The 49,281-nt window shown below is 70.6% G+C and carries 48 protein-coding genes and 2 pseudogenes; 25 read left to right on the top strand and 25 right to left on the bottom strand.

Features of this window, described 5'->3' with window-relative positions:
- Positions 1-127 precede the first annotated feature (127 nt).
- The 8 genes from ACFTZC_RS34875 to ACFTZC_RS34840 form a co-directional block, all read right to left on the bottom strand.
- Positions 128-3,148, bottom strand: coding sequence for a tetratricopeptide repeat protein (locus ACFTZC_RS34875; protein ID WP_382896786.1), 3,021 nt, complete (start codon positions 3,146-3,148; stop codon positions 128-130).
- Positions 3,145-5,130 carry an HSP90 family protein gene (locus ACFTZC_RS34870; RefSeq protein WP_382896783.1) on the bottom strand — a complete coding sequence of 662 codons (1,986 nt, stop codon included), beginning with the start codon at positions 5,128-5,130 and terminating at the stop codon, positions 3,145-3,147. The genes ACFTZC_RS34875 and ACFTZC_RS34870 overlap by 4 nt, the downstream gene beginning before the upstream one ends.
- A gap of 191 nt (positions 5,131-5,321) precedes the next feature.
- Positions 5,322-5,921 carry a Clp protease N-terminal domain-containing protein gene (locus ACFTZC_RS34865; RefSeq protein WP_382896780.1) on the bottom strand — a complete coding sequence of 200 codons (600 nt, stop codon included), beginning with the start codon at positions 5,919-5,921 and terminating at the stop codon, positions 5,322-5,324.
- Positions 5,921-6,130, bottom strand: a complete 210-nt coding sequence (locus tag ACFTZC_RS34860; protein ID WP_365817627.1) for a helix-turn-helix domain-containing protein — start codon at positions 6,128-6,130, stop codon at positions 5,921-5,923. The genes ACFTZC_RS34865 and ACFTZC_RS34860 overlap by 1 nt, the downstream gene beginning before the upstream one ends.
- A gap of 104 nt (positions 6,131-6,234) precedes the next feature.
- Positions 6,235-7,188, bottom strand: a complete 954-nt coding sequence (locus tag ACFTZC_RS34855; protein ID WP_382896778.1) for a zinc-binding dehydrogenase — start codon at positions 7,186-7,188, stop codon at positions 6,235-6,237.
- 114 nt (positions 7,189-7,302) lie between these two features.
- Positions 7,303-8,889, bottom strand: a complete 1,587-nt coding sequence (locus ACFTZC_RS34850; protein ID WP_382896776.1) for an alkaline phosphatase D family protein — start codon at positions 8,887-8,889, stop codon at positions 7,303-7,305.
- Positions 8,886-9,482, bottom strand: a complete 597-nt coding sequence (locus tag ACFTZC_RS34845; protein ID WP_382896773.1) for a phosphoesterase — start codon at positions 9,480-9,482, stop codon at positions 8,886-8,888. Before ACFTZC_RS34845 ends, ACFTZC_RS34850 begins: the two co-directional genes overlap by 4 nt.
- 273 nt (positions 9,483-9,755) lie before the next feature.
- Complete coding sequence (locus ACFTZC_RS34840; protein ID WP_382896770.1) at positions 9,756-10,991, bottom strand: NADP-dependent malic enzyme; 1,236 nt, start codon at positions 10,989-10,991, stop codon at positions 9,756-9,758.
- 474 nt (positions 10,992-11,465) lie between these two features.
- On the opposite strand from ACFTZC_RS34840, the gene ACFTZC_RS34835 reads away from it, so the two are divergent.
- The 3 genes from ACFTZC_RS34835 (at position 11,466) to ACFTZC_RS34825 (ending at position 14,210) form a co-directional block, all read left to right on the top strand.
- The gene (locus tag ACFTZC_RS34835) at positions 11,466-12,431 is read left to right on the top strand and encodes an ABC transporter substrate-binding protein (protein WP_382896768.1); all 966 of its coding nucleotides are present in this window, start codon (positions 11,466-11,468) and stop codon (positions 12,429-12,431) included.
- Positions 12,432-12,498: 67 nt separating this feature from the next.
- Positions 12,499-13,452 (top strand): amino acid ABC transporter permease, encoded by a 954-nt coding sequence (locus ACFTZC_RS34830; protein WP_382896765.1) that lies wholly within the window; start codon positions 12,499-12,501, stop codon positions 13,450-13,452.
- A 5-nt stretch (positions 13,453-13,457) separates the two neighbouring features.
- Complete coding sequence (locus ACFTZC_RS34825; RefSeq protein WP_382896841.1) at positions 13,458-14,210, top strand: amino acid ABC transporter ATP-binding protein; 753 nt, start codon at positions 13,458-13,460, stop codon at positions 14,208-14,210.
- A 418-nt stretch (positions 14,211-14,628) separates the two neighbouring features.
- On the opposite strand, the pseudogene ACFTZC_RS34820 reads toward ACFTZC_RS34825, so the two are convergent.
- Positions 14,629-14,794, bottom strand: a pseudogene (locus ACFTZC_RS34820) (SAM-dependent methyltransferase); the annotation flags it as partial.
- 149 nt (positions 14,795-14,943) lie between these two features.
- Here ACFTZC_RS34820 and ACFTZC_RS34815 point away from each other — a divergent pair.
- Positions 14,944-15,591: a CGNR zinc finger domain-containing protein gene (locus ACFTZC_RS34815; protein WP_382896763.1), complete on the top strand. Its 648-nt coding sequence runs from the start codon at positions 14,944-14,946 to the stop codon at positions 15,589-15,591.
- On the opposite strand, the gene sodX is transcribed toward ACFTZC_RS34815, so the two are convergent.
- Entirely contained in the window at positions 15,477-15,947 is a 471-nt protein-coding gene (gene sodX / locus ACFTZC_RS34810) for a nickel-type superoxide dismutase maturation protease (RefSeq protein WP_382896761.1), read from the bottom strand. The two genes, ACFTZC_RS34815 and sodX, sit on opposite strands and share 115 nt — an antisense overlap.
- A gap of 150 nt (positions 15,948-16,097) precedes the next feature.
- Between sodX and sodN the strand changes: the two genes are divergently transcribed.
- From sodN to ACFTZC_RS34775, 7 genes are all read left to right on the top strand, one after another.
- Entirely contained in the window at positions 16,098-16,493 is a 396-nt protein-coding gene (gene sodN / locus ACFTZC_RS34805; RefSeq protein ID WP_382896758.1) for a superoxide dismutase, Ni, read from the top strand.
- 300 nt (positions 16,494-16,793) lie between these two features.
- Positions 16,794-17,012 carry a hypothetical protein gene (locus ACFTZC_RS34800; RefSeq protein WP_382896756.1) on the top strand — a complete coding sequence of 73 codons (219 nt, stop codon included), beginning with the start codon at positions 16,794-16,796 and terminating at the stop codon, positions 17,010-17,012.
- Positions 17,000-17,536, top strand: a complete 537-nt coding sequence (locus ACFTZC_RS34795; protein ID WP_382896754.1) for a DUF6879 family protein — start codon at positions 17,000-17,002, stop codon at positions 17,534-17,536. The genes ACFTZC_RS34800 and ACFTZC_RS34795 overlap by 13 nt, the downstream gene beginning before the upstream one ends.
- Positions 17,533-18,375, top strand: a complete 843-nt coding sequence (locus ACFTZC_RS34790; RefSeq protein WP_382896751.1) for a helix-turn-helix domain-containing protein — start codon at positions 17,533-17,535, stop codon at positions 18,373-18,375. Before ACFTZC_RS34795 ends, ACFTZC_RS34790 begins: the two co-directional genes overlap by 4 nt.
- 240 nt (positions 18,376-18,615) lie before the next feature.
- Positions 18,616-19,722, top strand: a complete 1,107-nt coding sequence (locus ACFTZC_RS34785) for a radical SAM protein (RefSeq protein ID WP_382896748.1) — start codon at positions 18,616-18,618, stop codon at positions 19,720-19,722.
- Positions 19,723-19,725: 3 nt separating this feature from the next.
- Entirely contained in the window at positions 19,726-19,863 is a 138-nt protein-coding gene (locus ACFTZC_RS34780) for a hypothetical protein (RefSeq protein ID WP_382896746.1), read from the top strand.
- 76 nt (positions 19,864-19,939) lie between these two features.
- Complete coding sequence (locus ACFTZC_RS34775) at positions 19,940-20,743, top strand: aminoglycoside phosphotransferase (RefSeq protein WP_382896743.1); 804 nt, start codon at positions 19,940-19,942, stop codon at positions 20,741-20,743.
- Between the two features lie 30 nt (positions 20,744-20,773).
- Here the strand turns inward: ACFTZC_RS34775 and ACFTZC_RS34770 are convergent, their stop codons facing one another.
- Both ACFTZC_RS34770 and ACFTZC_RS34765 read right to left on the bottom strand, forming a co-directional pair.
- The gene (locus tag ACFTZC_RS34770; protein WP_382896740.1) at positions 20,774-21,172 is read right to left on the bottom strand and encodes a RidA family protein; all 399 of its coding nucleotides are present in this window, start codon (positions 21,170-21,172) and stop codon (positions 20,774-20,776) included.
- A gap of 107 nt (positions 21,173-21,279) precedes the next feature.
- A complete protein-coding gene (locus ACFTZC_RS34765; protein ID WP_382896738.1) occupies positions 21,280-22,278 on the bottom strand; it encodes a LysR substrate-binding domain-containing protein in 999 nt (332 codons plus the stop codon).
- 210 nt (positions 22,279-22,488) lie between these two features.
- Here ACFTZC_RS34765 and snpA point away from each other — a divergent pair, with 210 nt between their 5' ends.
- Positions 22,489-23,154, top strand: coding sequence for a snapalysin (gene snpA / locus ACFTZC_RS34760; RefSeq protein ID WP_382896735.1), 666 nt, complete (start codon positions 22,489-22,491; stop codon positions 23,152-23,154).
- Between the two features lie 146 nt (positions 23,155-23,300).
- Here the strand turns inward: snpA and ACFTZC_RS34755 are convergent, their stop codons facing one another.
- The 4 genes from ACFTZC_RS34755 to ACFTZC_RS34740 all read right to left on the bottom strand — a co-directional run bounded on the left by ACFTZC_RS34755 (position 23,301) and on the right by ACFTZC_RS34740 (position 27,080).
- Positions 23,301-23,750: a DUF6304 family protein gene (locus ACFTZC_RS34755; RefSeq protein ID WP_382896732.1), complete on the bottom strand. Its 450-nt coding sequence runs from the start codon at positions 23,748-23,750 to the stop codon at positions 23,301-23,303.
- A gap of 43 nt (positions 23,751-23,793) precedes the next feature.
- The gene (locus tag ACFTZC_RS34750) at positions 23,794-24,378 is read right to left on the bottom strand and encodes a dihydrofolate reductase family protein (RefSeq protein ID WP_382896729.1); all 585 of its coding nucleotides are present in this window, start codon (positions 24,376-24,378) and stop codon (positions 23,794-23,796) included.
- 102 nt (positions 24,379-24,480) lie between these two features.
- The gene (locus ACFTZC_RS34745) at positions 24,481-25,530 is read right to left on the bottom strand and encodes a family 2 encapsulin nanocompartment cargo protein polyprenyl transferase (RefSeq protein ID WP_382896726.1); all 1,050 of its coding nucleotides are present in this window, start codon (positions 25,528-25,530) and stop codon (positions 24,481-24,483) included.
- 140 nt (positions 25,531-25,670) lie between these two features.
- The gene (locus ACFTZC_RS34740; RefSeq protein ID WP_382896724.1) at positions 25,671-27,080 is read right to left on the bottom strand and encodes a family 2B encapsulin nanocompartment shell protein; all 1,410 of its coding nucleotides are present in this window, start codon (positions 27,078-27,080) and stop codon (positions 25,671-25,673) included.
- A 198-nt stretch (positions 27,081-27,278) separates the two neighbouring features.
- On the opposite strand from ACFTZC_RS34740, the gene ACFTZC_RS34735 reads away from it, so the two are divergent.
- A complete protein-coding gene (locus tag ACFTZC_RS34735) occupies positions 27,279-28,316 on the top strand; it encodes a 1-aminocyclopropane-1-carboxylate deaminase/D-cysteine desulfhydrase (RefSeq protein WP_382896721.1) in 1,038 nt (345 codons plus the stop codon).
- Positions 28,317-28,346: 30 nt separating this feature from the next.
- On the opposite strand, the gene ACFTZC_RS34730 is transcribed toward ACFTZC_RS34735, so the two are convergent.
- Positions 28,347-29,948 (bottom strand): Na+/H+ antiporter, encoded by a 1,602-nt coding sequence (locus ACFTZC_RS34730; RefSeq protein ID WP_382896718.1) that lies wholly within the window; start codon positions 29,946-29,948, stop codon positions 28,347-28,349.
- 89 nt (positions 29,949-30,037) lie between these two features.
- Here ACFTZC_RS34730 and ACFTZC_RS34725 point away from each other — a divergent pair, with 89 nt between their 5' ends.
- From ACFTZC_RS34725 to ACFTZC_RS34715, 3 genes are all read left to right on the top strand, one after another.
- Complete coding sequence (locus ACFTZC_RS34725) at positions 30,038-30,298, top strand: UBP-type zinc finger domain-containing protein (protein WP_382896715.1); 261 nt, start codon at positions 30,038-30,040, stop codon at positions 30,296-30,298.
- Between the two features lie 241 nt (positions 30,299-30,539).
- Positions 30,540-30,953: an anti-sigma regulatory factor gene (locus tag ACFTZC_RS34720; RefSeq protein ID WP_319680839.1), complete on the top strand. Its 414-nt coding sequence runs from the start codon at positions 30,540-30,542 to the stop codon at positions 30,951-30,953.
- Positions 30,950-32,068, top strand: coding sequence for an RNA polymerase sigma factor SigF (locus ACFTZC_RS34715; RefSeq protein ID WP_382896713.1), 1,119 nt, complete (start codon positions 30,950-30,952; stop codon positions 32,066-32,068). Before ACFTZC_RS34720 ends, ACFTZC_RS34715 begins: the two co-directional genes overlap by 4 nt.
- Positions 32,069-32,171: 103 nt before the next feature.
- Here the strand turns inward: ACFTZC_RS34715 and ACFTZC_RS34710 are convergent, their stop codons facing one another.
- Positions 32,172-32,609: a hypothetical protein gene (locus ACFTZC_RS34710; RefSeq protein ID WP_382896710.1), complete on the bottom strand. Its 438-nt coding sequence runs from the start codon at positions 32,607-32,609 to the stop codon at positions 32,172-32,174.
- A gap of 128 nt (positions 32,610-32,737) precedes the next feature.
- On the opposite strand from ACFTZC_RS34710, the gene ACFTZC_RS34705 reads away from it, so the two are divergent.
- Complete coding sequence (locus ACFTZC_RS34705) at positions 32,738-33,706, top strand: diacylglycerol/lipid kinase family protein (RefSeq protein ID WP_382896707.1); 969 nt, start codon at positions 32,738-32,740, stop codon at positions 33,704-33,706.
- 316 nt (positions 33,707-34,022) lie between these two features.
- Positions 34,023-34,280, top strand: coding sequence for a WhiB family transcriptional regulator (locus ACFTZC_RS34700; RefSeq protein ID WP_004937597.1), 258 nt, complete (start codon positions 34,023-34,025; stop codon positions 34,278-34,280).
- 195 nt (positions 34,281-34,475) lie between these two features.
- On the opposite strand, the gene ACFTZC_RS34695 is transcribed toward ACFTZC_RS34700, so the two are convergent.
- The gene (locus ACFTZC_RS34695) at positions 34,476-35,981 is read right to left on the bottom strand and encodes a histidine kinase N-terminal domain-containing protein (protein ID WP_382896838.1); all 1,506 of its coding nucleotides are present in this window, start codon (positions 35,979-35,981) and stop codon (positions 34,476-34,478) included.
- A 429-nt stretch (positions 35,982-36,410) separates the two neighbouring features.
- The gene (locus ACFTZC_RS34690) at positions 36,411-37,484 is read right to left on the bottom strand and encodes an SIS domain-containing protein (RefSeq protein ID WP_382896704.1); all 1,074 of its coding nucleotides are present in this window, start codon (positions 37,482-37,484) and stop codon (positions 36,411-36,413) included.
- A gap of 224 nt (positions 37,485-37,708) precedes the next feature.
- Between ACFTZC_RS34690 and nagB the strand changes: the two genes are divergently transcribed.
- From nagB to ACFTZC_RS34660, 6 genes and pseudogenes are all read left to right on the top strand, one after another.
- The gene (gene nagB, locus ACFTZC_RS34685) at positions 37,709-38,491 is read left to right on the top strand and encodes a glucosamine-6-phosphate deaminase (protein ID WP_382896701.1); all 783 of its coding nucleotides are present in this window, start codon (positions 37,709-37,711) and stop codon (positions 38,489-38,491) included.
- A 209-nt stretch (positions 38,492-38,700) separates the two neighbouring features.
- A complete protein-coding gene (locus ACFTZC_RS34680; protein WP_382896699.1) occupies positions 38,701-38,880 on the top strand; it encodes a hypothetical protein in 180 nt (59 codons plus the stop codon).
- Positions 38,881-38,904: 24 nt separating this feature from the next.
- A pseudogene (locus tag ACFTZC_RS34675) lies at positions 38,905-41,139 on the top strand (DNRLRE domain-containing protein); the annotation flags it as partial.
- Positions 41,140-41,532: 393 nt separating this feature from the next.
- Positions 41,533-42,765 carry a polymorphic toxin-type HINT domain-containing protein gene (locus ACFTZC_RS34670; RefSeq protein WP_382896696.1) on the top strand — a complete coding sequence of 411 codons (1,233 nt, stop codon included), beginning with the start codon at positions 41,533-41,535 and terminating at the stop codon, positions 42,763-42,765.
- A gap of 22 nt (positions 42,766-42,787) precedes the next feature.
- Entirely contained in the window at positions 42,788-43,228 is a 441-nt protein-coding gene (locus ACFTZC_RS34665) for a hypothetical protein (RefSeq protein ID WP_382896694.1), read from the top strand.
- A 103-nt stretch (positions 43,229-43,331) separates the two neighbouring features.
- On the top strand, positions 43,332-43,481 hold the full coding sequence (locus tag ACFTZC_RS34660; protein ID WP_382896692.1) for a hypothetical protein: 150 nt from the start codon (positions 43,332-43,334) through the stop codon (positions 43,479-43,481).
- A 342-nt stretch (positions 43,482-43,823) separates the two neighbouring features.
- On the opposite strand, the gene ACFTZC_RS34655 is transcribed toward ACFTZC_RS34660, so the two are convergent.
- Positions 43,824-44,015, bottom strand: a complete 192-nt coding sequence (locus ACFTZC_RS34655) for a hypothetical protein (protein WP_382896689.1) — start codon at positions 44,013-44,015, stop codon at positions 43,824-43,826.
- An 11-nt stretch (positions 44,016-44,026) separates the two neighbouring features.
- On the bottom strand, positions 44,027-44,878 hold the full coding sequence (locus tag ACFTZC_RS34650) for a helix-turn-helix domain-containing protein (protein ID WP_382896686.1): 852 nt from the start codon (positions 44,876-44,878) through the stop codon (positions 44,027-44,029).
- Between the two features lie 224 nt (positions 44,879-45,102).
- Here ACFTZC_RS34650 and ACFTZC_RS34645 point away from each other — a divergent pair, with 224 nt between their 5' ends.
- Complete coding sequence (locus ACFTZC_RS34645) at positions 45,103-45,639, top strand: ATP-binding protein (protein WP_382896685.1); 537 nt, start codon at positions 45,103-45,105, stop codon at positions 45,637-45,639.
- Between the two features lie 25 nt (positions 45,640-45,664).
- Here ACFTZC_RS34645 and ACFTZC_RS34640 read toward each other — a convergent pair whose 3' ends face one another.
- Genes ACFTZC_RS34640 through ACFTZC_RS34630 form a run of 3 tightly spaced genes read right to left on the bottom strand, consistent with a single transcriptional unit; the run spans position 45,665 to position 49,175 of the window.
- On the bottom strand, positions 45,665-47,269 hold the full coding sequence (locus tag ACFTZC_RS34640) for a glycoside hydrolase family 3 protein (protein WP_382896682.1): 1,605 nt from the start codon (positions 47,267-47,269) through the stop codon (positions 45,665-45,667).
- An 8-nt stretch (positions 47,270-47,277) separates the two neighbouring features.
- Positions 47,278-48,174: a carbohydrate ABC transporter permease gene (locus tag ACFTZC_RS34635; RefSeq protein ID WP_382896680.1), complete on the bottom strand. Its 897-nt coding sequence runs from the start codon at positions 48,172-48,174 to the stop codon at positions 47,278-47,280.
- Entirely contained in the window at positions 48,171-49,175 is a 1,005-nt protein-coding gene (locus ACFTZC_RS34630) for a carbohydrate ABC transporter permease (protein ID WP_382896677.1), read from the bottom strand. Before ACFTZC_RS34630 ends, ACFTZC_RS34635 begins: the two co-directional genes overlap by 4 nt.
- Positions 49,176-49,281 lie beyond the last annotated feature (106 nt).

Genomic DNA, 49,281 nt, shown 5'->3' with positions numbered 1-49,281 from the left:
GTCCCCTACCCGGGCGCCCGCCGGTATCCACCACAGGGCCGCGGCTTTGGCCGGCGCGGGTCTTTGGCCCGGGTCGGGGTGGGGGGGCGCCACCCCCCCCCCCCCACACCCCGCCCACCCCGCGTGCTCAGGACTCCAGGTGCTTCAGGTTGTTCCGCAGACGGGGCACCATGGCCCGGGCCTCGTCGGTGTCCGTCGCGGCGACCTCCTCGACGAGGGCGCGCAGCCGCCGCGCCCCCGCCTCCCGCCGGCCGAGTTCCTGCTCGGTCCAGGCCACGCGGACGACACAGCGCACCCGTTCGTCCAGGACACCGAGCCCGGCGAGCGCGGTGGCACCCTGCTCCAGCAGCCTGATCGCCTCCTCGCGGACGGCGTCGGCCTCCCCGCCGGCCTCCCGATCGGCCTTTCCGGCGGCGTCGTCACCTTCCTCGTACTCGTCGCCTTCGTCGTTCTCGTCGGCGTCCTCGTCGAGGAGGTCGAGAAGCAGTTCACCGGTCTGGTACCAGCCACGGGCCCGTTCCAGCAGGAGTTCGTCACCGTCACCTTCGACGGCCGCGAGGGACCGGGCCATCAGCTCCTTCGCGGCGTCCGCGTTACCCGCCCGGACCTCCAGCCAGGCGACGGAGCGCAGGGCCCGCGCGGCGCCGACCGGTTCGCCCGTCCCCTGCCACAGCTCGACGGCCCGGTGGTACGCGGCGACGGCCTCGTCCCGCAGCCCCGCGCCCGACAGGCACTCGGCGGCGAGGGTGGCGAACCGGGCGTGCGGCTGCTGGTTCTCCCAGCCCTTGGCCACCTCGGCGGCGAGCAGATACTGCTCGGCCGCGCCCCGCTGGTCGCCCAGCGCCCGGAGGATCCCGGCGAGCGCCTCCCGTGCCCGTACGGCCCGTGGCTCCCCCTGACGGAGCAGATCGGGCAGGGCCGACTCCAGCACCTCGGCGGCCTCGGCGGCACGGCCGGTCTCGGCGTACGCCTGGGCGAGGAGCAGCCGGGCGTAGGCCCCCGCGCCGGCCGACTCACCCGCCTCGTCGAGCCAGTGCGCGGCTTCGAGGGCGTACTCCGCGGCCTCGGCCTCCTTGCCGTACTGCTGGTAGAGGATGTCGGCGAGGGTGAGTCTGAGCCGGCCGAGTTCGTCCGGGTCGATCAGCTCCGTGCCGTACGCCACGGCGGTGCGCGCGGCCTCCTCCGCCTCCTCCTCGCGGCCGAGCGCCATGAGCAGCGCCGCCCGCCGGGCGAGGGGTTCCGCGGCGTCCCACGGGCGGCCGGCGGCGGTGCCGCGCCGTGCGGACGAGGAGAACAGCGCCTCGGCCCGCTCGGCGTCCCCGGCCTGCCAGGCCAGCTCCGCCCGCTGCTTCTCGGCGCCGGCGAGCAGGTCCGCGAGTTCGGCGGCCGGTTCCTCGGCGTCCCGGCCGCCGAACTCGGTGACGAAGCCGGCGAGGTCCGCGTCGAGGCGGGCCTGATCGGCTTCGGCGGTGGCGGGGTCGTGGCCGCTCTCCTGGTGCCGCAGTACGGCGCCGAGCCGGGCCCCGCTCAGTGCGACGCTCGCGATCCGCCGCGTGCGCGTGGGCTCCCCGGGGTCGAGCGCGTCCGCCGATGCCGCGGCGGTCGCGAGCAGGCGCCGTATCTCCTCGGGCGGTTCACCGCTCTGGGCCGCGGCGAAGACGATCTGCAGCTCGGCGAGGGCGGCCCGGCCGGGCTCCTCGGCGGCCCGGTAGGCGGCTGCGGTCTCCTCCAGGAGCGGCCGGGCACCCGGATCGCCCGCGCGCCCGGCGCGGAGCGCGCGGTGTTCCAGCAACTCCGCGACGAGCAGCGGTTCGGGCACGACCGACTCCGCGGCGCCCGGCTCCGCCGTGCCCGGTTCCGCGGTGGTCCGCGTCGCCACCAGGGCTTCGATCCGGTCCCATACCGACGCCGCTCGCGGGTGCCCCTGGCCGCGCAGCTCGCGCGCCTCCCGGGCCAGTCGCGTCACCGTCACGGCGGGCGCCGCGTCCTCCCGTGCCACCGCCGCCACCGCCGGGGCCGGGGCGAGCCGGGGCGCGCGGATCCCCAGGGGCAGGGTGTCCACCAGGGGCGCGGCGGCGAGCCGGCGGGCCAGCCGGGCGGAGACCGTGTCGTTGCCGTTGCGCAGGTCGAAGCGGGCGGCGAGCGCGGTGGCCTCGTCGTCCAGCAGCGCGAGGAGTCCGGCCACGGTGCGCGGCTCACCGGCGACCGCGCCCGGTACGGCCGGCTGGTCGCCCAGGCCGAGCGCGGGCAGTCGGCGCAGCAGGGTGAGCACGCCCCCGATGAACTGGAGCCGCGCCCACGGGTTGCCGTGCGAGTCCAGGTGCGTCCCGTGCTCGGCGAGGATTTCGAGACCGCGGCCCTCGTTGCCGGTCAGCGCGCAGAACTCGATGTGCAGGCCGATCGAGGGCAGCAGGCTCTCGTTGCCCCGCGCCAGGCGGTACCCCTTGAGGTGGTGGGCGCGCGCCTCGTCGAGCCTGCCGGTGCGGACGAGCGGCAGCAGCGACTGGGCCAGCGTCCGGTGCGGCTCCTCCGCGCAGCGCAGCCGGTCGGCGAGCACCGGCTCCCACGTTTCCAGCGCCTTCTCGTCGTCGCCCTGCCGCACGCGGTAACTGCCCTGGTCGTTCAGCTCGCAGGCATGGCAGTTGGCCATCCGGTCGCGCTCCGCGGCCGTCCACGCGGCGAACGCGCGCGCCGCCCGCTCCGGGTCGCCGCTGTCGTCGGCGAGTTCGAACTCGGCCTGCCGTACGGCGCGTTCGGTGAAGCCGGCGGTGCGGTAGCGGCGCTCCATCTCCGTGAGCCAGTGCTCGATGGTGGTGAGCGGCATCTCGGGCAGGGTCAGCATCCCGGAGCTGGCCCACTTGAAGACCCAGTGGAAGGTGTGGGTGTCCGCGCCGGAGAAACCGGACGGGTCCCGGTCCCACTCCTGGAGCAGCCGGGCGAAGGGCACGAGCATCTTGCCGCGCTCGGTGCTGTACTCGTACGCCTGGACGAGGCTGAGCAGCGCCCTGCGGAGCACGTCGGGGTCGCCGGTCCGCTCGGCGGCGGCGACGAGTTCCTCGCCGCGCGCGTTGCGTGCCAGGCCGTTGGGGGCGGAGTCGTTCTCCCAGAGGGCGCGTCTGATGTCCTCGGGTGAGAGTTCGGCGGTCACTGGTCGCCCTCCTCGTGAGCGGCGCGGGGGGCCTCGGTGGGTGCCGCGAGCGGGTGCGTGGCCCATTCCAGGAGGTCCAGGAAGGCCCGGTTGAGCAGCGAGGTGTCGGCGGGGCGCAGCGGGCGCTGGGCCATGAGCAGGGCCTGCCCGTACAGCGACTCGACGGCGGTGCCGGTCAGTTCGGCGTCGGTGAGGGCGGCGATCCGGCGCACCAGCGGGTTGTTGTGGTTGAGCACCAGTCTGGCGCGGGGCGCGGAGCCGCGCAGCGCGCCCAGGATGCCGCTCCACAGCTGGTCCGCGTTCTCCTCGGCCGCCGCCCGGTCCCGTTCGTGGCGGGCCTCGCGGTCGTCGAGGAAGAGCGCGGGGACGGTGAGCGGGTGGAAGGCGCGGAGTGCGACGTCGCAGCCGAGCGCGTCGAGCCGGGTCCTGGCGGTGGCGAGGAAGGCGGCGAGCGCCAGCTCCCGCTGGGGGTCGACCGGGTCGAGGTGCGCGGTGACGGCTCCCGCGTCGAGTTCGGTGACGGTGACGCCCTCCCGGACGGCCGGGAGCAGGGCGAGGAGGTCGGCGTCATAGGTGTATCCGGCGTTGACGACGCCGAGGCCGTGTGCGGCGGCGATGGGCGAGACCTGGCGGAACTCCTCGACGGTCCGGGTGAAGTGGATGCGCGGGTGGCTGCGGGCGAACTCGTCGAGGGTGACCTGGCCGTCGCTGGTCTCGAACGGCAGCCACGGCAGCATCAGCGCGAACAGCTCGGTGTCGTGCCTGGCCATGGACTTGACGCCCAGGTGGTGCACGGAGAGGAACGCCGCGAGCCGGTCGGGGTCGCCCGCCGCCAGCTCGGCCAGCCAGCCGCGGATCCGGACGCCGAGCGCTTCCCGTACGGCGGCGAGCGTGTCGTCGTCGTACAGGTTCTCGCGGGAGGCGGTGGGGCGCAGGGTGTCGGTGTCGAGGACGACGCGGACGAAGAACGCCCAGTCGGGCAGCAGGTTGTCGGCCCGGTCGGTGAGCAGCATGCCCTTGAGGTAGACGCGGTGGGCGGCGCGCTGGGCGGGGCTGGTGGCGGAGGGCAGGACGTAGGCGACGCCGCGTACTCCGGCGACGGGCAGGTCCAGGTCGACGGAGTCGAGCGGGGTGAAGCCGAAGACCCGCGCGCAGTGCCCGGCCAGCGCGACGCGCCGCGCGGTGGGGGTGGGGTAGGGGCGGTCCCAGGCGGCGGGGCGCTCGGTCAGCGGCCGGCCGGTGGCGTCGGGGCCGGTGAAGGTGACCTCGTGGGGCAGCAGGGAGCCGAAGTCCGCGGCGAGTTCGGCGACCCGGCGCGGGTCGGTCCACTCCTCGGCGCCGGGCCGCGGTTCGAGGTGGACGGTCGTGCCCGGCTCGGGCCGCGCCTCGTGGGGCAGGGTCCGTACGGTGTACGAGCCGTCGTCGCGGGCCAGCCATTCGACGGGCGGTTCCCCGGGGGTGCGGGCGGACCTGGACACGACGCGGATGCGCCGGGCGACGACGAAGCAGGCGAGGAGCCCGATGCCGAACTGCCCGAGGAACTCCTGCCGGGCGTTCTCCAGTCCGTCACGCTTGGAGCTGCGGCCTATGGTGGCGAGCAGGGTGTGCACCTCGTCGGCGGTCAGGCCGATGCCGGAGTCCTCCATGACGACGGACGAGCCGTCGGCGACGAGATGGATGCGCGAGGGCGCGCCGGGGTCGTGGAGATGGCGCGCGGTGACGGCGTCCACCGCGTTCTGCAGCAGCTCGCGGACGTAGACGCGCGGGCTGGAGTAGAGGTGGTGGGAGAGCAGGTCGACGAGGCCCCGCAGGTCCACCTGGAAGGTGTTGACCGCGGGCGCGGGCGCGGACTCGGACTCGGACTCGGAAGCGGTCGCCGGCTCGGGAGCGGTCACCGGCCCGGGAGCGGTTACGGACTCGGGCCGGGGCGCGGACTCGGAGACGGATTCGGGTACGGAGAATTCGGGCGCGTCAGGGCTCATGGATGCGTGGGGCGACCGCACGGCTCGCAGGGGCAGCCGTGGTCGCGGGTCGGGCGATCGCGGGGTCCCCCCCTCACGAATCGCGATGGGCCCGGCCCTGACCCCGGCGACGGACGCACGGGTGCACCGCGCGCCGCCGCCGAGAAGGACTCGGAATTGACCACCATCCTAGGGACGACCACTGACAATGCCTACGGTGTTTCCCCGGAATCGATCTTGCCCGGGGCGCCGCCGTCACCCTCCGCCGCGCCGAACACGGCCCGCTCCACCGCCGCGTATGTCGCGCCGTGGTCCGCCAGGACCTCCGACACCACGCCCGGCCGGGCCGTCAGCGCCAGCAGGAGGTGTCCGTCGCCGATGACGCGGTCGCCGCGGCCGAGGGCGATACGCAGGGAGCGCGACAGGGTGGCCTTCGCGCCGGGGGTGAGCGGGCGGTGCTTCGACCAGCGTGGCCGCTTGCGCCGCACCGCGACGCGCAGCGCGCCCTCCCCGTGGGTCTCCTCGACCCGCGCGACGATCTCGTCCACGTCGATGCCGAGCCCCGCCAGCGCCTCCGTCTCCGCCTTCGACAGGCCGCCCCTGCGCCGGGCGTCCTGGAGCGCGTGCTCCACCGAGGCGCGGCGGCCGGCCAGCCCCAGGGCGACGAAGGCGAAGGACGCCCGGGTGCCCTCCTGTTCGAACATCGCGAGCAGTAGGTGTTCCTCGGTGACGGTGGCCGCGCCGGCCCGGTCGGCGTGGCCGGCCGCGCCGATGACGATGTCGCGCGCGCCTTCGGTGAACCGTTCGAACATCACTGCCTCCCGTGCTTCTTGTGCGCGGCCTGCCGGCTGACGCCCAGCTCGTCCGCGATCTCCTGCCACGACCAGCCCTGATTCCGGGCGCTGCGCACCTGTACGGATTCGAGCCGTTCCAGCAGCCGCCGCAGCGCGGCGACCGCCCTCAGCCCGACCCGGGGGTCGCGGTCGCCCGCCCGCTCGGCGAGATCCGTCGCTTCGGTCATGCATGTCAATCTACGTTGACACCCGGCAAGGCGTCAACCCAGGTTGACATGACGAACGGAGGGCGGAGAAAACGAACGGACGGCAGAAGAGATAAGGACCGGCCTCAGACCGTCAGCACCACCTTGCCGAACAGCTCACCGGCCGCCATCTTCTCGAAGCCCTCCCGCGCCCGGTCCAGCGGCAGCACCTCGTCGATCACCGGCCGCACCCCCTTCAGCGCGCAGAACGAGAGCAGGTCCTCCAGCTCGTCCCGGGACCCCATCGTCGAGCCCACCACCTTCAGCTCCAGGAAGAAGATCCGGGTCAGCTCGGCGTGGTCGGGGCGGTCGCCGCTCGTCGCGCCCGAGATCACCAGAGTGCCGCCGCGCCGCAGGCACTTGACGGAGTGCGACCAGGTGGCCGCGCCGACCGTCTCGATGACGGCGTCCACGCGGTGCGGCAGCCGCGCGCCCGGCTCGTACGCCGCCACCGCGCCCAGTTCCACCGCCCGCGTGCGCTTCGCGGCGTGGCGGCTGGTCGCGTACACCCGGAGCCCGGCCGCCGTGCCCAGCACGATCGCCGCCGTGGCGACCCCGCCGCCCGCGCCCTGGACCAGGACGGAATCCCCGGGCCGTACGCCCGCGTTGGTGAAGAGCATGCGGTACGCGGTCAGCCAGGCCGTCGGCAGGCAGGCGGCCTCCTCGAAGGTCAGCTCGGCGGGCTTGGGCAGGACATTGGCGGCCGGTACGGTGACGCGTTCCGCCAGGGTGCCCTGGTACTGCTCGGTGAGGATCGAGCGCGGCTCGGTGCCGTGGTCGCCCCCGCCGATGACGGAGTGGACGACGACCTCGTCGCCGTTCTCGTCCAGTCCCGCGGCATCGCAGCCGAGGATCATCGGCAGCTTGTCCTGGGTGAGGCCCACCCCCCGCAGCGACCACAGATCGTGGTGGTTGAGGGAGGCGGCCTTCACCGTGACGGTGGTCCAGCCGGGGCGTGGCTCGGGGGCCGGGCGCTCGCCCAGCTCCAGGCCGTCGAGAGGGTGGGCGAAGTCCGTGTGGGCTGCGTAGGCGGCGAACATGCCCCCGACGATAGGTCGGCGGTCGGGATCCGGGGACCCTATGACACAGGAGACACGTGTGACACACGTCCCGCCCCACCCGCCACCGTGGCCCCTGCGGCTCGGTCCTCCCGCTCAGTCCCTGCGGTACTGCGCGGGCGAGTTCCTCGTCGCCGGGTCCTCGTACGCGCCCACCGTGCCCCGGTCGACGTGGAAGGTGGTCAGCGTGGAGACGGGCGAGGCGGGGTCGCGGCGGTCCTCGATCACCCGCATGTGCGTACTGAAGCGCTCCGGCGTCACCTCGTACACGTCGTACCCGTACCGGTTGCCCTCGAAGTACTGGAGGTGCGGGTTGGCCCGGCCCATGAGCGGGCCGTTCGCCGCGTTCCACTGCGCGTCGTACGCGCTGGAGGTCACCGAGTGCGCCGTGAACTCCGTGCCGATGACCGGCGATTCCGGGTTGTCGTAATCCGGCCGGATGTCGTCGACGAAGGCCGAGTGCCAGTCCCCGGTGAGGACGACGAGGTCCTCCAGGCCGCTCGTACGGACATGCTCCAGGACCTCCTTGCGCTCGGCGAGGAAGCCGTCCCACTGGTCGGTGAACATGAACCGGCCGCCGGGCGAGCCGCGCAGCTGGCTGAGCATGATCGAGTTGGCCCAGATGTGCCAGGAGTCCGGGGCGCGGTCGACGGTGCGCTTGAGCCACGCCTTCTGTCCCGCGCCGAGGATCGTGCCGTCGGGGAGGTTCTGCGCGGAGCGGTACTGGCGCAGGTCGAGCACGGCCAGCTCCAGCAGATCGCCCCAGCGGCGCACCCGGTGGATCTCCGGGTCCGGCAGGCCGGCCGAGGCACCCTCGCCGTCCCCCGCGTCGCGGTGCGGCAGGTGCTCGTACCAGGCCTGGTAGGCGGCGGCCCGGCGCTGGAGGAACGGCGCGCCCCCACCCGTACCGCTGTAGTCGTTGGCGACCTCGTGGTCGTCCCAGGTCAGGAACCACGGGTGGGCGGCGTGGGCCGCGCGCAGCGACGGGTCGCCCTTGTAGAGGGCGTGCCGCTTGCGGTAGTCGGCGAGGGTGTAGATCATCGGGCCGTTGTTGTCGCGGACGGAGTCGCCGCCCTCGGGCCCGTACTCGTAGATGTAGTCGCCGAGATGGATGACGAAGTCCAGCCGCTCGCGGGCGATCCCGCGCAGCGCCGCGTAGTAACCCTGCGGGTAGTTCTGGCAGTTGGCGGTGGCGAACCGTACGGAGGGCACCCGCCCGGCGGGCGCGGTCCTGGTCCGGCCGGTGCGGCTGGTCCGGCCGAGCGCGCTGAACGCGTACCAGTACGTACGGCCCGGACGCAGCCCCGTCACCGGTACGTGGACGCTGTGCGCGAGCGTCACGGACGCCGGGACCGTGCCGCGGGCGACGACCCGGCGCAGCGCGCGGTCCTCGGCCACGACCCACCGCACCTCGGCGACCTCGGGCAGCGCCTGCTCGCCGGGCTCGGCGAAGGGCTCGGGCGCGAGCCGGGTCCACAGCACGACGCTCGTGGGCCGCGGGTCGCCCGAGGCGACGCCGAGGGTGAACGGCGCGGCGTCGTACGTCGATCCGAGCGCCCCGGCGGCCTCGCGGGCCTGCGCGGGGGAGAGTCCGGCGCTCAGCGGCCAGACGGTGCCGAGCGCTCCGGCGGCCCCGGCGGCCTTGAGCAGATCGCGCCGGTTCAGTCCGTTCGTCGCGTTCACGGACGCACCCCTTCGGTGTGGAGCGGGGCCGCCGCGCGGAGCGTCAGGGACAGCGCATCGGCGTAACCGTCGTTGGAGGTCCCGGACCCGGTCCGGGTGAAGACCAGCAGCACCCGCGCGGAGCGTGCGCCGGGCGGTACGGCGGCCTCCGCGGTCCGCTCCACCAGCGCCGTACGGCCGCCCCGTTCGGCGGCGGTGACCGGGCCGAGCACGGAGAGCGCGACCGGGGTGCCCCGGCCGTCGCGGAACTCCACCGAGAACCTGGCGCCGTCCTCCTGCGCGGCGTACCCGCCGAGCCAGGCGGAGACGGCGTACCGCACCCGTCCCGCGTCCACGGCGGCCCGGCCCGTCGCGCCCGCCGTGGGCAGCGGGACGTCCTGGGTGAGCGCGGTACGCGGGCTGTTGCCGCCGGAGAAGAACCGGCTGCCGCGCGGGACGGGGCCGGGGTCACCCGCGGTCGGATAGCCGTTGCCGTGGGCGTACGCGATGAGCGCGGGCGCCCCTTGACGCACCGTCCAGCCGTCGACCGACGGCACGGGTTCGGCGTCCCCTCCCGGCCCTCTCTCGGCGTCCCCGTTCACGAGCAGGTTCACATGCGCCTCCTGGTGTCGTAGTCGACGCCAGGTATCCCAGCAGCCCCATGTGAACCCGTGAAGGCCGCACGCCGAACTTTCGGACCGGCGGGGGCACTTGTCCGGTCGCGTGCGATCGCGCGCGCCCGTGCAAGCGAAAGCGCCGGACGGACCGATCACGGCCCGCCCGGCGCTACACGTCGTATACGAAGGGACCCCGTTCACGGGCCCCCGTCACGAGGAGTCCCGGTGACGAAGAGTCCCCTTCGCGAAGAGTCCCCGTCACGGAGACGATCAGCGGCGCGCGACGCCCTCCGCCCGGGCCGCCGCGGCCACCGCCGCCGTCACCGCCGGTGCCACCCGCTCGTCGAACGGCGACGGGATGACGTAGTCGGCGGCCAGCTCGTCGCCGACGACGTCCGCCAGCGCGTCCGCCGCCGCGATCTTCATGGACTCGGTGATCCGGGAGGCCCGCACCTGGAGCGCGCCCGCGAAGATCCCCGGGAAGGCGAGCACGTTGTTGATCTGGTTCGGGTAGTCGCTGCGGCCCGTCGCCACGACCGCCGCGTACCGGTGCGCGACGTCCGGGTGGACCTCGGGGTTCGGGTTGGCCATCGCGAAGACGAACGCCCCGGGCGCCATCGAGGCGACCGCCGGCTCCGGGACCGTACCGCCGGAGACGCCGATGAAGACGTCGGCGCCGGCGAGCGCGCTCTCCAGCGAGCCGGAGAGCCCCGCGCGGTTGGTGAGGGCGGCCAGCTCGCGCTTGACGTCCGTCAGGTCGTCCCGGTCGGCGCTGACGATGCCCTTGCGGTCGGCGACGGCGACATCGCCGATGCCCGCCTCCAGCAGGAACTTGGCGATGGCGACGCCCGCCGCGCCCGCGCCGGAGATCACGGCACGCAGCTCGCCGAGGGTGCGCCCGGTCAGCTTCGCCGCGTTGCGCAGGGCGGCGAGGGTGACCACGGCGGTGCCGTGCTGGTCGTCGTGGAAGACCGGGATGTCCAGCCGTTCCTGGAGCCGGCGCTCGATCTCGAAGCAGCGCGGCGCCGCGATGTCCTCCAGGTTGACCCCGCCGAAGGAGGGCGCGAGCCGGACGACGGTCTCGACGATCTCGTCCGTGTCGGTGGTGGCGAGCGCCAGCGGCACCGCGTCCACCCCGCCGAACTGCTTGAACAGGATGGCCTTGCCCTCCATCACGGGGAGCGACGCCTCCGGGCCGATGTCACCGAGCCCGAGCACCGCCGTACCGTCCGTGACGACGGCGACGACCTGCGACTTCCAGGTGTAGTCGTGCACCAGCTCGGGCTGCTCGGCGATCGCGCTGCAGACCTTGGCCACGCCGGGCGTGTACGCGAGGGACAGGTCGTCCTTGTCCCGCACGGGCACGGTGGCCCGGATGGCCATCTTGCCGCCGCGGTGCAGTGCGAAGGCCGGATCGAAGGGCTCTTCGGAGGAACCTTCCGCCCCGGCCACGCCGCCGTCGACGGCTCCGCCGCCGTCACGATGATTGACGATCTCCGCTGCCATGTGGGTGACCCCTTTGTCTTCATCGGTTGAGGGTGTCCACTCCCCGGATGAGGAGGAGTGGGTGGGCACCGCCTTCCGTACCTGCACATACGTACGTACGGAGCGGGCGCGTCGCACACGCGCGCCGCAGCGGTGTCCGCGCGCGGTCCCTCACGGTGAGATGACTCATAGCCGCTTATGCGGAAGTAATGCCGGATATTGCCGACACTTCAGGAAAGCGGCATGAATCACGCTCGGTAAGGGATGCGGACCGAAGATTCTACGGCCGCAAGAAGGTGTTTCGACAGAAGGTCCGGCTGTGATGGGCTGCCTTGTCGAGTCGTGGGGATCTCCCGTTACCCGATTTTGACATGCCCGGCGCCCTTGAGGGGACCGTCCGAATGGCAAGATGCCACTCATCACACTAGGTCGCGACACTCGAAGACGCGTGCTCGGCCATTGGCAGCTCCCCTCATCCGCCGGAGGACCCTGATCATGACCGCAAGCAGCACCTGTCGTACCACCACCGCGAAGTCCAGGATGGCCGCGGTCGGCGCGATCGCGGTCGCGGGGACCCTGCTGCTGACCGCCTGCGGCGACCAGACGAAGAGCGGTTCGGACACGGGCGGGGCCTCCTCCTCGTCGGCCGACGCCGCGAAGGCCCCCCTCTTCGACAAGCTGCCGAAGGAGATCCAGAGCAAGGGCGTCGTCAAGGTCGGCTCCGACATCGCGTACGCGCCGGTGGAATTCAAGGACAAGAGCGGCGCGACGGTCGGTATCGACCCGGACATCGCCGCCGCGCTGGGCAAGCAGCTCGGCGTGAAGTTCGAATTCGAGAACGCCACCTTCGACACCCTGGTCACCGGCCTGCGCGCCAAGCGCTACGACATCGCCATGTCCGCGATGACCGACACCAAGGACCGCCAGGAGGGTGTCGAGGACGGCAAGAAGGTCGGCGAGGGCGTCGACTTCGTCGACTACTTCACCGCCGGCGTGTCCATCTACACCCCGAAGGGCAAGGACCAGGGGATCAAGACCTGGGACGACCTCTGCGGCAAGAAGATCGTCGTGCAGCGCGGCACCGTCTCCGAGGACGCCGCCAAGAAGCAGGCGGCGACCTGCCCGGCCGGCAAGAAGCTGACCTTCGAGTCGTTCGACAACGACCAGCAGGCCCAGACCCGGCTGCGCGGCGGCGGCGCCGACGCCGGCTCCTCCGACTCCCCGATCGCCGCGTACGCGGTGAAGACCTCGGGCGGCGGCAACGACTTCCAGCTGGTCGGCGAGACGATCGACTCCGCGCCGTACGGCATCGCGGTCTCCAAGGACAACAAGCAGCTCTCCAGCGCCCTCCTGACGGCGATGAACGCGATCATCGAGAACGGCGAGTACACGAAGGTCCTCGCGAAGTGGGGCGCGGAGTCCGGCGCCGTCCCGGAGGCCAAGCTCAACGGCGGCTCGTGACCGGGACCGGAGCTGGAACCAGTCCTGGCACCAGTCCCGCAACCGGGGCGCTGAGAGGCAAACATCTGTGACTACTGACATCGAAAAGGCGGGCCCCGCCGACCCGCCGGCCGCCGGACCCGAGGCCATCAAGGCCATCCCGGTCCGGCACTACGGGCGGTACGTGGCCGGCACGGTCGCCGTCGCGCTGCTCGTGACCCTCGTCTACGCCTTCTCGCAGGGCAAGGTGAACTGGGCGGCGATCCCCGACTTCTTCTTCGACGACCGGATCATCTCCGGCGTCTGGCACACCCTGCTCCTCACCGTCCTCGCGATGCTGATGGGTGTGGTGCTGGGCGTGATCCTCTCGGTGATGCGCCTGTCGAAGAACCCGGTGACGTCCTCCCTCGCCTGGTTCTACATCTGGTTCTTCCGCGGGACGCCGGTCTATGTGCAGCTGCTGGTCTGGTTCAACCTGGGTCTGGTCTTCCAGTACATCAACCTCGGACCGATCTACAAGGACTACTGGTCCTCGTTCATGACGCCGTTCCTGACGGCGCTGCTGGGGCTCGGCCTCAACGAGGCCGCGTACATGGCGGAGATCTGCCGGGCCGGTCTGCTCTCCGTCGACGAGGGGCAGAGCGAGGCGTCGCACGCGCTCGGCATGAGCCGGGGCAAGACGCTGCGCCGGGTCGTCATCCCGCAGGCGATGCGGGTGATCGTGCCGCCGACGGGCAACGAGGTCATCAACATGCTGAAGACCACCTCGCTGGTCTCGGCGGTGCAGTATCCCGAACTGCTGAGAGCGGCGCTGGACATCGGGCAGACCTCGGGCGCCGCGGCGGAGATGCTCTTCCTCGCGGCGGCCTGGTACCTGATCCTGACCACGGTCTTCAGCATCGGGCAGTTCTATCTGGAGCGGTACTACGCGCGCGGCTCCAGCCGCTCGCTGCCGCTCACGCCGTGGCAGAAGGTCGTCAAGAACCTGTCGGCCCTCTCCCCCCTCTCCACGTTCCGCCGATCCCCTAAGGCGGCCTCATGAACGCCATGGTGCAGGCCCAGTCCGTGCACAAGTCCTTCGGCGCCGCGCACATCCTCAAGGGCATCGACCTGGAGGTGGCGCCGCGTGAGGTGTTCTGCCTGATCGGCCCGTCCGGTTCGGGCAAGTCGACCTTCCTGCGGTGCATCAACCACCTGGAGAAGGTCAACGCCGGCCGGCTGTACGTCGACGGTGAGCTGGTCGGCTACCGCCAGAAGGGCGACAAGCTGTATGAGCTGAAGGAGAGCGAGGTCGCCAGGAAGCGCCGGGACATCGGCATGGTCTTCCAACGCTTCAACCTCTTCCCGCACATGACGGCGATCGAGAACGTCATGGAGGCGCCGGTCCAGGTACGGGGCGAGGCGAAGGCCGTGGCGCGCGCCCGCGCGGAGCGGCTGCTGGACCGGGTCGGACTGGCCGACAAGGCCGCCAGCTACCCGTCGCAGCTCTCCGGCGGCCAGCAGCAGCGCGTGGCGATCGCCCGCGCGCTGGCGATGGAGCCGAAGCTGATGCTCTTCGACGAGCCGACGTCGGCGCTCGACCCGGAGCTGGTGGGCGACGTGCTGGACGTGATGCGGGATCTCGCGGCGGACGGCATGACGATGATCGTGGTCACGCACGAGATGGGCTTCGCCCGCGAGGTGGGCGACGCGCTGGTCTTCATGGACGACGGCGTGGTCGTCGAGTCGGGGCACCCGCGCGACGTACTGACGGACCCGCAGCACGAGCGGACGAAGTCGTTCCTGTCGAAGGTCCTCTGACCCCGGGGGGGGGGGGGGGGCGCGGCGCCGCGGCCGCCCCGCCCCCGGGCGCGACGTCTCCGTTCCTGCCGCTCGCCGCGCCCCCCGGGGGGGGGGGCCGGCCGGCCGCGCCGCCCCACCCCCCGACACCCGCCGTTCCGGCACGAGGACAAGCACGCGGAGCGCGCCAGGCGGCCGGGGCCGCGCGACCCCGTACGCCTGGCGGCCGGGGCCGCGCGTACGGGGTCCTGAGCCGCCAGGGCAGGCGAGCCCGGCGCGATCCGAACAACGGGCCCCGGCTCCCACCACCCCGCCCGGTAGACGGCACCCGCGGCCCCGGCGCGGGCCATGGCGAGGCCGCGGGTGTGCGCACCCGGCCCCGTCGATCCGTGGCGTTCCTTACGTGGCGTACGGCAGCAGCCGCAGTCAATGGTGAGCAGGCGGGATCGAGATCGACACCGGTACTCACCGCACGGGGGAACCGTTTCAGCAGTCTGTCCGTGATACTTCCCGTACCGCGGGCGAGGTCCAGCACCCTCGGTTCGGAGCCCACCGCGGCCTCCACCCTGTCCAGCATGCCCCCGGAAGCGCTCCTCCCGGTCCGGTCGCGGCGCCTCTTCCGCTCCTCTCGGTCCCCGTCCCCGTCATGGACCCCCTCCCCCACACCCCGGTAATACCCTGGAACCATAACCAGTCATTACCACTCCCACCCTCCAGAACTCCAGAACCTAGACCGCTTCCGTAAGGACTACAAGTGGAACTGGCCTCTTACTCGGACTATGCCGTGCGCCTGGTGAACACCGAGGAACCGGCCCGCGGCACGGACACCCTGACCTCGGTCGAGGCCGTCCGCGCCCTGTTCGGACCCAACTCCCAGGCGGCCCGCCGCGCCACCGACGCCGATGTGACGCGCTTCCGTTCCGTACGGTCGCGGCTGCGGGCCGTCTTCAGCGCCGCCGACTCGGGCGAGCCCACGCAGGCGGTGGACCTGCTCAACTCCCTGCTGCTGGAGTTCCCCGTCAGCCCGCAGGTCTCCGGGCACGACCTCCTCGACGCCGAGGGCAAGCCCCGCTGGCACATGCACCTTGCGGAGCACCCGTCCAACGCGACCGCGGGGTACGCGGCGACGGCGGCGATGGGGCTCGCCTTCCACCTGACCGAGTACGGCGTGGACCGGCTCGGCCTCTGCCAGGCGGCGCCGTGCCGCAACGCCTACCTCGACACCTCCACCAACCGCTCGCGCCGCTACTGCTCGGACCGGTGCGCGACCCGCGCCAACGTCGCCGCCTACCGGGCCCGCAAACGCCTGGAGAGCGACAGCCGCCCGGCGGGCGAGCGCGCGGCCAGCACCGGTCGCACCCCGCGGACCAGCCAGGAGACCACCGCGCGCGCCGAACGCTGACCGCCCAGCGGCCGGTACCGCACCCTGACCCGCCCCAGCAGCAGCTCCTCGGGCACCGTCCCGAACACCCGGCTGTCCCCCTCGGCGCCCGGATTGTCCCCGAGCACCCACCATCCCCCGTCGCGCCGCTCGACCAGCCGCTTCACGATGAGCAGGTCCTGCTGGAGCGGATGCCGCAGCACGGCCACGTCCCCGGCCCTGACCGGGGCTCCGTAGCGGACCAGAAGCTGATCGCCGTGCCTGAGGGTCGGATACATCGACGGCCCGGTCACCTCCGCGATCCCCCACGGCACCCGAGGCTCCCGCCCCGGCACCCGCTCGGGCCCCGCCCCCGGCTCCTGCCCCAGTTCCGTCATACGGCACCTCCCGGTCCCACGGTACGTTCCGCCACCGGTCCCATGGTGACCCCGGACTTTTGTCCTAAGCCCAAGGGGGCACTCGCGAAATACCTCTTCTCACGGAGTAATGTCCCACCTGAGAAGACGATCACGAGGAAGGACAGCTCCATGCTCTCCCGCCTGTTTGCCCCCAAGGTGAAGGTCAGCGCCCACTGCGACCTCCCCTGCGGCGTGTACGACCCCGCCCAGGCCCGTATCGAGGCCGAGTCGGTCAAGGCCGTCCAGGAAAAGATGGCCGGCAACGACGACCCCCACTACCAGGCTCGCGCGACGGTCATCAAGGAGCAGCGCGCCGAGCTCGCCAAGCACCACGTCTCGGTGCTGTGGAGCGACTACTTCAAGCCCCCGCACTTCGAGAAGTACCCGGAGCTGCACCAGCTGGTCAACGACACCCTCAAGGCCCTCTCGGCCGCGAAGGCGTCGAAGGACCCGGCGACGGGCCAGAAGGCTCTGGACTACATCGCCCAGATCGACAAGATCTTCTGGGAGACCAAGAAGGCGTAGCGCGCCGCACTGTGCCCCGCGCTCCCGAGCGGAGCGCCTGTGCGCAGGTCACAGAGACACCAAGAGGGCTCGACGGCCACGGCCGTCGAGCCCTCTTACATGATCGGGCACCCATCAGAACCGAACGGGGCGATTTTTGGGAGGTCAACTTCTTCTGGCTGCCCGTCAGGCTCCGAGCGCCGTATGTTGCGCGCAACGATCCGGTGGACGACAGTCCGCAGCAATCCCACGCAATCGTGTACCCGGTCGACGGCTGCTACCACCAAGCTGTTGTTCCTACCGGCGAGAACGGAGCCCATCGTGACCCTCAGGTTCATCGGCACCACCTCCGAGCACGGCAACTGCCCCACGCTGTACGACATCATCGAAACCGGCGACATCCTTGTCCAAGGCAAACGCGAGACCGACCCCGAGCACCTCGCCCAACTACGGGACGTCAAGGACGACGAGACGTTCGTCCGCGTCCCGCGCGAGTTGCTCACGCGTTTCGCGCCCAAGGAGTGCCAGTGCCGTCCCTGATCCCCTTCGAGGAGATCACCCACCTCTTCGCAGACTTCGAGCACACCGCATGGCGGCTTGAGACCCGCCGCGGTTACGCGACCGACCGGGCGGGAGCCCGTTACCAGGCATTCATGCGCGGCGTAGAACCTGCACCGGAGCCTGACCACCCGTGGAACGTCAACGTCCGTGCCCGCGCCGAGCAAGGCGGGCGCTTCTCCCGCGTGCGGATCTTCGACGAGCCGCCCACAGCCGGGCAGCGATTCCTCATGGCGACCGCGGCCGGAAATGTGGCGGCCGGTGAGGATATCCGCGTACTGCCCCGGGCGGAGGCCGAGCGGCTGGGGCTGCCCGGCTTCGATCTGTGGCTCTTCGACTCCCGCGTCCTCGTCCGCATGCACATCGACGACACGGACTCCACCGTGGGAGTCGAGCTGATCGAGAACGGCCCCGAGGTGCTCGATGCCTGCCGGGCCCGCGACCGGGCCATGCCCGTCGCACTCCCTACGGCCGAGGTGTGGGCGCGGGTACGTTCGTCCGTGTGACCACCGATTTCCAGAACGCCAGAGTCGCACTCGGCGCGCGCCTGCGGGAGCTGCGCGCCGAGACCGGACTGACCGGCAAGGATCTCGCCGCCAGGCTGGGCTGGCAGCGCTCGAAGGTCTCCCGGCTGGAGACGGGAAAGCAGACCGCGTCCGCCGAGGACCTGACGGCATGGGCAGAGGCGACCGGCGCCGCCGATCAGACCTCTGATCTTGAGAGCCGTCGGCGCGGGCTGGAGTCACAGCAGCGGTCGTGGCGCCGCCAGCTCGCCGCGGGTCACCGGTCGGTCCAGGACCGGTACGTCGTCGAGTACCAGCGCACGGCTGTCCTCCGCGGGTACGAAGCCACCGTGATCCCGGGGCTCTTCCAGACACCTGACTATGCCCGGCATCTGCTCGTCCAGAACGCCCGGCTGATGCGGTCGCCCCGCGACACGGAGGAGGCGGTACAGGCCCGCATGAAACGGCAGGAAGTGCTGTATCAGGTGGGCAAGCTGTTCCGGGTACTGGTCTGGGAAGGCGCCCTCCACGCCTTGATCTGCCCGCCGGCGGTGATGGCCGGGCAGTTGGACCGGCTCGTCGGCCTGATCGGCATGTCGACGGTGGAACTGGGTGTCGTACCGCTCGGCGCGCCGCTGCCGCTGACTCCGAAGCACGGGTTCTGGATCTTCGACGAGGATCGCGTCGTCGTCGAGACCATCAACACGGAGCTGCAATACGAGGCGCCCGAGGACGTGGAGCTGTACGGACGGGTATGGGACGCGCTCAACGAAGTCGCGGTGTACGGGGCGAGGGCGCACCGGCTGGTCGCCCGCGCGCGGATGTCCCTCGGCTCTTCGTGAGCAATCGACGCCAACCCGCCCGCTGACTCACGCAATCCGGCGCAATCGGTGAGCAACTGCGGCTGTGGTCTTCGTACCGTCCTGACCATGGCCACCCGGACGAGCGCGTCCATCACCGCCGTCGCAAGGCAGCACGGCCGGTGCGACTACCACAAAAGGCCCTCCACGACTGCGAAGCGGTCCGACCGGCGTGAGCCTCTGGGCCCGCCTCGTCCTCGACTCCCCCGGAGGGGGAACCTCATGCACGAGCTGATCGCCGCCCCGTACCTCGATCACCACCTGCTCGTACGACCCGGCAGCGCGAAAGCGGCCCGCCTGCCCGCCCGCCGCTACGAAGAACTCCGTATCGCCGCCGCTACGGTGCCCTCCTGGATGGCCGACGCGGCCCGCCGCACCTGGGATCTGGACCTGAGCGGGCGGGAGCTCGGTGAGAGCGTCCTGGTGCGCGCCCCGTCCCGGTACGGCTACGGGCGCGCCTCGTACGAGCTGAACCTCGGGTGCAACTACGACTGTGAGCACTGCTACCTGGGGCTGAAGCGGTTCTCCGGGCTCGGCTGGCCCGAGCGCGAGCGCCTGATCCATGCCATCCGGGACGCCGGGGTGCTCTGGCTCCAGCTCACCGGTGGCGAGCCAATGATCGACAAGCTCTTTCCGGAGACGTACCGGCTGACGTACGAGCTCGGCATGATGGTCGAGATCCTCACCAACGGTTCCCGCCTGGCCGCACCGAAGCACCTCGCCCTGCTGACCCGTTTCAGGCCGAACCGGATCACTCTCAGCCTGTACGGGGCCACCGCCGAGTCCTACGACGGGCTGACCCGCCGCAAGGGCGCGTACCGGATGTTCCTCAAGGGGCTGGACGCGGCGCACGAGGCTGGGCTGCCCCTCGACCTGGCCTTGATCATCACGCGGCACAACGCCCACGAGGCCGACCTGATGCGCGCCTTCGCCGACCGCTACGGGCTGGCATACCGCGAGTACACGCACATGTCACCGACCATCTACGGCGGTGCCGAGACGCTCGCCACACAGGCTCCTGACCACCTCGTCGACCGTGAACCGTTCCAGGGGTGCAACGCAGGACACACCTTCTTCCACGTCGACCCGCACGGCATGGCCTCCATCTGCAAGGTCGGCCGCGACGACGCGATCCCCCTCATGACCACGGGAGTCGAGGGCCTGAGCCGCCTCGGCGGCGTCGCCGACTCCCTGATGCTTCGCACCGGTGGCTGCACCGGCTGCCGGCTCTCCGGCACCTGCCGGGTCTGTCGGCCGCTGGCCAAGGTCTACCAGGAGGCGAAGGCACCACTGGACAGGTACTGCCAACACGCGACAACAAGGAGCTGACCCATGACCGCCGTAGCAGTCGAGATCGCCCCCATCCACCAGCCGTTCGAACCCGATGTGGAGATCATCCTCATCGAAGACGTGGACGCCTTCGCCACGGCCACCACCCCTGGCTGCGGGGACGACAACCCGTACAACTAACCACCCCGTCACGGGCTTCCGGCGGCACCTCGCGCCGGAAGCCCCGTTGGCGCGTAGATCTGGAAACCTGACGGCCATGCCCGCACCCTCCATCGCCTTCGACGGTCTCCCCTCTGGCGTTCGCACCGCCATCGAGGCCGAGACCGGATCGATTCTCAGGTTCGAAAACGTCAGCACCGGTCTCAACAGCTCCCTCTCCGCGGTCGCACACACCGCCGACGGAGTCGTCTTCCTCAAGGGCCTGCGCGCCGACCACCGCTGGGTCTGGACGCAGCAACGCGAGGCAGACATCAACCCGTACGTGACCCCGCTCGCCCCGCGCCTGCTCTTCCACGTCATCACCGACGGCTGGGATGTCCTCGGCTTTGAGGCCATCGACGGCCACCATGCCGACTACTCCCCAGGCTCCCCCGACTTGCCCAAAGTCACCGCCGCCCTCCAAGAGCTCGCCTCTCTCCCTTGCCCTGACATCGAGCTCCGGCACGCCGAACAACGCCTGGTCGGCTACGTCGCCGACCCCGCCGACGCGGACGCCTTCCGAGGCAACGCGCTGCTCCACACGGACTGGAACAACCACAACGTCCTGATCAGCGACGACCGAGCCCGCCTCGTCGACTGGGGCTGGGCCACCCGAGGCGCCTCCTGGCTCGACCCCGCGTACTGGATCATCTGGCTTGTCGCCGCAGGCCACACGCCGGCAAGTGCCGAAGAGCAGGCCGGGTCACTGCCGGCCTGGGCGTCAGCACCACCCCGAGCGGTGGACGCCTTCGCCCAAGCCTGCGCAAGGCTCTGGACCGAGATCGCAGGTGCCGACCCCGATGACTGGACAAGGAGACTGCTCACCTCCGCACAGCTTTGGCAGCGGCACCGGCGACGATGAATCCGCTCCCCGTCCCGCGCCCGGAACCGCTCAGGGGATCTCCGCCACCGCCGTGATCTCCACCAGCTGGCCCGTGTAGCCCAGGCAGGCCACCCCGAGCAGCGTCGACGCGTGCGGGCCCAGGGTCAGGCCGCCGGCGCGGACGACTTCCCAGACGCGGCTGAGGTCCGCCGGGTCCGAGGTGGCCCCGTAGACCGTGGTGGACACGACGTCGCCGAGGCCGCAGCCCAGGGCCGCCAAGGCGCTCTCCAGGTTGGTGAGGACCTGTTCCGTCTGGGCGACGAAGTCGTCGGGGCCGACCAGTTTGCCGTCGCCGTCCAGCGGGACCGCACCGGCCAGGAAGGCCAGGCGCCGGTCCGTCTCGACGACGGCCGCGTGGGCGTAGTCCGGCGGCGGGAAAAGGCCGGGCACGGTCAGGCGGTGGGCCATCTCAAATCGCTCCTCAAGTCGCCCCTGCGGTGTTCACCTGGGGATACGGCTGAACACCTCGCGCTGCTCACCCCGACCGGCCGTGTTCGTACCGCCGAACGGTTCGGTCAGGCGGCCGGGGCGTGCAGCAGGGGGCTCTTGTGGCGGGTGAGCCAGCGCCGGTAGTCCACCGCCCGGAGCGCCGCCTCCCGGTACGCCGCCTCCAGGTCCGCGAACACCTGGGCCGCCACCGCGGGTTCGCCGAGGACGTCGCCGTCGCCGATCGCGTGGTCGGAGCGCGCGGGCCGGGAGAAGAGCAGCAGCCGTACGGCCAGCGGGTCGTCCCGCAGCGGCCGGATCACCATGTCGTCCCGCGGGCCCGAGGTGGGCTGGCAGGGCGCGACGGCCTCGCCGACCGCGATCAGCTGTGTCGCGGTGAGGTAATCGCCGTGCACCACCCGGGGGTTGAGCCCGGCCGCGCCCAGCACCCGGCGCAGTCCGTCCCATTCACCGTCGACCGCGGGATCGACCATCCAGCGGTCCCCGGCGAGATCGGCCAGTTCCACGACCTGGCTGGCCGCCGCCGGGTGGTCCCGGGCCATGGAGACGAACTGCGGTTCGCGTTCGACCAGTACGCGCCGGGTGAGCCCGTCGGGGACGGCCAGCGGGCAGCCCTCCACCTCGTGCACGAAGGCCACGTCGAGCTGGCCCGCCGCGACCATCCGCAGCAGCGCGCTCGGCGAGACGTCCATGTGCAGCGAGATGTCCGTGCCGGGCAGCCGGTGCCGCAGCCTGCGCAGCCAGCCGGCGAGGGCGCGGCTCGCGGTGGAGCCGACGCGCAGCCGGGGCCCGGCGCCGCGGTCGGCGGCCGCGCGTGCCTCGGCGACCAGCGTGGCCATCCCGGAGACGAGCGGCCTGGCCCGGCTCAGGACGGAACGGCCCAGCGGGGTCGGCCGGCAGCCGGTGCGTTCACGGGCGAACAGCTCGGCCCCCAAAGCGTTCTCGATGCGCCGCAGTTGCGTCGTGAGGGACGGCTGGCTCATCCCCAACTGGCGGGCCGCTTTGTGCAGGCTGCCGGTGTCGGCGATGGCGCACAGGGCGCGCAGGTGTCTCACCTCCAGCTCCATGCCCAGAGAGTAGAACGGCCTTCTGAGCCACACCAGATGGTCAAAACACTGTAATTGGAGCCTGATTCGAAGAAATACCGCCGGGTATCCACGCGGGGTGATGCGTTGGTGTTATCGGCGGCTGACATCATCCGCGCCGGGGCGAACTCATCGAGACTCTGCGGTACCCCGATCCGTCCACCGGACGAACAGGAATCAGGAGCCCCCCACATGAGACACACCAAGCGCGCCGCCTCCGCCGCCGTCAGCCTCGGTCTCGCGCTCGTCGGCGCCCTCGCCCTCGCCCCCACCGCGTCGGCCGCCGACCCCGACGCCACATCGGCCGCGCCGGCCGCCTCGTACGCCGCGTACGAGGGCTCGAAGGAGGAGGCGGCGAACAACAAGGCGTTCTTCGACGCCGTCGTGAAGTCGGTCGCCGAGAAGCGCGCCGCGAACCCCGGCATCCAGGCCGTCACCGTGGTCTACAACGCCTCGGCCGCACCGCGTTTCGCGAGCCAGATAGCCTCCAGCACCTCGATCTGGAACAGCGCCGTCTCCAACGTGAAGCTCCAGGCGGGCACCAGCGGCGTCGACTTCACCTACCGCGAGGGCAATGACCCGCGCGGCTCGTACGCCAGCACCAACGGCCACGGTTCCGGGTACATCTTCCTGGACTACGCGCAGAACCAGCAGTACAACTCGACACGGGTGACGGCCCACGAGACCGGGCACGTCCTCGGTCTCCCCGACCACTACTCGGGCCCGTGCAGCGAGCTGATGTCGGGCGGCGGTCCCGGCACGTCCTGCCAGAACGCCCAGCCGAACGCGGCGGAGCGCTCCCGGGTCAACAGCCTCTGGGCGAACGGCCTGGCCGCCGCGCTGGCCAAGCTCTCCTGACCTTTCCCGCAGCACCGCACGCGAGGGGCGTCCCCCCGAATCCACCCCCCACGGGACGCCCCTTCCGTGTTCCCGGAATCCGGCGACCGGCCCGGCGGCTCGGGGAGTCAGGGACGCGGGGTCCCGGGTCCCGGGACCCCGGTGGGTCAGGACGCGCCCACCAGCCGCCGGTCCGACAGCTCGGTGTTCGTCGGGAGCTGGCGCCTGATCCGGCCGAGCGCCTCCTCGAAACCGCCCCCGGCGATCCCCGACGCGTACGCCGCCCCGCCGCAGTGCAGAGTCAGGCTCAGCTCCGCACGCCCGACCGGCCCGCCGCCCTCCCGCTCGCCGAGTGCGAGCAGACAGCTCAGCGTGGCCTGTTCGACCGTGCCGTCGGAGCTGACGGGCAGCGGGATGTCCCACTCCATGACGCAGGAGGACAGCACCCCGCCCCCGTCCGGCCCCACCGCCTCCAGTACGGCGAAATCCTCCCCTTCGTACTCAACTCCCCTGATCTGCGTACGTACTTGCTGTCCCCCTGAGGTGAGGGTGATCGCTTCCGCCCCCTGGCGGTCCCGGTACCAGCCCGCCCATGAATCCGTCGGTTCCGCTGTCATGGCGCGGACTGTAGCGGTAGCGGAACCTCCGCTGCCGCAGGGGTCACCGCTTCCTTGCGTAGTTCCTGACGAGTACTCCGTTTTCGAAGGCCCGCACGGACTCCAGCGTGAACTCGGTGATGGCGAAATCCTTCGCGAACATCGGCATCCCCGACCCGAGCACCAGCGGATATGTCTTGATGATCAACTCATCGATCTCGTCCGCCAGTTGCCCGGCGAGGTCGGCGCCGCCGCAGAGGTAGATGTCGAGCCCGCCGTCCTCCGCCTTGAGCTGCCGGACCTTTCCGGCCAAATCTTCGGCCACGATCTCGACCGCCGGGTCCGGGCTCTCCTTGAGGGTGCGGGATGCCACGTACTGCCGCATATGCGCGTACGGACTGGTGACCCCCTCGTCCAGGGCGAGTTGGTAGCTGGCCCGCCCCTGGACGACCGTGTCGAAGCGCTGGTTCTCCAGGTCGTCGATGCCGAGGGGCTTCCGGCCGTGGGTCGGCATCGTCTCCGGGTACTCGGCCTTCAGATACGCGAAGAACTCCTCGTCCACGAAGCGTACGAAGCAGGTCCCGTCCCCCGACGGGTCGCCGATGAAGCCGTCGATGGACACCGCGATGAAGTACGTCAGTCGGCGCACGCCGATCCCCCTGATGCCGGAATTTCCTCTGGTCTCCGGCCACCCTACTCAGCTGGTCGGATGTCAGCGCCACGTGAACTTCCGGCGGCTGTCAGCGACTTCTCAGCGACTTCGGCGGGTGACGAACTCCGCGAGCGAGAGCAGATCGCCCGCCGCCGCGAGGTCGGGGACCGCTCGGGAGAGCTGCTGGACGGCGCGGGCCATCCGCTCGGCCGCCTCGTGCTGCGCCCAGTCCCGGCCGCCGGCCCGTTCGACGGCGTCGGCGGCGCGCCGCACCGCCTCGGCGTCCATCGGCCGCCGGTACAGCTCGGCCAGCTCCCCGGCGGCCGGAGTGGCCGAGGCCAGCGCCGCGACGACCGGCAGCGACTTCTTGTGGGCGGCGAGATCGGCACCGGCCGGCTTGCCCGTACGCCCCGGGTCGCCCCAGATCCCGATCAGGTCGTCGATGAGCTGGAAGGCGAGCCCCGCCTCCCGGCCGAAGGCGTCCATGGCCTCGGCCTGCTCGGGCCCCGCGCCCGCGTAGAGCGCGCCCAGGGCGCACGAAGCGCCCAGCAGGGCACCGGTCTTGGCGGTCGCCATGGCGACGCACTCGTCGAGCGAGACCTCGCACGGATCGCGCGCCTCGAAGGCGCAGTCCGCCTGCTGGCCCGCGCACAGCTCGATCACGCAGGACGCGAGCCGCGCCGAGCCGGCGGCCGACGCCGGGTGCGGATCCTCCGCGAGGAGCCGTACCGCGAGGGCGAGCATGGCGTCGCCCGAGAGAATGGCGTGCTCCGTGCCGAAGACCGTCCAGGCGGTGGGGCGGTGGCGGCGTACGGGATCCTCGTCGATCACGTCGTCATGGAGCAGGGTGAAGTTGTGGGCCAGCTCGACGGCGACGGCCGGCCGTACGGCGGCGCGCGGGTCCCCGCCGAGCGAGCGGGCCGCGGCGAGGACGAGCGCGGGCCTGATCGCCTTTCCGGCCCGCTCCGCACCCCCCGGGTCCGCGGTGCCGTCGGGCCGCGCCCAGCCGAAGTGGTACAGCGCGACCCCGCGTATGGAGGCGGGTAACGACTCGACGGCGGCGCGCAGTTCGGGATCGACCTCGGCGCGGGTGCGCTCCAGGAGGGCCACCGCCTCGTGGCCCTCGGTGGCGGGACCGGTGCTGGTCATGGTCACGGGGCACCTTCCTCTCGGTCCTGGGGGGGTGCGGGTGTACGGTGCTACGGCGGTACGTCGCCATGGCTGTACGGCGCTACGGGCGGCCCGGCACGGAACCACGCCGTGCCACGCCACCCGCGCGGCGGCTCACCTCACCGCCGGCGGCCCACTTCCACGTTCTCCAGCACACCGAGGGCGTCCGGCACCAGGATGGCCGCCGAGTAGTACGCCGTGACCAGGTACGAGATGATCGCCTGCTCGTCGATGCCCATGAAGCGGACCGACAGGCCGGGCTCGATCTCGTCCGGGATACCGCTCTGCTGCAGGCCGATGACCCCCTGCTCGCTCTCGCCCGTACGCATGCAGATGATCGAGGTCGTCCTGGCATCCGAGACGGGAATCTTGTCGCACGGGAAGATCGGCACTCCGCGCCAGGCGGGGACATGGGTGCCGGAGACCTCCACGGTGCCCGGGTAGAGCCCGCGCTTGCTGCACTCACGGCCGAAGGCCGCGATGGCCCGCGGATGAGCGAGGAACAGCTTCGAACCGCGGCGGCGCGACAGGAGCTCGTCCATGTCGTCCGGGCTGGGCGCCCCGTCGTGCGGCTGGAGGCGCTGGCCGTAGTCGCAGTTGTTCAGCAGGCCGAACTCGCGGTGGTTGATCAGCTCGTGCTCCTGGCGCTCCCTGAGCGCCTCGACCGTGAGCCGCAACTGCTGCTCGGTCTGGTTCATCGGCTGGTTGTAGAGGTCGGCGACCCTGCTGTGGACCTTCAGAACCGTCTGCGCGACGCTCAGTTCGTACTCGCGCGGCGCCGGCTCGTAGTCCACGAACGTGTGCGGCACGACCGCTTCGCCGACATGCCCGGCGGAGAGGTCGATCGCCGCCTCGCCGTATTTGTTGGTCCGCTGCGACGGCACGGAGGCCGCCGCCTCCAGGTGGTGACGCAGGGAGTCCTCACGCTCCGCGAGGTTCCGTACGTCCTGGCGGGTCAGCACCAGTACGACGCACGCCGTGGCCGCGCGCGCCGTCCAGTCCCAGGTGGCCTCCCCGTCCACCAGGGCCTGCTCGCCGAAGTACGCGCCGTCGGCCAGCACTTCGAGCGCCGTCTCGTCCCCGTAGGGACCCGTGCCGATCTTCTCCACCCGTCCGTGTGCCAGCAGGAAGACCTGGTCCGCCGCGTCACCGGCGGCCGCGAGCACCTGGCCGGGCTCGAACTCCCGCTGCTCGCAGCGGCGCGCCAGCTCGGCCAGCACCTCCTCGTCGCCGTACTCCCGCAGCGCGGGCAGCTCGCCCAGCTCGGCCGGCACGACCGCCACGCGGTCCCCCGTCTGCACGAACGTCACCCGCCCGTCGCCGACCGCGTAGCTGAGCCGGCGGTTCACCCGGTAGGTGCCGCCCTGCACCTGGACCCACGGCAGCGTCCGCAGCAGCCACCGGGAGGTGATCTCCTGCATCTGCGGCGCCGACTTGGTGGTGGTCGCCAGGTTCCGAGCGGCGTCCGTCCCCAGGCTCTGCTGGGGCGGCTGCGCCGCCCGGACCTCGTCACCAACCGAAACCGACATGAAGTCTTCCTCTCGAAACTTTCGATCATGTACGACCTGCGAGAAGAATGGTTCCATCACGTGGCGTGCAGTCGCCATTACACAAACGAGTGGGACTGAACGGCCCGATACGGGGCACAACACGCGCAAGTTCATCCCAACGGCGCACTTCGGGGGCGCACGGATCCCCGGGCACGTACCCCGGCCGACAATAGGAACGTGACCCCGCCGCCCGAAGCGCCCGTACCGCCCGGACCTCTCGTACCGCCCGTACCGCCCAGCCCTCTCGTATCTCTCGCCGCGCTGCGCCCGCGGCTCCCCTCTCCGCTGCACGAGGTCGAGGACGAGCGCTTCGCGCGCCGGGGCGTACGCCTGCTCCTCAAGCGCGACGATCTGATCCACCCCGAGCTTCCGGGCAACAAATGGCGGAAGCTGGCGCCCAATCTGCGGGCCGCCGCCGACGCGGGCCGCCACACGCTGCTCACCTTCGGCGGCGCGTACTCCAACCACCTCCGCGCGACCGCCGCCGCCGGCCGGCTCCTCGGCTTCGCCACGGTCGGTGTCGTACGGGGCGAGGAGCTGGCCGACCGGCCCCGGAACCCGTCGCTCGCCCGGTGCGCGGCCGACGGGATGCGGCTGCTCTTCGTCGACCGGGCGGAGTACCGCCGCAAGGCGGAGCCCGCCGCCGTCGCCGCGCTGCTCGCGCGGGCCGGGCTCGACCCCGGCCAGGTGTACGTCGTCCCGGAGGGCGGCAGCAACGCGCTCGCCGCGCAGGGCTGCGCCGAGCTGGGCCGGGAGCTGCGCGGCGCGGCCGGCACCGTCGCCGTGGCCTGCGGTACCGGCGGCACGCTCGCGGGACTCGCCGCGGGGCTCGCGCCGGACCCCACCGCCGGGCCGGGGCCGGGGACCCCGGGGGAGGGGCGGACGGCCCTCGGCTTCCCCGTGCTCCGGGGCGGCTTCCTGGGCGGGGAGATACGGGGGCTCCAGCGCGCCGCCTTCGCGGGACCGGCGGGCGACTGGCGCCTCGACGACCGCTTCCACTTCGGCGGCTTCGCCCGGGTCCCGCCCGAGCTGGACGCCTTCGCACGGGACTTCGAGGACCGGCACGGGCTGGCCGTGGAACGTCTCTATGTCGCCAAAATGCTGTACGGGGTCACCACCCTGGCGGCGGAGGGCGCCTTCCCGCCCGGCACGGCGGTCGCGGCCGTGATCACCGGCGCCCCCGAACCGTCCACCACGGCCCCTTCCACCCCGTAGCCCGTCCGCCCCATAGACCGTGTGCCCCGCTCAGGCCGAGCCGTCCTCCCGGTACGCCGCCGCCTCCTCCAGGTCCAGCCGGCGCAGCAGCGTCCGCAGCATCTCGTCGTCGATCCGCCGCTGGTCGCGCAGCTCCACGAAGACGGTGCGCTCCGCCTCGATCATCTCCCTGGACAGCCGCCGGTAGGTGTCGTCCGCTGACTCCCCGGTGATCGCGTTGACGGAGCCGAGCCGCTCCCACACCGCGTTGCGGCGCCGCTCCAGCACCGTACGGAGCCGGTCCGCGAGCGGCCCCGGCAGGGTGTTGCGCTCGTCGGCGAGGAGTTCGTCCAGCCGCCGTTCCGCCGCCGTGGACGCCTCGCTCTGCGCCTGTGCCTCGGCGAGCGTCTCGGCCTGCCGGTCGCGGCCCGACACCTTCAGCAGCCGGATGAACGGCGGCAGTGTGAGTCCCTGGACGACGAGTGTGCCGATGACCGTCGTGAACGTCAGGAACAGCACGAGGTTGCGTCCGGGGAACGGTGTGCCCGCGTGGGTCACCAGCGGGATGGAGAAGGCGATGGCCAGTGACACCACACCGCGCATCCCCGCCCAGCCGACGATCAGCGGCGCCTTCCAGTTCGTGTCGGGTTCACGCTCCCTGATCCGCTCGGAGACCAGCCGCGGCAGGAAGGTCGCCGGGTAGACCCAGACGAACCGGACGACGACCACCGCCACGAAGACCCAGAGGGCGTACAGCGCCGCCTCGGCCACCCCGTACTCGCCGAGTCCCTTGAGGACGAAGGGCAGCTGGAGCCCGATGAGCGCGAACACCGCGGACTCCAGGACGAACGCGACCATCTTCCACACCGCGGCCTCCTGGAGCCGCGTCGCGAAGTCCACCTGCCAGGAGCGGTGGCCGAGATAGAGCGCCACCACCACGACCGCCAGCACACCGGACGCGCCGACCTGTTCCGCGGCCGCGTAGGCGACGAAGGGGATGAGCAGCGAGAGTGTGTTCTGGAGCAGCGCTTCCGTGAGGTGGGTGCGCAGCCAGTGCAGTGGGACCATCAGGACGAGTCCGACACCGACACCGCCGAGCGAGGCGAGCGCGAACTCCTCGACGCCGCCCGCCCAGCTGGCCCCGGCGCCGACCGCCGCGGCCAGCGCCACCTTGAAGGCGGTGATGGCGGTGGCGTCGTTGAGCAGCGACTCACCCTGGAGGATGGTGGTGATCCGGCTCGGCAGCCCCAGTTTGCGGGCGATGGCGGTGGCCGCCACCGCGTCGGGCGGCGCGACGACCGCGCCCAGCACCAGCGCCGTGGTCAGGGGCAGATCGGGGACGAGGAGATAGGTGAGCCAGCCCACCGCGATCGTCGCGAAGAGGACGTATCCGACCGAGAGCAGCGCCACCGGCCGGATGTTGGCCCGCAGGTCGAGGTACGAGCTGTCCACCGCGGCGGTGTAGAGCAGGGGCGGCAGGATCAGTGGGAGCACGACATGCGGATCCAGTGTGTAATCCGGCACACCGGGCACGTACGAGGCGCCCAGACCGACCGCCACCAGCAGCAGCGGCGCGGCCACCGGTGTCCGGCGGGCGGCCCCGGCGATCGCGGCGCTGCCCGCCACCAGTGCGATCAGCGGCAGTACGTCCATCCCGGCTCCGTCTTCCTGTCGTGTGCGCGCACTTCTGCCGTGCGCGTACTCCTGCCTCGTGCGTACTCGTACGTCGTAATCTCGCCATCATGAGGCAGTGCAGTCACATCGTGGAACTTCCACACCCCGAGCCCGCGCCGAGTGGCGACACCTGCGCGGAGTGTCTGGCCGTCGGCAGCCACCCCGTCCAACTGCGACTCTGCCTGGAGTGCGGAAACGTCGGGTGCTGTGATTCGTCGCCGTACCGGCACGCGACACTCCACTTCGAGAGGACGGGACACGCGGTGATGCGAAGTTTCGAGCCGGGTGAGAGCTGGCGTTGGTGCTTTGTCGACGGTTCGATCGTCTGACGACTGGGTACGTCAACCCTCCGCCGGTTCTTCTCAATTGGATGCCGCAGACCCCTAGCCACTTTCCGTGGTCATATGCTTACCATGAGTGACCGTAGCGGACTGGGGGTCCCGGCGACACGGCACTATGGATCGCGATAGCGTCGCCACCCAGACCGGCTACGTAATGACACGTACCGCAAGGCTCCTCGACACGCCCTGTCCGGAGCCCTGAAGAGCTTGTGCCACCTTGGAGGTGAGGGTGTCCCAGATCGCAGGCGAGCCCGGGACCCAGGACTTCGTGGAAGTCCGGCTGCCCGCTGCGGGTGCCTACCTGTCCGTGCTGCGTACGGCCACGGCCGGCCTCGCGGCGCGCTTGGACTTCACCCTCGACGAGATCGAGGACCTCCGCATCGCGGTGGACGAAGCCTGCGCGATCCTGCTCCAGCAGGCCGTACCGGGCTCCGTTCTCAGCTGTGTCTTCCGACTGATCGAGGACTCGCTCGAAGTGACCGTGTCGGCCCCCACCACCGACGGACGCGCCCCCGAGCGCGACACGTTCGCGTGGACGGTGCTCTCCGCACTGGCCGGCAAGGTCGAGTCGACGGTCGCCGAGGACCGTACGGTCACCATCAGCCTCTACAAACAGCGCGGCGCGGGACCCGGGCCGGCGTGAGGAACGGGGACGGTCCGGTGCGTGACGAGGGGCGCATCCCACCAGAGCCGCGGGGAGGGCACGAGGTTCCGGCGGAGCCGGTGCTCGCCCCCGCGGGGATCCCCGAGCAGCAGGCCCGTCCCCATCCGGAGGACGGACTTGACGGCCAGACTGCCGCGGCGGACCAGACGCGGACAGAGCGGGCGCAGGCAGAGCGGGCGGCCTTTATGAGCGAGCAGCACAGCGAGCGGGACAGCGGACAGGACAACGAGCAGGACAACGGACAGCACAACGACTCGCGGAACGAACCTCAGGGTGAACCGCGGAACGAGTCACGGAGCGAACCGCGGGGTGAAGCGCGGAGCGGGCAGCGGCACGACCCGCATGACCGCAGCGGCGCGCGGGCGATGTTCGTCGAACTGCGCAAACTGCCGGACGGCTCACCCGAGAAGGCGGCCCTCCGCAATCAGCTCGTCCGGATGCACCTGCCCCTGGTCGAGCATCTCGCGCGCCGGTTCCGCAACCGCGGCGAGCCGCTGGACGACCTGACGCAGGTGGCGACCATCGGGCTGATCAAGTCGGTGGACCGCTTCGACCCGGAGCGCGGGGTCGAGTTCTCGACGTACGCGACACCGACCGTCGTCGGGGAGATCAAGCGGCACTTCCGGGACAAGGGCTGGGCGGTACGGGTGCCGCGCCGCCTCCAGGAGCTGCGGCTGGCCCTGACGACCGCGACGGCCGAGCTGTCGCAGCAGCACGGCCGATCACCGACGGTGCACGAGCTGGCGGAGCGGCTCGGCATCTCGGAGGAGGAGGTCCTGGAGGGCCTGGAGTCCGCCAACGCGTACTCCACGCTGTCGCTGGACGTCCCCGACACGGACGACGAGTCACCGGCCGTGGCGGACACGCTGGGCGCGGAGGACGAGGCGCTGGAGGGCGTCGAGTACCGGGAGTCGCTCAAGCCGCTGCTGGAGGATCTGCCGCCGCGAGAGAAGCGGATCCTGCTGCTCCGGTTCTTCGGCAACATGACGCAGTCGCAGATCGCGCAGGAGGTCGGCATCTCGCAGATGCACGTCTCGCGGCTGCTGGCGCGCACGCTGGCGCAGTTGCGCGAGCGGCTGCTCGTGGAGGAGTAGCGGAACGACCTGTCCCCACGGACAGGTCTGGCTCCTGCGGACAGGTCACGCTCCCGCGGACAGGCCATGGTCCCGCGGACAGTTCTGGCTCCCGCGGCGCGGGCTACGCGTCGCCGGCCGGGCCGCGGATCCCCAGGGCCTCGGTGGTCGTCGGGTTGACGAGCAGGACGAGCCCCGTCACGGCGACGGCCGCCAGCACGATCCCGGCCGGGATGCCGGCGCCGTCCGAGGTGAGCAGGGTGTAGGCGACCGGCAGCGCCATGATCTGGGTGATCAGCGCGGGCCCCCGGCTCCAGCCGCGGCGCAGCAGCAGCCCCCGGGCGGCGAGCAGCGGGATCACGCCGAGTGCGATCAGGGTCACGCCGCCCATCTCGGCCTGCTGCGGGGAGTCGGGGCGGCCGAGCAGCCCCATCACCAGCAGATACGCGCCGCCGGCGAACAGTGCCAGGGCCTCCAGACCGCTGACCGCCGCGGCGGCGGTCAGCCGGGTGGGGCGCGGGGTCGGTCCGGGGCCGGGCTCTGGCTGCGTCGCTCTGCTCACCCTTGCAGGGTATCGGCCCCCGGATCGGCGCCCGGATCCGGCGCCGGGTACGCCGCGGGGGTGCCGGGGCGCCGGGCGCGTTCCGCCCGGGGACGACCCGCCGCCCCTCGGCCGGTAACCTGCTCGGCATGCGCGCACTCCTCGTGGTCAACCCGGCAGCAACCACCACCAGTGCCCGCACCCGAGACGTACTCATCCACGCGCTGGCCAGCGAGATGAAGCTGGAGGCGGTGACGACGGAGTACCGCGGGCACGCCCGCGACCTCGGCCGGCGGGCCGCCGACTCCGACGACATCGAGCTGGTCGTGGCCCTGGGCGGGGACGGCACGGTCAACGAGGTCGTGAACGGTCTGCTGCACAACGGCCCGGACCCCGAGCGGCTGCCGCGCCTCGCGGTGGTCCCCGGCGGCTCCACCAATGTCTTCGCCCGCGCGCTCGGGCTGCCGAACGACGCGGTGGAGGCGACCGGCGCGATTCTCCAGGCGCTGGAGGAGAAGAGCGAACGTACGGTCGGCCTGGGACTGGCGGCCGGGACGCCGGGGTCGGAGGACGAGGCCGCCCCGTCCCGCTGGTTCACCTTCAACGCGGGGTTCGGATTCGACGCGGGAGTCGTCGGCCGGGTCGAACAGCACCGGGAGCGCGGAAAGCGTTCGACGCACGCCCTCTATGTGCGCCAGGTGATACGCCAGTTCCTCGAAGAACCGCACCGCCGCCACGGATTGATCACTTTGGAACGTCCCGGTGAGGATCCGGTCGAAGATCTCGTCCTGTCGATAATCTGCAACACCGCTCCCTACACTTACCTGGGGAATCGACCGCTGTACTCGTCGCCCACGGCGTCCTTCGACTCGGCGCTCGACGTCCTCGGACTGACCAGAATGTCCACTTCGGCGGCGGCCGTATATGGGACACAACTGCTCACTTCGACCCCTGAGCGGGGCCCTCACGGGCGCCACGCCGTATCCCTGCACGACCTGACCGACTTCACCTTGCATTCCAAGGCGCCCCTCCCCTTCCAGATGGACGGCGACCATCTCGGAGTGCGTACGAGCGTGACGTTCACAGGCGTTCGCCGTGCACTGCGTGTGATTGTGTGAGCGGAAGAGGCAAAACTCCTTTCACTCGAACGTTTAGGCTGCCATCCACCCCATGGAAGTACGGCTGTGACCTAGTCGACACCGAGGAATCAAAAAAAACTTTCCAGAAGGGGTTGTATCCGCCGCCGAGGTTTGCGAATCTCTACATGGCGCTCGGGACGGCCCGCAACACCGGCCTCCCTGAGAACCAGAACCCCTCCTCGAACCAAGGACTCCGCCATGTTTCCCGGCGGTCGACCCTTCCCTTGTCGAGGGATTCGTGAAAGCGTTCACATTCACAAGCAACCTGCACGTAATACCAAGAGAGGTAGCAGCCATGGACTGGCGTCACAACGCCGTTTGCCGCGAGGAAGACCCCGAGCTGTTCTTCCCCATCGGCAACACCGGTCCTGCGCTGCTGCAGATCGAGGAAGCCAAGGCCGTCTGCCGTCGCTGCCCCGTCATGGAGCAGTGCCTGCAGTGGGCGCTCGAGTCCGGCCAGGACTCCGGCGTCTGGGGTGGACTCAGCGAGGACGAGCGCCGCGCGATGAAGCGTCGCGCCGCTCGTAACCGGGCGCGTAACGCGACCGCCTGAACCACCCGTGTAACAGCCTCAGGCGGCGGAGCGTACAGCGTGTACGCATAGACCCGCCCCCGAACCGCAGCGCGCAGTACCCCCCGATGCGCATCGCATAGTGAGCTTCGAACCGAGCCCCGTACCGTAAAACGGTCCGGGGCTCGATGCTGTGTGCGGTACTTCCGGTGGCGGGTCCCCCAACCGCTTCCGCGGTTACTTCTGCGGCTCCACCGGAATGTCGAGCAGGACGCGCGTGCCGCGCACCGGCGCGGGCACCATGTCGAAGGTGCCGCCCAACTCGCCCTCCACCAGGGTCCGGACGATCTGGAGCCCGAGATTTCCGGCCCGGTGCGGATCGAATCCCTCGGGCAGACCCCGCCCGTCGTCCTGGACCGTGATCAGCAGCCGGGTGTCCGACGTGCCCGAGGTGCCCGTGCGCCGGTTCTTCTTCGCCGGCGAGTCACCGCTGCGGACGGCGGAGACATCCACCCGGCCCTCCTCACCCGGGTCGAAGGCGTGCTCCAGCGCGTTCTGCAGAATCTCGGTGAGCACCATGGAGAGCGGGGTGGCCACCTCGGCGTCCAGGATGCCGAACCGTCCGGTACGGCGGCAGAGGATCTTGCCGGGCGAGATCTCCGCCACCATCGCCAGGACACGGTCGGCGATCTCGTCGAACTCGACGCGCTCATCCAGATTCTGAGACAGCGTCTCATGGACGATCGCGATGGAACCGACCCGCCGCACGGCCTCGTTGAGCGCCTCGCGCCCCCGCACCGAGTCCATCCGGCGGGCCTGGAGGCGCAGCAGCGCCGCCACCGTCTGAAGGTTGTTCTTCACCCGGTGGTGGATCTCCCGGATGGTGGCGTCCTTGGTGATCAACTCACGCTCACGGCGGCGGAGTTCCGTCACGTCCCGGAGAAGCACCAGCGAGCCGATCCGGGTGCCCTTCGGCTTGAGCGGGATGGTGCGGAGCTGGATGACCCCGCCGTTGCCCTCGACCTCGGTCTCCCGGGGCGCGTAACCGCTGGCCAGTTTGACGATGGCCTCGTCCACCGGGCCGCGGGCGGGCGCGAGTTGGTCGGTGGCCCGGCCGAGGTGCTGTCCCACCAGGTCGGACGCGAGTCCCAGCCGGTGATACGCGGAGAGGGCGTTGGGGCTGGCGTACTGGACGACCCCGTCGGCGTCGAGCCGGATCAGCCCGTCCCCGACCCGGGGCGACGCGTCCATGTCGACCTGCTGGCCGGGGAAGGGGAAGGAACCGGCGGCGATCATCTGCGCCAGGTCGGAGGCGGACTGGAGGTAGCTCAGCTCCAGCCGGCTCGGGGTGCGGACGGTGAGCAGGTTGGTGTTCCGGGCGATGACCCCGAGGACCCGGCCCTCACGCCGTACGGGGATGGACTCGACCCGTACGGGCACCTCCTCACGCCACTCGGGGTCGCCCTCCCGGACGATCCGCCCCTCGTCGAGCGCGGCGTCCAGCAGGGGCCGGCGCCCGCGCGGCACGAGGTGGCCGACCATGTCGTCCTGGTAGGAGGTGGGCCCGGTGTTCGGCCGCATCTGGGCGACGGAGACATAGCGGGTGCCGTCGCGGGTCGGGACCCAGAGGACGAGGTCGGCGAAGGAGAGGTCGGAGAGCAGTTGCCACTCCGAGACCAGCAGATGCAGCCACTCCAGGTCGGATTCACCGAGGGCTGTGTGCTGGCGTACGAGATCGTTCATGGAGGGCACACCTGCGAGCGTACCCGTGGGACGGATCGGACCCTTCAGGGGCGACCCCTGGTCCGGATCAGGGACGCCCTTGGTCTGTACTGAGGGGTAGGCGGCGAATTAGGCTCACCGTACGCGCCGCGGGCATGGACACTTCCGAATGGTCTAGTCCAGAATGGTGCGACAGGCTTCCGCCCTCCCCGCACAGGAGGGTGGAACGAGGTGCCGGCGCTCTCTGCCCTGACTGCGGCGGAACCTCTCCCAACGGCCGCCGGGACCGCACACCCGTCGGCCGTAGCAACTCCGGGCTGCGGTGCCGTACGGGTTGAGGGTCCCGTCGCGGCGCCGCGGCCCGCGGGTGTTTTCCGAGGAGTGCCGGTTCCAGCGAGTGTTTCCGAGGGGTGCCGGTTCCAGCGGCCCCAGGCCGGGTAGCGGCTCGGCTCAGCTCGACTCGGGTGTCTTGGCCATCGTGCGCGGGGCGTCCGGGTCGTAGCCGCGGGCGATGGAGATCTCGTAGGCCAGACGGTGGAGCGGCAGGATCTCCAGGATCGGCTGAAGCTCCTCGCCCACCCCCTCCACCGGCAGTACGAACCCCGCCGCGGCCCGCGCGGTCTCCGCCGCCGGGCCCACCACGCACAGATCGGCGCCCCGGCCGCGCAGCCGGTCGAGGACGGGGCGGAGCGCCTCGCCGCCCGTGCCCTCGGGGACGACGGCGATCACCGGCGAGCTGTTGTCGATCATCGCGAGCGGGCCGTGCAGCAGATCCGCGCCGGAGTAGGCGAGCGCGGGGAGGTAGGCGGTCTCCATCAGCTTCAGGGCCGCCTCCCTGGCCGTGGGATAGCCGTACCCCCGCGAGATGACGACCATCCGCGCGGCGAACCGGTAGCGGGCGGCGAGCGTCCGTACCTCCGCGCCCCTGGCGAGGATCTCGTCCGCCAGATCCGGCACGGCGGACGCGGCTCCCGCCCCGTCGGCGCCGCCGAGGCTCTCGGTGAAGAGGTACAGCGCGAGCAGCGAGGCCGTGTACGACTTGGTGGCCGGCAGCGCCCGTTCCGCGCCCGCCAGGACGTCGATGTGGTACTCGGCCACGGCGGCGAGCGCCGAGTCCGGGTTGTTCGTCACCGCGAGCGTGATCGCGCCCGCCTCCCGGGCGGCCCAGGTGGCGGCCACGAGATCGGGCGAGCCGCCCCACTGGCTGACGCCGACGAAGAGCACACCGGTGAAGTCGGGGCGGGTGCCGTACGCCGTGATGGTGGACATGGAGGCGAGCCCGCAGGGCATCCCCCGCCTGATCTCCAGCAGGTACTTCGCGTACAGCGCCGCGTGGTCGGAGGTGCCGCGCGCCGCGAGCAGGACGAAGCGCGGCTTCCGCGCCGCGACGGCGCCCGCCACCTCGCGGATCCCGGGCACCCCGTCCGCGAGGAGCCGCCGCAGCGCCGCGGGCTGCTCCAGCACCTCGGTGGACATGATGCGGCCCGCGTACTCGCTCGGCCCGGCGGGAAACGCGGCAGACATGCTGGGTGCCCTCCAGTCGCTCACGCCCCCGTCACCCAGTCGAACACGGCCCCGCCCGGCCCCGCCACCGGGCTCCTCCCCCTCCTGCGCCTCTCCCCTTCTCCCTCCTCCCTACCCCTCTTCGTCGCCTGCCCTTCCACGAGGATTCAGGAACCGGCGCCGCCCCCTCTGCTAGAATTGGTCTATACCACAAAAGACTCACCATCAGATCGGCAGGGCCCAGCGTGGAAGTGGTCATCGTCCCGGACGCCGCCGCGGGTGGCGCACTCATCGCCGACAGCATCGCCGCACTGCTGCGCCGTAAGCCCGACGCCCTCCTCGGCGTGGCCACCGGCTCCACGCCCCTGCCCGTCTACCAGGCACTTGCGGAGCGGGTCCGGGCCGGCACCGTGGACGTCTCGGGCGCGCGCATAGCCCAGCTCGACGAGTACGTGGGGCTGCCGTCGGGCCACCCCGAGTCGTACCGCTCCGTCGTCCTGCGCGAGGTCGTCGAACCGCTAGGCCTGGACCCGAGCGTCTTCCTCGGCCCGGACGGCGGCGCCGAGGACGTCCAGGCCGCGTGCGAGGCGTACGACCGGGCCCTCGCCGAGGCCGGCGGAGTAGACCTCCAGCTGCTCGGCATCGGCACGGACGGCCACATCGGCTTCAACGAGCCCTGCTCCTCGCTCGCCTCCCGCACCCGGATCAAGACCCTGACCCGGCAGACCCGGGCCGACAACGCGCGCTTCTTCGACACCCCCGACGAGGTGCCGCACCACGTCATCACCCAGGGCATCGGCACCATCCTGGAGGCCCGCCACCTGGTCCTGCTCGCCACGGGCGAGGGCAAGGCGGACGCGGTGGCCCAGGCGGTCGAGGGCCCGGTCGCCGCCCTCGTACCCGCGTCCGCGCTCCAGCTCCACCCGCACGCGACGGTGGTCGTGGACGAGGCGGCGGCCTCCCGCCTGAAGCTGGCCGAATACTTCCGCGCGACGTTCGCGTCCAAGCCGGACTGGCAGGGCATCTGACAGGCCTGACAGCTCTGACAGGTTCGCCCCGCTCCGGACCGGATGGCCGCAAAGATCTCCATTGACAACCCTGTGCACACGGCATTTAACTCTGCGAAGTTGTGTACTTCCTGTGACGCTTGGGGCGGGGATCCATGGGTGGGGTGTGGGGAAATCGTGATGCCCGGAAGAGGGGACGCAGGCGCGGACCGCCGTACGCGGGAGGTCTCGTGTGCGGGCTCGCCGTCGTGCTGGCGGCGGGGCTTGTCCCGCTGAGCGCGCTGCCCGCCGCCGCGCGCCCGGCGTCGGCTCCGGCCGTTTCCACGTCGGCCGCCGACGAGAGCGAGAATCCGGACGAGGCCCCCGCGGAGGCCACCACGGACGACGCGCTCGCCGAAGCGAAACGATGAGGCAGGCCGGTCGAGGTCGGGTCCCTGCGGGGTGAGCACAGTGATGTGTTCGCCACCCCCGAGGGCGCGTTGGAGGCGCGGGAGTATCTGCGTCCGGTACGGGCCCGGGTCGACGGCGCATGGCGGCCGGTCGACACGGAGCTGGCCAAGGCTTCCGACGGTTCGGTCGCGCCGAAGGTGTCCACGGTGGGCATCCGGTTCTCGTCGGGGGGTACCGAGCCACTCGTACGGATGGACAAGGCGGGGCGTGAGGTCGCGCTCACCTGGCCCGGGGTGCTGCCCGCGCCGGAGTTGAGCGGTTCCACGGCGACCTACCGGGAGGTGCTGCCGGGTGTCGATCTGCGGATGGGGGCGCAGGAGGACGGTTTCACGCAGTTGCTCGTCGTGAAGACGGCCGAGGCGGCGGCGAGCGAGAAGCTGGCCGCGCTCCGTCTCGGACTGGCCGCGGAGGGCGTGGACGTACGCGGGACGCCGGAAGGCGGCCTGGAAGCGGTCGACCAGGGCGCGCAGGGCGCGGTGTTCGAGGCGCCGAAGCCGATGATGTGGGACTCCAGCGCCCCGTCCGGTGACGGTACGGGAACGGCCCGTCGGCGGGCGGCCGTCGAGGAGGGCGTGGACGCGGCGCGGGAGCCCGGCGCGAGCGAGTCGGGCAAGCTGGCGGCCGTGGGGGTGGCCGTGCCCGCGACGGGTGACGCCCTCGTACTGACCCCGGACGCGGAGATGCTGTCCGACGCGGACACGGTGTATCCGGTGTTCATCGATCCGCAGTGGTACTCGCCGAGGGCGTCGGCGTGGACGATGGCGTCGGAGTACTGGGCGTCGTCGCCGCAGTGGAAGTTCAACGGTGAGTCGACGGCCGGTATGGGCTTCTGCAACTGGGACTACTGCAAGCCGCACGACACCAAGCGGCTCTTCTACCGCATCCCGACCTCGAAGTTCGCCGGGAAGACGGTCCTGTCGGCCGAGTTCGTGGTGCGCAACACGTGGTCGGCGTCGTGCGGCGCGCGCAGCGTGGAGCTGTGGCGGACGAAGGACATCTCCTCCTCGACGACGTGGAACTCGCAGCAGGCCGCCGGTTTCTGGATCAAGGAGCTGCGGTCGGAGTCCTTCGCCTACGGCTACGACGGCTGTTCGGCGAAGGACGCCGAATTCGACGTCAAGTCCGCGGTGCAGGAGGCGGCGAACGGCAAGTGGTCCACGATGACGTTCGGGCTGCGCGCGGGCAGCGAGACGGACGCATACGGCTGGAAGCGCTTCTCGGACAAGGCGTACCTGCGGGTGAGGTACAACCGTCCGCCTCCGCAGATCAAGATGTCGCAGCTCACGATGGAGTACGGCGGGACCTGCAAGAAGCCGGCGAGCGCGGCCAGGGTGCGCACCCTGGGCAAGATCTACGCGAACAAGGTGACCGACCCGGACGGCGACAACGTCTCCGTGCAGTTCCAGGCGTCGTGGGACACGGGGGACGGCAAGGGGATGGTGGCCCGCTGGAGCCCCGCCCGCACCACGGCGAAAAGGTCCGGGTCGAACTTCTCGATCGCGCTGCCGTCGTCGATCCCGAAGAACAAGCAGGTGGCCTGGTACGTGCGCTCGTACGACGGGGCGCAGTACTCCCCCTGGTCGACCGCCGGTGACCCGACGGGCTGCTACTTCGTCTACGACACGAGTGTGCCCAAGGCTCCGGCGATCGCCTCCGGGGAGTATCCGGCCTCGGACCCGGGGGCCTCCGAGGACACCGCCGACCCGTGGTCGGACGGGGTGGGCAAGTACGGCGCGTTCGAACTGAAGGCCGCCGACAGCGACGTGGTCAAGTACTGGTTCGGCGTCAACACGGACCCGTCCTCGAAGAACGCGCTGACCACCACGGGCGGCGCGGCGAAGACCACCCGGGTGCTGCCGTCCGAGCCGGGGCTGAACTTCGTCACCGCCCAGGCCTTCGACGCGGCCGGCAACGGCAGTGAGATCCGTACGTACCAGTACCGCGTGAAGGCCGGCCAGCCCGAGCGGGCCGCCTGGAGCCTCGACGATCCGACCGGCGCCACCGCGGCCGAGGGCACGGCCGGCGCCCGCGTCGCCGAGCTGCGCGGCGGGGCCACCCCGGGGGTGGCGGGCGCGATCGGCACGGCGGTCTCGTTCGACGGGGTCGACGACTACGCACAGACGGACATCCCCACGGTGGCCACCGAGAGCGGCTTCTCCGCGGCGGCCTGGGTGAAGCTGTCCAGGATGCCGGAGACCGCGGCGATCATCGCCGCCGAAGTCACCCTTGCCAAAGGCGCTGACAAAGCAAAGGCCACCCGCTACGTCGACATCGGCGGTGGCCAGGGCGCGGTCCGGAACGACGACGGCACCGTTGCCTTCACCATCGCCGATCACCACGGCACAGGACAACTCGCCATCAACGCGGCCGATCTGGCCCTCACTCAGCGCCGTACCCTCCCCTTCGGTGCGATCCGCGGCGACGCACCGAAAGCCTGGCCTGGCACCAAGGGCTTCGTCGGCGGCACCGATGACACCAAGGCGACCGGCCTCACCCACCTCGGCGCCCGTGAATACGACCCTGGGATCGGCCGTTTCATCAGCGCTGACCCCTTGCTCCAGAGCGAGATTCCATAGACGCTGAACGGCTACAGCTACGGCACGCAGAACCCGGTGACCATCACAGATCCCAGCGGGTTGGGAGTTCCGGAATGTCACACGGGCGAGCTGACCGGTTGCCACAACGGCGTTCCCGGAAAGGGCACGAAGCCCGCAAAAACCAAGTCCGAGAAGAAGAAGGGAACCAGTTCCTCCTCTTCATCCTCGGGCGGGAGGGCGAATTCGGGCGGAAGCACGTGGGCGCCCGCCCCGTCCCCCAGCCCCGGCAAGGCGCCGGCACCAGGGCCCTATCTGGGGAAGCGCGTCGACGGGCCGGCAATCCAGGTAGTCACTTTTGCTCTTTTCTTTCTCCCCGACCCAGTGGCGTGGAAAGACTGCATGGACAGCCCTGGGCTGTCGGCCGATTGCGCTTCCACCGTGGGCGATCTCCCCACTCCACTGAAGATCCTCAAGCTGGTCAAGGGGGCAAAGCATATTGACGATGCGGCGGGCGCCGCCAAGAAGGCGCCTTCCGGCTGCAAGTGCTTCCTGCCCGGCACCGATGTCCTCCTTGCCGACGGAACCAGTAAAAACATCGAGGACATCAAGCTCGGCGATCAGGTACTGGCGACAGACCCCGAGACAGGAGAAACCGGCCCCCGCGAGGTCACCCGCCTCATAGTCACCAAGGACGACAAGCACTTCAACACGTTGTCCGTAATGACCGAAGACGGCGTCGAGGAGCTCACGGCAACCCACGAACACCCCTTCTGGTCACCGTCGGAACGCCGCTGGCTCGAAGCCAGAGAGCTCACGGCAGGCACGACCCTGCTCAGCGATGACGGCACAACCGTCATCGTGACCGCGAACCGCGCCTTCACCAAGCACGCCACGACCTACAACCTCACTGTCGCCGACCTCCACACGTACTATGTACTCGCCGGCCAGACGCCGGTTCTGGTTCATAACAGTGGAGGATGCCTTCCCGCTCTCCGGGACTGGAGCAGTCAGCGGTTCCAGTTCGGGAATCAGTCCCTCTTGCTGGATAAGAAGGGAATGGAGCACATCCTCACTCGACATCACCCGAAGTATTGGGATGGATCGGTGAAGAAAACGCAGTCCTTCTTCGATTCGAGCATGAGTGTTGATGACGTCCAAGACGCTATCGGTCAAGTCATGCGGCAGAACCGCGATACGCTGGTTCAGCGAGGCAGTCAAGGCATGTATCAGATGCGCGGGAACGTCAACGGCGTCGATTACGTACTCGGCATGAATAGAGGTCGAGTGGGCCAGTTCTATCCGGAATAACCATCATCGAAGGTCCTGAGACGTGGTTGAGATTGAGACGTTCCTGAAGGGCGCGGACGGTGGGTTCGTGCAGGTGGAAGCCTGCCGTACCTCGCCGCCCAACTTTGACTACATTGAAGGTGCCATTCGGCTGTCCGTTGATGGATTGGAAATCATCGGCACTGAAGAGTGGGACTATGTTGACCAGCTATGGTGCTATATCGCCGAAATGGTGACGAAAATGCAGTCGTCGGGATACGCAGAGACATATTTCCCGGATCAGCCGATTAAGCTCTCTTTTCGGGCCGCAGCGTCTCGCGTCTTGGTGACCGCCAAGATTGGCGAAGAAACGAAGACGGCAAATGCTTCATCTGCGGATTTCCTGGAGGCTGTCAAAGCGGCTGGGATGATCTTCTTCAGGAAGATGTCCGAGCTTGTCCCGGCTAATTCGTATGCCGAGGCGCAGCAGGAGTTGTCAGTTTGAACAAGCCAGAGGTCCCGCCGGGAATTCTTGAATCCGGCGGGGCCTCTGGGGCTCTTGACGGCAGTAGTTGACGGCAACGTCAGCGGGCGGGTGCGGCACAGAGGTGCGATTCGTCGTCTTCACCGGGCCGGTTGACGGCTTCGGCGGGGCTATGAAGGGAGCGGCCGAGGAGATCGATGGCGTCGCGCTGGAGGCGGAGTCGCACACGGGCGTAGACACCGACGGTGACACCGATGTGGGCGTGACCGAGTGATGCCGTGCCGGGGGGACAGAAGTGGGCCTCAACGGGGCGCCGTGTACCGTACGGCCCGTTTCGTGCACCTACCGGTGCACTAATGTCCGGCAACTCATTCAAAACGACTGGCCGATTGCGACAATGGGCTTTGTTTGGGCCCGAGTTGAAGAGACTCCACACCAGGCGCCTTGCCGTGCGTCTCGACCTGGGCCCGGTACGGGCGACACCTGACAACAGGCCCGAGCGGCGGGGCATGCCTGGAACCGCGACATGCGAGCCTGGAGAGGCGGGCCTCGCGGTGGCCAGTTGGCTCGACACACCCGGTTGCCCTTGGCACCGGTCCGCAGGCGGGGCCCGGCGCTACAGCAAGTGGTCGGCCTTGCCGGCCTTGATGTCGCGGATGAGGGTGGCGAGGGCTTCACGGGTGTCGGTGAGGTAGGTGTCCTCCTGGCCGGAGACGGCTATGTAGGCGTTGCCGTCCGGGTCCGTGCCGATGCGGAAGCAGTTGTTACCCGTGCCGCAGAACGGCTCTTCCCAGGTGATCTTCGACATAGCTGAATTCCTTAGAGTTCGCGAATGATGCTGCGGATGACGTCCCGCGATGCCTGTGCCGACAGGGATGCCTCGTCCATCCAGTCCAAGTGTGTGCGGTACTTGGCAAGTTGCGCTGCCTCGTGCATGAATGCCGGACCGTGGGCCGAGTCGAGCTGAGCGGTGTCGAGTTGCGGAACGGGTGCCTCGGCGTAGAGCAGGGATTGTCCGGCGCCAGGAAAGCTACCGCGCTCGATGGGCACTATCCGGACGGTGACATTGTCCCGCTCGCCCGCTTCGATCAGGGCACCGAGCTGCTTCTTGGTCACCTCGCGGCCGCCGAAGAGCATCCGCAGTGCTGCCTCGTGCACATAGCCCGTGTAACTGACCGGCTGTTCGCGGCTGAGCACGCGCTGCCGGGCCATCCGATGCGCCACATGCAGTTCGAGTTCGAGGCGCGGCAGGGGAGGAAGCAGCGCGTCAAAGATACTGCGGGCGTAGTCCTCGGTCTGGAGCAGACCAGGGATGTGAACCGTCTGAATGGTCTGGATCCGGTGCGACTGCCATTCCAGTTCGGCGATGTCCAAGAGGCCAGGTGACAGCTTTCTCCTGTACTCGTCCCACCAGTTACGCTGCGGAATCGCACTGAGTTCTACGAGCGCATCCACGTACTGCTCGTCCGTGCACGCGCAGTGGGCGGCCAGAGCGCGCAGCCGTTCAGGGCTGATGTTGCGAACTCCCGCTTCGATGTTTGAGATCTTGCCCCGGTCGACACCGATCAGCCCGGCCGCCTGCTCAGCGGTCATATCCGCGGCTGTGCGCAACTTCTTGATCTCTGCGCCGAGTCTCTTCTGCCGCTGTGTGGGGGTGGTCCGTGGGGGCATGGACATCCCTTCTGTTGACTGCCGCTCAGTCTGCCGGACACCACCATACGGGGCTATCGGTGCAGCACTATCCAAGGAGAGGGGTGGCACATGAAGCACCCCATGCCCTACCTTCAGTGATGCGTCGCTCACGCACAGCGAAAACGTAGAGCACTGCGCGAGCCTGCCCACAGGTGTGTCCGCAGGCATCACACCAAACCAACGCGTCAACGAGCGGAGTCGTCATGCCCGAAAACGAGTTCGTCCCCGTACTCCCGCACGCCACCCCACGGTTCACCCAATGCCCGCCCCCGCTCCAGGACGTGGGCGAGCCGCATCCGGGGAACCTCGCGTACGGGCTGACGCTCCCCTCCGCCGTTGCCACACCGGCCGTCGCGCACGAGGCCGCCGAGATCATCCTCGACGTGCACTGCATTGCGGACAGCCTGATCGACCCGGCCCTGCGCCTTGTACGCGAACTCGTCGCCTACGCCTGCCGGTTCACCGGTTCCGGGGAACAGGTTCATCTCGCCCTGCGTCATGACCTTGAGGGTGCCCTCCGGATCACCGTCCACGACACCCACGCCGCGCACGCCCACCCCCGCCTCGCCGCCGTGTGCGACGAACGCCGCCTGGACGCGTTGGAGGGTGTGCCCGACCTGGTGGAGGCCCACCAGGGGGACTGGGGCTTCGGTGCCGCGCACCCTTTCGCCGTCGGTGGCGGCATCGGTACCCGTACGTGGGCCACCCTCGTGCACACCCCGCGCCGCTGGGCCGCATGACGCGGGGGCGCGGGCCGGCGCGCCCCTACCGCACCCGCCCCGCGAGAACCTCCGCCGCCGCCCGGGCGCAGACGCGGGCCGCGCCGTGGGTGGCGATGTGGAGGGCGCCGCTCGGCGGGGCTTCGTTGAGGCCCATCTCGACCACCAGGGTGTCCGGGCGCGCCGTGAGCAGGGCGTCCAGGGTTGCCCGCATCCACGGGTGGCGGTGGGCGTCGCGGACCACGGCCACCGTGGTGCGGTCGCCGGCTGCCGTGAGGATGCGGGTCGCCGGGTCCGGGGTGGGCGTGGAGGTGTCCTCGGGCGGGGCTTCGGCGTACGTGGCCGTCTGCGTGCCCGGGAGGAGGTGGTTCAGTTCGGTCGCCAGGCCCCAGGGGGTTTCCTCGCCGACCGCGATGTTCGCCACCGGGGTGAGGACCGCGACGTACGGGGCGCGGGTGAGCGGGGTGGCCGTGCCGGTGACGCGGAGTGCCCGGCGGGCCGCCAGGAGGCCGATGTCGGGAGTGGGCACCACCCCGGGAGCCCCGCCGGATGCCGCTGCTCCCGCGCTGGACGCGGTGCCGGGCGCGGTCCCCTCCTGTGTGGCCGCGCCCGGCGTCCCGGCCCCGGGGGACACCCTGGCGCGGAGGGTCCAGTCGGCGAGGGCGCGGACCCGTGCCGCCGCGTCGGCCAGGCGTTCCTCGGGGAGTTCGCCGCTGCGTACGGCGGCCACCAGGGCGTCCCGCAGCCGCAGTACGGTGCCCTCGTCGGCCAGGCCGCCGCCGACGCAGATGGCGTCGGCGCCCGCCGCGATCGCGAGGACGGAGCCGCGCTCGATCCCGTACACCGAGGCGATGGCCTGCATCTCCATGCCGTCGGTGACGATCGGGCCCTGGAAGCCCAGCTCCTCGCGCAGCAGTCCGGTGAGGATCCGCGGGCTGAGGGTCGCCGGGCGCTCCGGGTCGAGCGCGGGGAGCAGGATGTGCGCGCTCATCACCGATCGGGAGCCCGCCGCGATCGCCGCGCGGAAGGGCAGCAGCTCGCGGGCGTGCAGGGTGTCCAGGTCCACGTCGATGCGGGGCAGCGCGTGGTGCGAGTCCACCGCCGTGTCGCCGTGGCCCGGGAAGTGCTTGACGCAGGCGGCGACCCCGGCGGCCTGGAGTCCCTCGACGTACGCGGCGGTGTGCCGGGCCGCCAGCTCCGGGTCGGCGCCGAAGGACCGTACCCCGATGACCGGATTGTCCGGGTTGGAGTTGACGTCGGCGGAGGGCGCCCAGTTGAGGTTGACCCCGCACGCGGCGAGCCGCCGGCCCAGCTCCCGGGCGACGTCGCGGGTGAGTTCGGGGTCGTCCACGGCGCCGAGCGCGTAGTTGCCGGGGAAGGACGAGCCGTGCCGTACCTCCAGGCGGGTGACGTCGCCGCCCTCCTCGTCGATCGCGACCAGGATGTCTTCCCGTTCACGCCGCAACCGCCGGGTGAGCGCCGCGAGTTGTTCCGGGTCGGCGACGTTACGGCCGAACAGCCCGACCGAGGTGAGCCCGTCGCCGATCGCCCGCAGCAGCCAGTCCGGCGCCGTGGTGCCGACGAAACCCGGCTGGAGCACGGCGAGGGCGTCGCGGGTGAGGGTGTCGGTGGTGGATACGAGTGTCGTCATCGGTCCTTCTAACCCTTCACTGCGCCGGCCGTCAGACCCGCTGCCATCTTGCGCTGGACGAGCAGGAACAGAATGACGATGGGCACGGCCATCATCGTGGAGCCGGCCATCATCGGGGCGAACTCCGTCCCGTGCTTGGTGGAGAAGTTGGAGAGCCAGACGGTCGCGGTCTGGTTCTGCTGGCTCATCAGCATGAGCGCGTACAGGTACTCGTTCCACGCCTGGATGAAGCCGTACACCGAGGTGGCGACCAGGCCGGGCGCGAGGAGCGGGAAGACCACCCGGACGAAGGCGCCGGTGCGGCTGCAGCCGTCGACCATGGCCGCCTCCTCCAGTTCCTTCGGGATGTTGACGATGAAGCCGCGCAGGGTCCACACCGTGAAGGGCAGGATGAAGGTGAGGTACGTGATGACCAGGCCGGAGAGCCTGTCGTACTGGCCGAGGTCGTTCAGCAGCAGGAAGACCGGGATGATCATGGCGACCAGCGGGACCATCTGCACGGCGAGGATCCCGACGATCACGATCTTGCGCCCCCGGAACGCGAACCGGGAGATGGCGAGCGCGGCGAGCAGCCCGACCACGACGCCGATGACGACCACGACGGACGAGACGAGCAGCGAGCGTCCGACCGGGCCCCAGAAGTCCGCGATGTCCAGCGCCCGGCGGAAGTTGTCCAGGGTGAACGTACGGGGGAAGAAGTGCGGGTCGGGGTCGATGGCGTCGCCGGCCGGCTTGAACGCCGTGTTCAGCATCCAGTAGACGGGGAAGCCGAGGACGACGAAGACGAGCACCCCGAGGGTGTTCCAGCCGGCCTTGCGGCTGCCGGGGGGCGACTGCCGAGGGGTTCTCGTCCCGGGCCTCTTCGTCGTCGCCGGGGTCGCGGTGGCCGGGGTCGTAGCGCTCACTCCACCTCTCCGATCTTGAGCATCTGGCGCATGTAGACCGCGATCACGCCCAGCAGGAGCAGGACGGTGAGCAGCGCGATCGCCGACCCCTGGGAGTAGTCGTTGACGACGAACGCCTTGTCGTACGAGTAGGTGGTGAGGAGCTGGAACTCGGCCTCTGGATGGCCGTTGCGCATCACGAACACCTGCGGGAAGACGCCCATGTCCCAGATGACCGAGAGCGTCGCGAGCATCACGATGACGGGCTTGAGGATCGGCACGGTGACATGGCGGAAGACGCCCCAGGCGCTCGCCCCGTCGAGCCGGGCGGCCTCCTCCAGCTCCGCGGGGACCTGGGTGAGCCCGGCGGAGAGGGTGATGGCGACGAACGGTACGGCGCCCCAGACCACCAGCAGCATGATCACGGCGAGGCCCTGGGGGCCGCTCGCGAACCAGTTGTGGCCGATGAGGTCGACTCCGGGGATCCGGGACAGCACCCAGTTGAGGACCCCGTAGTCGGTGTCGAACATCCACTTGAAGATGGTGACGGCGACCAGGATCGGCATGCCCCAGCTCGCCACCAGGGCGATGTTGATCAGGGTCTTCACCCAGCCGGAGACCCGCTGCTGGAGCAGGGCGATGAGCATGCCGAGCACCATGGTGAGGATGACGGCCCCGGCCGCGAAGACGATCGTACGGAGGACGACCGCCCAGAACTCCCCGTCGCCGAGGACCGCGGTGAAGTTGTCGAGGCCCGCGGACTCCGGGGCCTGGAACCCCCAGAGCTGGGGCTGCCCGAACTTCTGGAAGGAGAGGGTGACCAGCCGGGTCAGCGGATAGCCGAGCACCAGCGCGAGGACGGCCAGGCAGGGCGCGAGCAGCAGCCAGGGGACGGAGCCTCCGCCGCCCCGGCCCCGGCGCCCGTCCTTGCCGGGTCTCGCCCCGGACCCGGAAGGATCCGTGGGCGGCTCGTGCCGCGTGGGCGGATCACCGGCCGTCGTCGCGGTCGTCGTCATCTCCATGGCACTGCCACCGGTACTCGTAGGGGCACTGGCACTCGTCGGGGCACTGGCACTGGCACTCATCGCGCGCTCCTCAGCGGGCCGGGCGGGGCGTCCGCCGGCAGAT

The organism is Streptomyces sp. NPDC056987 (genome assembly GCF_042673865.1).
Lineage (GTDB): Bacteria > Actinomycetota > Actinomycetes > Streptomycetales > Streptomycetaceae > Streptomyces.
Note: the sequence above shows the minus strand (reverse complement) of the source record. Positions and strands in the feature narration are given on the sequence as shown.

Excerpts from the sequence above, each read along its gene's own strand:
- ACFTZC_RS34655 (WP_382896689.1), bottom strand. The coding sequence starts at position 44,015 with ATGTCGAAGATCACCTGGGAAGAGCCGTTCTGCGGCACGGGTAACAAC.
- ACFTZC_RS34650 (WP_382896686.1), bottom strand. The coding sequence starts at position 44,878 with ATGCCCCCACGGACCACCCCCACACAGCGGCAGAAGAGACTCGGCGCA.
- ACFTZC_RS34765 (WP_382896738.1), bottom strand. The coding sequence starts at position 22,278 with ATGGAGCTGGAGGTGAGACACCTGCGCGCCCTGTGCGCCATCGCCGAC.
- ACFTZC_RS34870 (WP_382896783.1), bottom strand. The coding sequence starts at position 5,130 with ATGAGCCCTGACGCGCCCGAATTCTCCGTACCCGAATCCGTCTCCGAG.
- ACFTZC_RS34640 (WP_382896682.1), bottom strand. The coding sequence starts at position 47,269 with ATGACGACACTCGTATCCACCACCGACACCCTCACCCGCGACGCCCTC.
- ACFTZC_RS34690 (WP_382896704.1), bottom strand. The coding sequence starts at position 37,484 with ATGTCTGCCGCGTTTCCCGCCGGGCCGAGCGAGTACGCGGGCCGCATC.
- ACFTZC_RS34860 (WP_365817627.1), bottom strand. The coding sequence starts at position 6,130 with ATGACCGAAGCGACGGATCTCGCCGAGCGGGCGGGCGACCGCGACCCC.
- ACFTZC_RS34785 (WP_382896748.1), top strand. The coding sequence starts at position 18,616 with ATGCACGAGCTGATCGCCGCCCCGTACCTCGATCACCACCTGCTCGTA.
- ACFTZC_RS34780 (WP_382896746.1), top strand. The coding sequence starts at position 19,726 with ATGACCGCCGTAGCAGTCGAGATCGCCCCCATCCACCAGCCGTTCGAA.
- ACFTZC_RS34825 (WP_382896841.1), top strand. The coding sequence starts at position 13,458 with ATGGTGCAGGCCCAGTCCGTGCACAAGTCCTTCGGCGCCGCGCACATC.
- ACFTZC_RS34695 (WP_382896838.1), bottom strand. The coding sequence starts at position 35,981 with ATGAACGATCTCGTACGCCAGCACACAGCCCTCGGTGAATCCGACCTG.
- ACFTZC_RS34705 (WP_382896707.1), top strand. The coding sequence starts at position 32,738 with ATGCGCGCACTCCTCGTGGTCAACCCGGCAGCAACCACCACCAGTGCC.
- ACFTZC_RS34645 (WP_382896685.1), top strand. The coding sequence starts at position 45,103 with ATGCCCGAAAACGAGTTCGTCCCCGTACTCCCGCACGCCACCCCACGG.
- ACFTZC_RS34740 (WP_382896724.1), bottom strand. The coding sequence starts at position 27,080 with ATGTCGGTTTCGGTTGGTGACGAGGTCCGGGCGGCGCAGCCGCCCCAG.
- ACFTZC_RS34745 (WP_382896726.1), bottom strand. The coding sequence starts at position 25,530 with ATGACCAGCACCGGTCCCGCCACCGAGGGCCACGAGGCGGTGGCCCTC.
- ACFTZC_RS34755 (WP_382896732.1), bottom strand. The coding sequence starts at position 23,750 with ATGACAGCGGAACCGACGGATTCATGGGCGGGCTGGTACCGGGACCGC.
- ACFTZC_RS34700 (WP_004937597.1), top strand. The coding sequence starts at position 34,023 with ATGGACTGGCGTCACAACGCCGTTTGCCGCGAGGAAGACCCCGAGCTG.
- ACFTZC_RS34770 (WP_382896740.1), bottom strand. The coding sequence starts at position 21,172 with ATGGCCCACCGCCTGACCGTGCCCGGCCTTTTCCCGCCGCCGGACTAC.
- ACFTZC_RS34840 (WP_382896770.1), bottom strand. The coding sequence starts at position 10,991 with ATGGCAGCGGAGATCGTCAATCATCGTGACGGCGGCGGAGCCGTCGAC.
- ACFTZC_RS34835 (WP_382896768.1), top strand. The coding sequence starts at position 11,466 with ATGACCGCAAGCAGCACCTGTCGTACCACCACCGCGAAGTCCAGGATG.
- ACFTZC_RS34775 (WP_382896743.1), top strand. The coding sequence starts at position 19,940 with ATGCCCGCACCCTCCATCGCCTTCGACGGTCTCCCCTCTGGCGTTCGC.
- ACFTZC_RS34730 (WP_382896718.1), bottom strand. The coding sequence starts at position 29,948 with ATGGACGTACTGCCGCTGATCGCACTGGTGGCGGGCAGCGCCGCGATC.
- snpA (WP_382896735.1), top strand. The coding sequence starts at position 22,489 with ATGAGACACACCAAGCGCGCCGCCTCCGCCGCCGTCAGCCTCGGTCTC.
- sodX (WP_382896761.1), bottom strand. The coding sequence starts at position 15,947 with ATGACGGAACTGGGGCAGGAGCCGGGGGCGGGGCCCGAGCGGGTGCCG.
- ACFTZC_RS34725 (WP_382896715.1), top strand. The coding sequence starts at position 30,038 with ATGAGGCAGTGCAGTCACATCGTGGAACTTCCACACCCCGAGCCCGCG.
- sodN (WP_382896758.1), top strand. The coding sequence starts at position 16,098 with ATGCTCTCCCGCCTGTTTGCCCCCAAGGTGAAGGTCAGCGCCCACTGC.
- ACFTZC_RS34855 (WP_382896778.1), bottom strand. The coding sequence starts at position 7,188 with ATGTTCGCCGCCTACGCAGCCCACACGGACTTCGCCCACCCTCTCGAC.
- ACFTZC_RS34630 (WP_382896677.1), bottom strand. The coding sequence starts at position 49,175 with ATGGAGATGACGACGACCGCGACGACGGCCGGTGATCCGCCCACGCGG.
- ACFTZC_RS34865 (WP_382896780.1), bottom strand. The coding sequence starts at position 5,921 with ATGTTCGAACGGTTCACCGAAGGCGCGCGCGACATCGTCATCGGCGCG.